Below are 57671 nucleotides of genomic sequence, written 5' to 3'. Positions count from 1 at the left end.
ACTCGACGACGACGCCGGGCAGGTCCGCGGTGATCTCCCGCAGCATCTCCACGCGCTCGTCGACGTCGAACAGGCCCTGCTTGCGCGGGTTGACCAGGATCGCGACGTAGACCTCGTCGAACAGGCCCGCGGTGCGGCGGATGACGTCGAGGTGGCCGATCGTCGGCGGGTCGTAGGAACCGGGGCAGACCGCGCGACGTACCTGCGACATGCGCGGCAACCTATCAGCGCGATCAGCGGCCCGGCCGCTCCCGGTCCAGGGACATGTGCAGCTCGTAGCGGTCGCCGCGGTAGCGCGACACGGCGTACTCCACCGGCCGCTCCCCCGACGACGCCGTCCGGTCGAACACCAGGATCGGCTCGCCGGGCGCGATGCCGAGCAGCGCCGCGGACTCCTCGTCGGCCGCGCGGGCCGCGGCCGTCTGCTCCGCGTGGTCGATCGGCAGGTGGAAGTGCTCCTCGAGGAGCCCGTAGATCGACGCGCTGAGGTCGAACCCGTCGAGACCGGGGACGAGCTCGGCGCTGTACCAGGCGTCGTCGATGGACATGGGGACGCCGTCGGCGACGCGCAGCCTGCGGACCTTGTAGCAGCGGCCCTCGGCGTCGAGGGCGAGTGCCTTGGTCGCCTCCGGCGGCGGGACCAGGCAGGCGACGTCGAGCACGACGGTGCCGGGGGTGAGCCCGAGTCGGCGCATGTCGTCGTGGAACGAGGCCAGGTGCAGCCGCGACCGCGCGGTCCGGGCGGCGACGTAGGTGCCCTTGCCGCGCACCCGGGTGAGCAGGCCGTCGCGTTCGAGCTGCCCGACGGCGGCCCGCACCGTCACCCGGCTGACACCGTGGTCGAGGCACAGCTGCCGTTCGCTGGGGAACGGGTCGCCGGGGGCGAAGTCGCGGGCGATGCCCTCGGCGAGCAGGGTGCGCAGCTGCTCGTGCTTGGGCACGGCGCCGTCGGCGATCCGGGCTGCGCGGCTCATCGGTGTCCCTTCCTCGCCCCGCTCCACGGTAGCCCGGCGGGGTGCCGATCCCCGGTGACCGCGCCGTGCAGTCCCCCGGCCGCGGCGTCGTCGAGCACGAGGGTGCAGTGCGGGTGGGCCTGCAGGACCGACGCCGGCACGTCCGGGGTGACCGGGCCCTGCACCGCCGCGGCGACCGCGGCCGCCTTCCCGGCACCGGTCGCGACGAGCACCAGGTGCCGGGCGCGGCGGATCGTGCCGAGCCCCTGGGTGATCACCCGGTGCGGGACGTCGGCGGGCCGGTCGAAGAACCGGGCGTTGTCGGCGCGGGTGCGGGCGGTCAGCGTCGCGACCCGGGTGAGCGACGACGGCGGCGTCCCCGGCTCGTTGAAGCCGATGTGACCGTTGGTGCCGATCCCGAGGATCTGGACGTCGACCGGGCCGGACCGGGCGAGCAGCTGCTCGTAGCGTGCGGCCGCCCGTTCCGGGTCGGGCGCGGTGCCGTCGGGCCCGTGCACGGCGTCCGGGTCGATGTCGAGATGCCCGGTCAGCTCGCGGCGGATCACCTGCCGGTAGGTCTGCGGGTGCCCGGCGGGCAGGCCCAGGTACTCGTCGAGCAGGAACGCCTGCGCCGCGGCGAAGCTCAGGCCGTCGGCGCGGTGGCGGCGGACCAGCTCGCGGTAGGCCGGGAGCGGCGAGCTGCCGGTGGCCAGGCCGAGCGTCACCGGGCCACCCGGCGCGACGACGGCGGTGACGGCGTCGGCGACCGCGCGCCCGCAGGCGTCGGGGCCGGGCAGGACGAGTACGTCCACGGGTGTCTCCCTCCTGCCGTTCAGCCGACCGGGCGGGGTACGGCGTCGCGGCCGGCGCGCAGCACCTCGACCGGGCGCAGCGCAGCGTCGGTGACGAGCACGTCGGCCCGGAACCCCGGTGCGAGCGAGCCGATCTCGTGGCCGAGCCCGAGCAGCCGCGCCGGGGTGCGGGTGGCGGCGAGCACCGCGTCCTCCAGGGACACGCCGGCGTCGCGCACGGTGCCCGCGACGACGTCGACCATCCGGGCGGTGCCGCCGGCGATCGGCCGGGCCGCCGGGTCCTCGGGCTCGCCCGTGGGATCGGTGCGGGGCGCGAGACGGGCGATGCCGTCGTGCACCCGGACGTCCATCGAGCCGAGCCGGTAGCGGCCGTCGGTCATCCCGGCCGCGGCCAGCGCGTCGGTGATCAGCGCGATCCGGTCCGGCCCGACCAGGTCGAACACGCTCGCCACGGTCTCCGGGGCCAGGTGCACGCCGTCGGCGACCAGCTCGACGACGAGCTCGTCGCGGGCGGCGGCGGCCAGGCACGCCATGACCGGGCCGGGGGCGCGGTGGTGCACCGGGGGCATCGCGTTGAACAGGTGCGTCGCGGACAGCCGCGCTCCCCCGGCCCGCTCGATCCCGGCGGTGGTGGTGCGGGCGTCGGCGTCGGTGTGGCCGAGGCTGGGCAGCACGCCGTGCTCGGCGAGGACGGCGAGCAGGTCGGCGTAGTGCGCGGTCTCCGGCGCCAGCGTCATCGACGCGACGGTGCCGGCGGCACCGGTGAGCAGGGCGTCGAGCAGGGCCGGGTCGCCTGGGACGATCGCGGCCGGGTCGTGGGCGCCGCAGCGGGCGACGGCCAGGAACGGGCCCTCCAGGTGGATCCCGGCCAGTGCGCCCCGTTCGACGAGCGGGCGCAGCGTCGCGATCCGCTCGGTCAGCGTCGCGGCGGGTGCGGAGACCAGGCTGGCCAGCATCGTCGTCGTGCCGTGGGCGAGGTGGTGCTCGGCGGCGACGAGTGCGCCCTCGGCGGTGGCGTCCGGGAAGCCGTGCCCGGCGGCGCCGTGGTTGTGCACGTCGACCAGCCCGGGCAGCAGCAGCTGCTCCGACGGCGGCGGCAGCTGCTCGGGCGGCCCGGGCCGGCGGGCGGCCGGGACGACGTCGACGATCCGGTCGCCGTCGATCGTGACGACGGTGTCCGGGAGCCGCCGCCCGTCGGTGACGACGGTGCCGCGCAGGGTCCGCAGGCTCACCGGCCGGCCCCCGGGTTCTCGGCGGCTCCCGGTGCCTCGGTGGTCCCCGGTGCCTCGGCGGTACCGGGTACCTCGGTGGTCCCCGGTACCCCGGCCGCCCCCAGTACCTCGGCGGCGACCGCCCGGGCCGCGTCGGCGCTGCGGGCGGCGCGGGCGGCCCGCGCGGCCTCGGCGCACCGGTCGCGGGTGTGCCGGGCCAGCTCCGTGTGCACCGCCGGGCGGGCCGCCGGGGCGGTGGACAGGCTCGTCGCCCCCAGCCCGACCAGCACCGCGGCCAGCAGCGGGTCGGCGGCCGCCTCACCGCACACCCCGACCGGCGTCCCGGACGCGGCACCGGCGGCGCCGACGGTGGCGACGAGATCGAGCAGCGCGGGCTGCCACGGGTCGAGCAGCGCGCCGAGCGCCCCGGCGATCCGGTCGGCGGCCATCACGTACTGGCCGAGGTCGTTGGTGCCGATGCTGACGAAGTCGACGACCTCGCACAGCTCCGCGGCCCGCAGCGCGGCGGCCGGGATCTCGATCATGACGCCGGCCCGGTCCAGCCCGGCGGCGCGGGCCCGGGCGACGAACTCCGCCGCCTCGTCGGCGGTGGCGACCATCGGGGCCATGACGTCGACGTCGCGTCCGGCGGCGCGGGCGGCCTCGGCGATCGCGTGCAGCTGGTCGTCGAGCACGCCGGGCTGCCCGGCCGCGGTGCGCAGCCCGCGCACGCCGAGTGCGGGGTTCGGCTCGTCGCCCAGGGGCAGGAACGGCAGCGGCTTGTCCGATCCGGCGTCCAGGGTCCGGACCACGACGCGGCGCGGCCCGAACGCGGTCAGGATCCGGGTGAGCTGGTCGCGCTGCTCGGCCCGCGACGGCGCGTCCGGGCGGCCGAGGAACAGGAACTCGGTGCGCAGCAGGCCGACGCCCTCGCAGTCCCCGGCGGCGGCGGCCCGTGCCTCGGCCTCGGTGCCGATGTTGGCGAGCAACGCGACCGGCACGCCGTCGGCGGTGTGCCCCGGCCCGGGAGCGTCGATCGGCCCGGCTGCAGGCAGCGCGGCGATCCGCTCGCGCTGCGCGGCCGGCGGGTCGATCCGCACGACGCCGGTGCCGCCGTCGACCGCGACGAGGGTGCCCGCCGCGATCCCGGCCGCACCCGCGCACCCGACGACCGCGGGCAGCCCCAGCGAGCGGGCGATCACGGCGGTGTGGCTGGTCGGGCCGCCCTGCTCGGTGAGCAGCGCGACGACGTCGCCGCCGGCCAGCGCAGCGGTGTCGGCCGGGGACAGGTCCGCGGCGGTGAGCACGACCGGGTGCCCGGTCGCGGGCAACCCCGGTTCCGGGGCGCCGGTCAGCCGGGCGACGGCGCGGTGCCCGACGTCGCGGACGTCGGCCACCCGCTCGGCGAGCAGCCCGCCCAGCGCCGCGAGCTGCGCGGACACCTCCTCGACGGCGAGGGTGACCGCGTGCGCGGTCGGGCTCCCGGCCCGTACGTGGCCGTGCGCGGCGGTGACGAGCATCGGATCGCCCGCGATCTCCACGGTCGCGTCGAGCACCTCCGCGGCGGGGCCCTCGGCCGCACCGGCGCGGCGCCGCAGCTCCACGGCGACGGCGGCGAACGCGTCGGTGATCCGGGCGCACTCGGCGTCGGGGTCGGTGCCCGCGGGGTCGGCCGGGGAGGTCGACGTCGGCGGCGCGAGCCGGACCAGGGGCGCGCAGGCCACGCCCGGGCTGACCCCGCGGCCGGTGACGGCGTCCGTGCCCGGTTCGGTCCCCTGACCGGCCACCCGGTTCGTCACGGTCACGTGCCGGTCTCCGTCTCGAGCAGGGTGACCAGGCCGTCCAGCGCGGCGGGGGCGTCCTCGCCGTCGGCGGCGAGCACCACGGTGTCCCCGTGCTCGACGCCGAGGGTCATCACCCCGAGGACGCTGCGGGCGTCGACCGGGTCCTTGCCGGACAGGGCGATCGTGACCGGGAGGCCGGTGGCGCCCGCGGCCCGGGCGAACTGCGCGGCAGGGCGGGCGTGCAGGCCCACCGGGGATGCGACGACGGCGGTGCGGGAGTGCACGGCGTTCTCCTTCTCGGGCGGTGGGTCAGGCCTGCTGCGGCGGGGTGGGCGTGTCGTTCCCGGTGCGTGCGGTCGCGGTTTCCGTGGCGGTCGCGGTTCCCGCGGTGTCACCCACGGTGCCGCCCTCGGTGCCGCCGGTGCCCTCGTCGTCCTCGCGGCCGGGGGTGCGCAGGTTCCAGCGCCGGATCACGAACCGGAACAGCACGTAGTAGACGAGCGCGTAGGCCAGCCCGATCGGGATCAGCCACAGCGGCCGGGTGGCCTGGCCGAAGTTCAGGACGTAGTCGATGGCGCCTGCGGAGAAGCTGAAGCCGTCGTGGATGCCGAGCGCGTTGACCAGGGCCAGCGAGGTGCCGGTGAGCACGGCGTGGATCAGGTACAGCGGCCACGCGACGTAGACGAACGCGTACTCCAGCGGCTCGGTGATGCCGGTGACGAACGAGGTCAGCGCGACCGACACCATGATCCCGCCGACCAGCTTGCGCCGCTCCGGGCGCGCCTCGTGCCAGATCGCCAGCGCCGCGGCGGGCAGCGCGAACATCATGATCGGGAAGAAGCCGGTCATGAACACCCCGGCGCTCGGGTCGCCGGCGAAGAACCGGGTCAGGTCGCCGTGCTTGCCGTCGAAGTCGCCGATGATGAACCAGACGACCGAGTTCAGGATGTGGTGCAGGCCGACCGGGAGCAGCAGCCGGTTGACGAACCCGAACAGCCCGCCGCCGACGACGGCGTTCTGCGCGACCGCGTCGCCGAGCGCGCTCAGCCCGGCGTTGAAGATCGGGTAGACCAGGCTCATCACCACCGCGATCACCATCATCACCACGGCGGTGAGGATCGGGACCAGCCGGCGGCCGTTGAAGAAGCCGAGGAACGTCGGCAGCGTCGTGCGGTGGAAGCGCTGCCACAGGATCGCCGCGACCAGGCCGGTGACGATGCCGCCGAGCACGCCGAAGTCGACGGTGGCCTGCTCGCCGTCGGAATCGAGGACCCCGGGGAGCACCATCGGGCTGAGCTCGGCGAACACGCCGTCGAGCACCAGGTAGCCGACCAGCGCGGCCAGTGCGGTGGACCCGTCGGCCTTGCGGGCCCAGCCGATCGCGATCCCCAGAGCGAAGATCATCGGGAGGTGGTCGAACAGCGCACCGCCTGCACCGGTGAACACCGCGGCGACGTTCTGCAGACCCGGGACGGCGCCGAGCAGGTCGTCCTGGCCGAGGCGCTGCAGCAGCCCCGCCGCGGGCAGTACGGCGATCGGGAGCATCAGGCTGCGGCCGAGCCGCTGCAGCCCACCGAGCGGGCTCCGGCGCTTCTTCTTCACCGGTTCCGACGGGGCCGGTGTGGAGGTGACAGCGCTCATCCGACGCTCTCCTCGATGCGAGACGGGGACCGTCGCAGGGGTGTCGGTGGTGGCCGCGAAGGCGTTGTGGGCGACCCGGCACAACCGGTACGGTCTGGTTATAACCAGTGAGAGTGATGGCTGGTCGGACGCCTGTCAAGGCGCTGGTCAGCTCGGGCCGGCGCACTGGTCGGTACCGGTCCGAACCAGCATCGTCGTCCGGCGAGGGAGCCGATCATGAGCAAAGCCGACGCGATCGTCGCGGGTCTGGGCGGGAGCGCCAACATCACCGACATCGAGGCCTGCATCACCCGGCTGCGCACCGAGGTCGGCGACCCCGCCCTGGTCGACGACGCAGCCCTGCGCGCGGCCGGTGCGCACGGTGTGGTCCGCTCCGGCGGCGTCGTGCAGGTCGTCGTCGGGCCGGAGGCCGAGAACCTGTGCGACGACATCCAGGACCTGCTGTGAGCGAGCCCGGTCCGGTGGTCGTCGCGCCGGTCGCCGGGACGGTCGTCGGGCTGTCGGGGGTGCCGGACGACGTCTTCCGCGAGGAGATGGTCGGCTCCGGGACCGCCGTCGAGCCGCCCGCCGACGCCGGCCGGGCAGCCGTACTGGCCCCGGTCGCAGGGACGCTGGTGACGCTGCACCCGCACGCCTTCGTCGTCGCCACCGACGGCGGCGCGGGGATCCTCGTGCACGTCGGCATCGACACCGTCGAGCGCAAGGGCGAGGGCTTCGAGCTGCACGTCGCACGCGGGGACGTCGTCGAGCAGGGCGCCCCGGTGCTGACCGTGGACCTGGCCTCGGTACGCGCCGCGGGGCTGGCGACGACCTGCCCGGTCGTCGTGCTGGACTCGCCACCCGGGTCGGTGCGCACCCCCACCGGTCACGACGTCGACGCCGGGTCGGAGCTGTTCCGCCGGCCTCCCCCGGCGTAACCCGCTCCTGGAGCACGCTCGGTGCTCGTGTTCCGGGCTCGGCTTCCGCGCTCCCCACGGTGCCGAACGCGGCGTAGCACACCGTTTCCGTACGCAGCACATGCTGCGACGTGTGCTGCGTACGGAAACGGTGTGCTGCATGCGGAGAAGGTGGCTTCCGCGGCCCGTTCGCACACCCCTGCGCCCGAGAGCGCACCCCGCGGCCGGCTCCCACACCCGATATTTCAGGTGTGCGAACCCCCGCCGGGGTGTGAGGTCCTACGGTCCGGCCCCGCGGGCGGGTCCGGCCCGCGGGCGAGGCCGCGCGGGCGAGGCCGTGCGGGTGCGGCGCCGCGCGAGCCCGCGCACGGGTGAGCCGCGCCGGGCCGGCTACGGGACGAACGCGGCCCGGTGGAGCACGGTGTCGCCGTAGCGCCGGGACCGCTCCGGGTCGAAGCCGCCGGGCCAGGCGAACTCCCCGGACGACTTCGCCCGCTCCACCACGACGACCGCGTCGTCGGCGAGCCAGCCGTTGCCCGCGGCGTCGGCGAGCCAGCGGGCGATCTCGTCGTCGGCGACGGCGTAGGGCGGGTCCACCAGCACGACGTCGAACGCCCGCGGCGCCGGACCGGCGAGCACGGTGCCGGCCTTCGCGGCGAGCACCTCTCCCCCGAGCCCGACGGCGGAGACGTTGCGGCGCAGCACCCCGGCGGCCCGCTTGTCGGCCTCGACGAACGTCGCGGCCGTGGCGCCGCGGGACAGCGCCTCCAGCCCGAGCGCTCCGGACCCGGCGCAGACGTCGAGCACGGCGACGCCGTCGAGCCCGGGGTCGTGGTCGAGCGCGGAGAACAGCGCCTCGCGCACCCGGTCCGAGGTCGGCCGGGTCCCCGACGGCGGCACGTCCAGCCGCCGTCCGCCCGCGCTGCCCGCGATCAGCCTCGTCACGCGGACATGATCCCCGGTGCGGGCCGGACCGCGTGGCCCGGCCCGCACCGGCGGCAGGTCACTCCAGCTCGACCAGCAGGTCGCCGCCCTCGACCTGCTGCACCTCGTTGATCGCGAGGCGCTTCACGGTCCCGGCGCGGTGGGTGGTGATCGAGGCCTCCATCTTCATGGCCTCGATCGTCGCGACGGTCTGCCCGGCGTCGACGGTGTCGCCCTCGCCGACCAGCAAGGTCACGACACCGGCGAACGGCGCGGCCACGTGCGCGTCGTTGGACCGCTCCGCCTTCTCCGCCGCCTTGACCTCGACCGCGACCGACTCGTCACGCACCGACACCGGCCGCAGCTGCCCGTTGAGTGTGGTCAGCAGGGTGCGGTAGCCGCGCTCGTCGGGCTCGGACACGGCCTCGAGGTGGATGATCAGCGTGACGCCGGGCTCCAGCTCGACGGTGTGCTCGAGGTCCTCCTCCAGCCCGTAGAAGTAGTCCTTCGAGCTCAGCACCGAGGTGTTGCCGTAGTGCTCGCGGTGGGTCTCGAACTCCCGCGTCGGCCCGGGGAACAGCAGCCGGTTCAGCGTCCGGCGCCGGTCGGCCTCCAGTCCCTCGCGGTCCTCGGCGGTCAGCTCGGCCTTCTCGACCTCCGGGCTGCGGCCCTCCAGCGCGCGGGTCCGGAACGGCTCCGGCCAGCCCGCCGGGGGCTCGCCGAGCTCGCCGCGCAGGAACCCGATCACCGAGTCCGGCACGTCGAAGCTCGCCGGGTCCTTCTCGAAGTCCGCGGGCTCGACACCGGCGCCGACCAGGTGCAGGGCGAGGTCACCGACGACCTTCGACGACGGCGTCACCTTCACCAGCCGGCCCAGCATGCGGTCCGCGGCGGCGTAGCAGTCCTCGATGAGCTCGAACCGGTCGCCGAGGCCCAGCGCGATCGCCTGCTGGCGCAGGTTCGACAGCTGCCCGCCGGGAATCTCGTGGTGGTAGACGCGCCCGGTCGGCGAGGCGAGCCCGGACTCGAACGGCGCGTAGACCTTCCGCACCGCCTCCCAGTACGGCTCCATGTCCCCGACCGCGGTGAGCGAGAGCCCGGTGGCGCGGTCGGTGTGGTCGGTGGCCGCGACCAGCGCCGACAGCGACGGCTGCGACGTGGTGCCCGCCATCGAGGCGACCGCGCCGTCGACGGCGTCGACCCCGGCGTCGATCGCCGCGATCAGCGTCGCGAGCTGGCCGCCCGCGGTGTCGTGGGTGTGCAGGTGAACCGGCAGGTCGAACCGGTCCCGCAGCGCGGTGACCAGCTTCCGTGCCGCAGGCGGGCGCAGCAGGCCTGCCATGTCCTTGATCGCCAGGACGTGCGCACCGGCCTCGACGATCTGCTCGGCGAGCCGCAGGTAGTAGTCGAGGGTGTAGACGTCCTCGGCCGGGTCCGACAGGTCCGCGGTGTAGCAGAGCGCGACCTCGGCCAGCGACGTCCCGGTGGCCCGCACGGCGTCGATCGCCGGGCGCATCTGGTCGACGTCGTTGAGCGCGTCGAAGATCCGGAAGATGTCCATGCCGGTGTCCGCCGCCTCCTGCACGAAGGCGTCGGTCACCTCCGTCGGGTACGGCGTGTAACCGACGGTGTTGCGGCCGCGCAGCAGCATCTGCGTGCAGATGTTCGGCGCCGCGGCCTTGATCGCGGCCAGCCGGTCCCACGGGTCCTCGGCGAGGAACCGCAGCGCGACGTCGTAGGTCGCGCCGCCCCAGCACTCCATCGACAGCAGCTGCGGCATCGTGCGCGCCACGTACGGCGCGACCGCGACCAGGTCCCGGGTGCGGATCCGGGTGGCGAGCAGCGACTGGTGGGCGTCACGGAACGTGGTGTCGGTGACCGCGACGGCGGTCTGCTCGCGCAGCCGGGCGGCGAAGCCCTCCGGGCCCAGCTCGCGCAGCAGCTGCGCGGATCCGTCCGGCACGGGGGTGTCCAGGTCCACCCCGAGCGGCAGCTTGTCCACCGGCTCGACGACCTGCGGGCGCTGCCCGTTCGGCTGGTTCACCGTGGTCTCGCCGAGGTACTGCAGGATCCGCGAGCCGCGGTCCGCCGACGGCCGCGCCTTGAGCAGGTGCGGGCGCTCCTCGATGAAGCTGGTGGTGACCCGGCCCTGCTGGAAGTCCGGGTCGTCGAGCACGGCGGCGAGGAACGGCAGGTTCGTCGCGACGCCGCGGATCCGGAACTCCGCGATCGCGCGGCGGGCACGGCGGGCGGCGTTGGTGAAGTCGTGGCCGTGGCAGGTCAGCTTCACCAGCATCGAGTCGAAGTGCGCGCTGACCTCGGCGCCGACGTGCACGGTGCCGCCGTCGAGCCGCACACCCGGCCCGCCCGGCGAGCGGTACACCGAGATCGTGCCGACGTCGGGGCGGAACTCGTTCGCCGGGTCCTCGGTGGTGATGCGGGTCTGCATCGCCGTGCCGGTCAGCGAGATCTCGTCCTGGGTGAGGTTCAGCTCGGGCAGCGTCATGCCGGAGGCGATCCGCAGCTGCGCGATGACCAGGTCGCGGTCGGTGACCTGCTCGGTCACCGTGTGCTCGACCTGGATCCGCGGGTTCATCTCGATGAAGTGGTGCTTGCCCCGCTCGTCGAGGAGGAACTCCACGGTGCCGGCGTTGACGTAGCCGATCTCCTTGGCGAAGTTCACCGCGTCCGCGCAGATCCGCTCCCGGATCTCCGGGTCCAGGTTCGGCGCCGGGGCGATCTCGACGACCTTCTGGTGGCGGCGCTGCACGGAGCAGTCGCGCTCGAACAGGTGCACGACGTTGCCGTCGGCGTCGGCGAGGATCTGCACCTCGATGTGCCGCGGGTTCACCACGGCCTGCTCGAGGAACACCGTGGGATCACCGAACGCGGACTCGGCCTCGCGCATGGCCGCCTCGATGGCCTCGCGCAGCGCGTCGGGCTCGGAGACCCGGCGCATGCCGCGCCCGCCACCACCGGCGACGGCCTTCACGAAGACCGGGAAGTCGATGTTCTCGGCCGCGGCGAGCAGCTCGTCGACGTCCGACGACGGGTCGCTGGACTCCAGCACCGGCACGCCCGCCTCGCGAGCGGCGGCGACGGCGCGGAACTTGTTACCCGTCAGGTGCAGCACGTCGGTCGGCGGGCCGACGAAGGTGATGCCGGCCTCGACGCAGGCGCGGGCCAGGTCCGGGTTCTCCGACATGAAGCCGTAGCCCGGGTAGATCGCGTCGGCGCCGGCCTTCTTCGCAGCCTTGATGACCTCGTCGACCGACAGGTAGGCGCGCACGGGATGTCCCGGCTCACCGATCTGGTAGGACTCGTCGGCCTTCGCCCGGTGCAGCGAGTTGCGGTCCTCGTAGGGGAAGACCGCCACGGTGGAGATCCCCAGCTCGAACGCCGCCCGGAACGCCCGGATCGCGATCTCGCCGCGGTTCGCCACCAGTACCTTGCGGAACATCTGACTCCTCACCTGGTTCGGCCCTGCCGCCCGGCACGACGAGGTCACCGAGGTCACCGCCGCCCGCGCCGGGCGGCTGATCCTGGCACGACGACGGTCGCGGCGACCACCGGACGACCGCCGCTCCCACCTGGCGGGAGCACGCCCGCCCTGCTCAGGCCTTGTCCAGGAACGCCGCCTTCTCCTCGTCCCCGATCGTCTCCTCGACCAGCGCGGCCAGGCCGGGGTGCTCGGCCAGCCCGGGGTCGGTGGCGACGAGGTCCAGGGCGTAGACCTGCGCCTTCGCGATGACCTCCTCGTCGCGGCGCAGCGACAGCAGCTTCAGCCCGGAGCGGTTCCCGGACTGGCTGGCGCCCAGGACGTCGCCCTCGCGGCGCAGCTCCAGGTCCAGCCGGGCCAGCTCGAAACCGTCGGTGGTGCTCGCGATCGCGTCGAGCCGCTCGCGGGCCGTCGTCGCCGCCGGCATGTCGGTGACCAGCAGGCACAGCCCGGGCGCGCTGCCCCGGCCGACCCGCCCGCGCAGCTGGTGCAGCTGGGACAGGCCGAAGCGGTCGGCGTCGAGCAGGACGATGCCGGTGGCGTTCGGGACGTCGACGCCGACCTCGATCACCGTCGTCGCGACCAGCACGTCGAGCTCGTGGCGTTCGAAGGAGCGCATGACCGCGTCCTTCTCCTCCGGCGGGAGCTTGCCGTGCAGGACCCCGACCCGCAGGCCCGTGAGCAGTTCGGAGATCTGCGGAGCGATGTCGAGCACCGCCAGCGGCGGGCGGCGCTCGGACCCGTCGTCCTCGGGCGGCGGCTCGCCGGTCTCCGGGTCGGCGGCGTCGGCCTTCGCCTTCTCCTTCTCCTTCTCGGGACCGCCGACCCGCGGGCACACGACGTAGCACTGGTGGCCGGCGTCGACCTCCTCGCGCACCCGCTGCCAGACCCGCTGGATCCACTGCGGGTGCTCGGCGAGCGGGACGACGGTGGTCTTCACCGGGGACCGGCCGCGGGGCAGGCCCTGCAGCGCGGACACCGACAGGTCGCCGTAGACGGTCATCGCGACGGTGCGCGGGATCGGCGTGGCCGTCATGACCAGCATGTGCGGCGCGACCTCGCCGCGGGTACGCAGCGCGTCCCGCTGCTCGACGCCGAACCGGTGCTGCTCGTCGACGACGACGAGACCGAGGTCGGCGAACCCGACCGTGTCCTGGATCAGCGCGTGGGTGCCGACGACGATCCCCGCTGCCCCGGACTGGGCGTCCAGCAGCGCCCGGCGGCGTGCCTTCACCCCCATCGACCCGGTGAGCAGCTGCACCGAGGTGGCGCCCTCGGCGGCGTCGAGCTCCCCGGCGCGGCCGAGCGCGCCGAGCATCGCGCGCAGCGAGCGGGCGTGCTGGGCGGCGAGGACCTCGGTCGGGGCGAGCATCGCGGCCTGCTTGCCCGCGTCGACGACCTGCAGCATCGCCCGGAGCGCGACGATCGTCTTGCCCGCGCCGACGTCGCCCTGCACCAGGCGGTTCATCGGATGCTCGCCGGACAGGTCCGCGGCGATCTCCTCGCCGACGGCGACCTGGCCCTCGGTCAGCGTGAACGGCAGGTTCGCGTCGAACCGTTCCAGCAGCCCGCCGGGCCGCGGCGGGCAGGACGGCGCGGGACGGGCGGCTGTCTTCTGCCGGCGCAGCGCCAGGGCCAGCTGGACGCCGAGCGCCTCGTCCCAGACCAGCCGGCGGCGGGCGGCGAAGATCTCGGCCTCGTCGTCGGGGACGTGGATGCGCCGCAGCGCCAGGCCCAGCGCGGTGAGGCCCTCGCGCTCGCGCATCGACTCCGGCAGCGGATCGGCCGGAGTGTCGATCATCTCGAGCAGCTGGCGGACGGCGCGCGCCACCGCCTGGGAGGTGACCTTCGCGTTGGCCGGGTAGACCGAGATGAACGGGCGCAGCGAGTCGCCCTCGTCGAGCATCTCGAACTGCGGGTGCGTGAGCTGCAGGCGCTTGTTGAACACGCCGACCTTGCCGGAGAACACCCCCCGGGCCCCGGGCTTGATGCGGCCCGCGATCTTGTACGGGTTGAAGAACGTGCAGTCGAGCTGGCTGCCCCTGTCGTCCCGGATGACGACGGCCATCAGCTTCCCGCGCCGGTTGCGCATCGGCCGGGTCTCGGCCTTCTCCACCTGCGCGACGACCGTGACGTACTCGCCGGGGACCAGGCCGGCGATGTCGCTGAGCCTGCCGCGGTCGACGTAGCGCCGCGGGTAGTACCGCAGCAGGTCGCCGACCGTGACCAGGCCGAGCGGCGACAGCGCCTCGGCCGCCTTCCTCCCCAGCGGCCCCACGAGCTTGGCGCCCAGGTCCGCGTGGTCGTCCCAGAAGTCGTCCCAGGTGTCCGGGTGGAAGCCCTCGCCCTCCGCCACTACCCCACCTCCGTCCGCATACGATGAGCCAATCACAGGGCACCGACAGGATCGGCGCGGGACGCGTCGGGGACCCGACCGCAGTCCACTCATGCGTATCGGTAGACTTGTGGGCCGAGCCCCGGTCACGACCGGTGTGCACGTGAACCGATCATCGACTTAGGGAGTGTCCGACGTGGCTGCCGTCTGCGACGTCTGTGGCAAGGGTCCGGGCTTCGGCATGTCCGTCTCGCACTCGCACCGCCGCACCAACCGCCGCTGGAACCCGAACATCCAGACCGTGCGCGCCGCGATCAACGGTGGCAACCGCCGCCGGATCAACGCCTGCACCTCCTGCCTGAAGGCCGGGAAGGTCACGCGCGTCTGAGTGGTGCGCTCCGGCGCAGCGAGACCCGAAGCCGGGAGGCCCGGTCACCGACCACGGTGACCGGGCCTTTCCGCGTTCCGGGCCCTTCCCGATGCCGGGGCGCGTCCGGCGCGGGGCTCAGCCGAGCGCGGGGTCAGCCGAGCAGGGCCTTCCACCAGCTCCTCCGCGCCGGCCGGACGGTCAGCGAGCCCAGCCCGACCTTGCCGTGCACCGTCAGGTGCGGCCCGGAGCCCCCGGGCAGGCCCGGTACCCCGGTCTTCACCTCGCCCCAGGACGCGCGGACGTCGTTCACGTCGGCGGTGCCGCCCGCGGGCAGCACGAGCACGATCTCGCCCATCCCCGTCGAGACGGCGACGTCGATCCGCGGCGGCAGCCTGCGCACCTCGGAGAGGTCGAGGTGGATCGACCCGATCCCGCTGCTGAGCCGCAGCGCCGCGGGCACGGTCCAGTCCCCGCCGCGATTCAGCGAACCGGCACCGGTCCGCAGGTGGACCGGTGCCTGCGGCACCGCGCCCGGGTCGGCACCCGGCCCGCCGGGAACCGTCGGCGGCAGCCCACCGGGCAGGTCGGCCAGCGGCGGGCGCAGCTCGTTCGCGGTGCGCGCGGCGTAGACGGCCGACAGCCGTTCCTCGAGCTCGACGAGTGTGATCCGGCCCTCGCCGACCGCGTCGTGCAGCCGCTTGGCGGCCAGCTCCCGGTCACGGTCGGAGATGCGCAGCTCACCCGGGTCGCCCACCCCGTTCAGGGTAGTCGCAGCGCGACCTCAGGGGAGCTTCCAGTCCACAGGGTCGCCGCCGATCTCCTCCAGCAGGTCGTTGGCCCGGCTGAACGGCCGCGACCCGAAGAACCCGCGGTCGGCCGACATCGGCGACGGGTGCGCCGACTCGACGCACGGCACGTCCTCCAGCAGCGGCACGAGGTTGCGGGCGTCGCGGCCCCAGAGGATCGCGACCATCGGGTCGGCGTCGCGGGCGACGAGCGCGCGGATCGCCTGCTCGGTCACCTGCTCCCAGCCCTTGTTGCGGTGCGAGCCTGGCTCGCCGGGCGCGACGGTGAGGCACCGGTTGAGCAGCAGCACCCCGCGCTCGGTCCACGGCGTCAGGTCCCCGGTCGCCGGGGCCGGGTACCCGAGGTCCTCGGAGTACTCGCGGAAGATGTTCTGCAGCGACCGCGGCAGCGGCCGGGTCTCCGGCGACACCGAGAACGACAGCCCGACGGCGTGCCCGGGAGTCGGGTACGGGTCCTGGCCGACGATCAGCACCTTGACCTCGTCGAACGGCTGCTGGAACGCGCGCAGCACGTTCGCGCCTGCCGGGAGGTAGCGGCGCCCCGCGGCGATCTCGGCGCGCAGGAACTCGCCCATCTCGGTGATCGTGTCGGCGACCGGGGCCAGTGCCTCGGCCCAGCCGGCCTCGACGACCTCGGTCAGCGGCTTGGCGGCCATCAGCCCTCCAGCTTCCGGAGCTGGGTGCGGAACCGGCGGCCGCGGTCGACGTAGGACTCCACGGCGTGCCGCCAGCGGTCGGCGGGCACCTCGTGGTTCTCCCGCACCCGGGCCGGGACGCCGAGCGCCATCCGGTAGGCGGGGACGTCGGCCTTCGGGGAGATCACCGCACCGGCGGCGACGACCGCACCCTCGCCGATCGTCGAGCCGTTCAGCACCACCGATCCGGACGAGATCAGCGCCCGGTTGCCGATGGTGGACGCCTCGATGTGCACGTTGTGCCCGACGGTCACCTCGTCGCCGATCACGGTGTCCTGCACCAGCGTGGTGTGGATGATCGAGCCGTCCTGGATGCTGGTGCGGGCGCCGACGACGATGGCGCCGTCGTCGCCGCGCAGCACCGCGGTCGGCCAGACCGTGGAGTCCGGCCCGAGGGTCACGTTCCCGATCACGACGGCGTCCGGGTGGACGTAGGCGGTCGGGTGGATGTCCGGTTCGGCGTCACCGAGCGCGTACAGAGGCACCCCGCGAGGGTACGAGCCGGGTGATCACGGCCCGCCCCGCCCCCTACCGCGGCGCGTCGCCGTTGCGGCCGGCGGCGCGGGCGTCGGCGTCCATCCGGTCCCCCAGCTCGTCGACGACGAGGGCGTCCCGGTCGATCGCCCCGCTGCGGTACGCCGAACGGCCCACCACCTGCGAGACCACGGGCGCGGTCAGGATCTGGAACAGCATGACCAGCACCAGCGTCGACGAGTGCTGGAACTCCATCCGGACGGCCACGCCGAGCAGCACCAGCAGCAGCCCGAGGGTCTGCGGCTTGGTGGTGGCCTGCAGCCGGGCGGGCAGGTCGGGCAGCCGGACGAGGCCGATCGCGCCGAGCAGGCAGAACAGTGCCCCGGCCAGCATCAGGGCCGCGGAGACGACGTCGGCGGCGCTCACCGGTGCCGCTCCCAGCGCTCGACGAGCCGGGCCGCGGTCGCCGATCCGACCAGCGCGACCAGGGCGACGGCGACGATCAGCGGGATCGTCGACCCGTCGGAGTAGACCGCGGCGTAGACCGCCGACGCGGCCACGACGACGACCACGAACACGTCCAGCGCGGCGATCCGGTCCAGCGTGGTGGGGCCGCCCAGCAGCCGCCACAGGGTGAGCACGGCCGCGGCGGCGAGCATCACCAGCACCAGGGTGTAGACGACGGTCACCGGCTCTTCTCCCCCGTCCCCGCGGGCGGCGTGCCCACGGCCTCGAGCGCCTCCCGGGCGCAGCGCTGGTCCTCGGCGGTGCCGACGGCCTGTACGACGCGCAGCTGCAGGGTCAGCATGTCCCGGCGCGCGCGGTCGACCGAGCCGGGTTTCTCCAGGCCGAGGACGTAGGCGTACCAGCGGCCACGGCGGCGGTCGATCTGCAGCACGAAGCTGCCCGGTGAGAGCGCGCAGGCCAGGGCGATCGCCGTCGTCGTCCGGTCGGACCCGGCGCACATCGGCAGGGAGACGATCCCGGAGTGCGCCTTCCGGCCGTAGCGCAGCGTCACCATCGCGACGCGCACCCCGGACACCAGCAGATCCCACAGCAGGTAGCCGAACAGCCGCAGTACCCGCAGCGGGCGCACCGGGAGCGGCTCGGGCATCAGCGGCAGTGGGAACAGCGCCGTCACCACCAGGGCGACGACGAGCCCGCCGGCGATCGTCACCGGCTTCGGGCTGCCCCACAGCAGCACCCACACCACGGTCAGCGCGACGACCTGCGGGATCCGCCGCCAGTAGGCCCGCCCGGTGTCCCGCGCGGAGCCGCCGGTCGCGGCCGGGGCCTCGTCGGCGTGCGGACCGGCGCCGGGTTCGGGATCGGTCCCGGTCTCGACGGCGGCGATGTCGCGCTCCCGGCAGCCCTCCGGGGTCTCCTCCGGTTCGGGCGCCTCCCCGGCGGCCGTGCCGGTGTGAGCGTCGGTGTGCTGCGGCTCGGTGTGCTGCGGCTCGGTGCGGTGCGGCTCGGTGTGCTGCGGCTCGGTGTGCTGCGACTCGGTCATCGGCCACCCCCTGCGGCGCTGGTCGCGGCCACCGAGCCGTAGGGAACCGGTGCGGCGACGGCCGGGGCGCCGGGCAGCGGGCCCAGCACCGCGACGCGGTAGCCGTCGCGGCCGAGCAGGTCCTCCCCCGCCCGCGCGGTGATCGTCGACAGCGGTCCGGCGGCCAGCGCGATGAGCACGCTCACCGCGACCAGCGACGACGCCGCCCAGTACATCCCGCGGGCACTGCGCGCGGTGCCGACGACGAGCTCGTCGTCCGGGTCGTCGTCGGGCAGCGGCTCCTTCGGCGTGCCCCAGAAGACCCGCACCCAGACCCGGGCGACGGCGTAGAGGGTGAGCAGACTGGCCAGCACCACGATCCCGGCGACGATCCGGGTCGCCAGGCCCGCGCCCGCCCCGGCCTGCAACAGCGCCAGCTTCGCGACGAAGCCCGACGTCGGCGGCAGCCCGGCCAGGGTGATCGCGGGGATCGCGAACAGCAGCGCCAGGCCCGGCGACGACCGCGCGAGCCCGCCCATCTGCTCGATCGACACCGTCCCCGTCCGCCGGGTGATCAGGCCGCTGACCAGGAACAGCGTGGCCTGCACGGTGATGTGGTGCACGACGTAGAGCGCGGTGCCCGCGACCCCGGCCGGGGTGTAGACCGCCAGCCCGAACAGCATGAACCCGATGTGGCTGACCAGCAGGAACGACAGCAGCCGGTTCAGGTCGTCCTGCGCGACGGCGCCGAGCGCGCCGACGACCATCGTCACCGCGGCCACGATCAGGAGCAGCAGCGACGGGTTCTCCTGGGGGAACACCAGCGTCTGGGTGCGCACCAGCGCGTAGATGCCGACCTTGGTGAGCAGCCCGGCGAACAGCGCGGTGACCGGGGCGGGCGCGTTGGGGTAACTGTCGGGCAGCCAGAAGTGCAGCGGCACGATCGCCGCCTTGATCCCGAACACCACGACGAGCAGCAGCGCCAGCACCGTCGCCAGGCCCGGCGGCAGCTCCCCGACCCGGCCGGCGAGGTCGGCCAGGTTGACCGTGCCGGTGGCCGCGTAGACCAGCCCGACCGCGGTCAGGAACAGCAGCGACGACATCAGCGACACGATCACGTAGGTCATGCCGGAGCGGATCCGTGGCGCCGTCGTGCGCCGGGTGATCAGCACGTAGCTGGAGGCGAGCATGATCTCGAACGCGACGAACAGCGTGAACAGGTCGCCGGTCAGGTAGGCCAGCGACACCCCCGTCGAGAGCAGCAGGAAGATCGGGTGGAACGTGGTGCTGGCGGTCTCCCGGCCGTAGTCGGCGATCCGCTGGTCGATCGCGTAGAGGAGCACGGCGAGCGTGACGACCGTCGAGATGAGCAGCAGCAGCGCCGAGAGCCGGTCGGCGACCAGCACGATCCCCACCGGTGCGGCCCGCCCGCCCAGCTCGGCGACGATCGGGCCGTTGCGGTCCGCGGCGACCAGCAGTACCGCCGCGACGACGACGACCGCGGCCAGCGCCACCACACCGATCGCCCGCTGCAGCGCCGCCTGCCGCCCGACCAGCACCGACAGCGCGGCGCCGAGCATCGGCAGCAGCACCGGCAGCGCGACGAGGGCCTGCACCGTGCTCACCGGCGGCCCTCCTCGAGCTCGTGGGAGTCCGAGGTGTCCTCCGGGAACTCCTCACTCTCCTCGGCGGTGCCCTCCTCCATCGCGCCGTCGACGCCGACGCGGCCGGCGATGCGGCGGTCCTCGACGTCGTCCTGCACCACGTCGTGCCCGACGAGCACCCAGGACCGGTAGCCGAGCGCGAGCAGGTAGGTGGTCAGCGCGAACGTGATGACGATGGCGGTGAGCGCGAGCGCCTGCGGGAGCGGGTCGGCGATGGCGCCCAGCCCGACGGCGTCGAGGATCGGGGCACGGCCGGGCGGCCCGCCTGCGAGCTGCAGCAGCAGGTTCGCGCCGTGCCCGAGCACGACGATGCCGATCAGGATCCGCATCAGGGACCGCTGCATGAGCAGGTAGAACCCCACGGAGTAGAGCACCGCCAGCAGGACGGCCATGGTCAGGTTCACGGTGTACACGCGCGCACCTCCCTCATCGGACGTCCTCCCCGGCCTCGCGGGCGTCGCGGGCGATGCCCGAGCCCAGCGACCGCAGCAGGTCCAGCACCACGCCGATGATCAGCAGGTACACCCCGATCTCGAGCAGCATGCTGGTGGCGATGTCGAGGCCGCCCAGCGGGCCGAGCGGCAGCGTCAGCTTCGTCCCGGACAGCACCGGTTCCCCGAACGCCAGCGGCGCCAGCCCGGTGAGCACGGCCAGCGTCAGGCCCGCCCCGACCACGACCGGTGGCCGCACCCGGAACGACGAGCCCGGCTGGTCGTCGCCACCGGCGATGTGGCGCAGCACGAACGCGAGCCCGGCGACCAGGCCGCCGGAGAACCCGCCACCCGGGCCGTAGTGACCTTCCAGCAGCAGGTACACGGAGAAGACGAGCACGACCGGGAACAACAGCCGGGCCGCGGCCTCCAGCACCAGGGTCCGCTCGCGGACGTCCGGGCAGCCGCCGGGCAGCATCCAGCGTCCGCTGGGGCGGTCCCAGCCGGAGAACTCCTCGGTCCCGTCCGGACCACCGGGGCCGCCGGGACGGTCGGTGTCCACGCTCATCCGCCGATCACCTCCTCCTCGTGCTGCGGGCTGCCGCCGCCGCTGACGACGCGGTCGTGCCGGCGGCGGTCGTGCCGGGTGGCGAGCACCAGGCTCGCGGTTCCCGCGGCGCAGATCAGCAGTACGGCGATCTCGCCGACCGTGTCCATGGCGCGGAAGTCCACGAGGATGGCGCTGATGATGTTGGTGGCGCCGCTCTCCGGGGCGAGCCGGACGAAGCCCTCGGTCGTCGACGGCGGGCCGACCCGGGCCGCAGACAGCGCCACGGCCAGCAGCGCCACCAGGATCCCGGCGGCCCCGGCGACCAGCACCTTCGGCAGCCGGACCCGGTGCTCGGTGTCCGGCTCGGAGAAGTGCGCCGGGAAGCGGCGCAGGACGAACACGAACGCGACCATGGTCAGCGTCTCGACCAGGAACTGGGCCAGCGCGAGGTCCGGTGCGCCGTCGATGACGAACATGCCGCCGATGCCGTAGCCGACGGCGCCGACCAGCAGCACCGCGGTGAACCGGCGCCGCGCCCGGCACAGCGCGATCGCGGCCACGATGACCAGCAGCGCGACCGGGACCTGCATGATCGCGTGGTAGGAGACGTCGGCGGCCGGGAACGTGCCGCGCAGCAGCAGCGCGGAGCCGGGCAGCGCGATCAGCGTCCCGAGCACGACGCCCAGGTAGACCGGCAGCGACCCGATCTGCAGGTGCCCGGTCACCGAGATCGCGGAGCGCTCCAGCGCGGTCACGACGACCTCGTAGCCGCGCTGGGCGGACACCGCGGGCACGCTGCGGTGCCCGGTCGCGGCGCCGCCGAAGCGGTGCAGCAGCAGACCCCCGGCGACGATCACCACGGTCAGCCCCAGCTCGATGCCGAACCCGTGCCACAGCGCCAGCTCGTAGCGGGGTGCGTAGCCGCCGAGTGCCGGGAGCGTGTCGGCGTAGGACGCGGCCAGGCGCTGCACCGCGGGCGTGGCGAAGCCCAGCCCGAGCCCGGCGAGCGCGCACACCCAGGCCGGCGCGGACAGCCCGGCCGGGACCGGCTCGCTGTCGGTCGGCATGGTGCCCTTGCTCGCGAACGCGCCCCACAGGAACCGGGCGGTGTAGGCGACGGTCAGCAGCGAGCCGAGCACGAGACCGGCCAGTACGAGCAGCCCGCGCACGCCGCCCTCCTCGAGGAACGCCGCCAGCGCCGCCTCCTTGCCGACGAAGCCGAGCGTCGGCGGGATGCCCGCCATGGCCAGCCCGGACAGCGCCGCGACCGCGACGAGCCCGCGGCGGCGGCGCCCCAGCCCGCACAGCTCGCGCAGGTCACGGGTGCCGCAGGTCTTGTCGATGGCGCCGACGACCATGAACAGCGGTGCCTTGAACAGCCCGTGTGCGAGCAGCATCGCGATCCCGGCCAGCGCCGCGACCCGGCTGCCTGCGCCGAAGAGCACCATCAGGAACCCGAGCTGGGACACGGTCCCGAAGGCCAGCAGCCGTTTGAGGTCGGTCTGGCGCAGCGCGCGCCAGCCGCCGACGAGCATCGTCGCCACCCCGAGCACGACGACCGGTACCCACCACACCGCGTAGCCGCCGACGGCCGGGCCGAGCCGCGCGACGAGCACGACCCCGGCCTTCACCATCGACGCCGCATGCAGGTAGGCGCTGATCGGGGTCGGGGCGGCCATCGCGTAGGGCAGCCAGGTGTGGAACGGCAGCTGCGCGGACTTGGTCAGCGCGCCCAGCAGGATCAGCACCAGCGCGAACGCCAGCGACCAGGGGTGCCCGCCGTCGAGGGTCCCCGCGGCGGCGTGCTCGATCAGCGCCGGGATCCGGTAGGTGCCCGCGGTCTCGCCGAGCAGCACGATCCCGAGCAGCATCCCGAGCCCGCCGAACACCGTGACCACGAGCGCCTGCACCGCGGCACGCCGGTTCTCCCGGTAGCGGCCACCCTGCCCGACCAGCAGGAACGACGTCAGCGACGTCAGCTCCCAGAAGACGTAGAGGGTGAGCAGGTCGTCGGCCAGCACCAGGCCGAGCATCAGCCCGGCGAAGGTCACCAGCAGCGATGCCGATCGGGCCGCGTCGGCGGAACGGGGCCCGAAGTACCAGGCCGCGTAGACCATGATCAGCGCCCCGACCCCGGACACCAGGACGGTCATCGCCAGGGCCAGGGCGTCCATCCGCAGGCTGAGCGTGAGCCCGAGCTGCGGGGCCCAGTCGATCTCGTCGGCCACCCCGCCGTCGAGCACCCGCGGGGTCATCGTCAGCGCCCAGACCAGCGTCCCCGCCAGCAGCACCGCGCCCGCGCCGAACGCGGCCCTGCGGTTGCGCCGCGCAAGCACCAGCAGGCACGGGGCGATCAGCAGGTGGACGGCCACGACGGCGAGCACCGGTTCCTCCTCGGCTCCTCGGACGGACTGGCAGGCGGCCGGGTGCGGTGACACCGGGGCGGGTCACCGGCGGCACGTCGCCCCGCTCGGGGAACGATCACGACCGGATCGGCGCAACCGGACTTTTCCCCCGGCGCGCCTCAGCTGTCACAGTACCGGTCCCGCGGGCGATCAGCCCGTGAGCGGCTTCGCGAAGCACGCGGCGCGGGGATCGTCACGATGTGCCCCGAAACTCCCGATCGGCTGGTATCCGCTGCTGCGGTACAGCGCGATCGCCTCCGGCTGGATCGTGCCGGTCTCGAGGATCGCCCGGCTCCGCCCGGACGCCGCGGCGGTGCGTTCCAGCTCGGCGAGCAGCGCGCGGGCGTACCCGCGACCGCGGGCGCCGGGGACGACGTACATCCGCTTGATCTCGGCGTCGCCGTCGCGGCGCTCGGGGTCGGCCGGGTCGGCGCCGTGGGCCCGCCAGGCCCCGGTCGCGACCGGGCGGCCGTCCTCGACGCCGAGGAGGTAGCAGCCGTGCGGCGGGACGAACTCGGCCGCGGTCATCACGGTCTGGTCGCCGAAGCCGTACAGCTCGTCGTAGGTGGCCTGGAGGTCGGTGTTGAGGGCGACGACGTCGGGGTCGTCGAAGGCGGCGAGTCGCAGCTCGAGCACGCGCCCACCGTAGCGAGGGCCTGATCGTCACCAGGTCACGGGCAGGCTCCGGATACCACCGGTGAGCACGTCGTTGCGCAGCTCCAGGTCGGTGCGCGGCACCGCGAGGCGCAGGCCCGGGAAGCGGGCGGGCAGCGCGCGGAACACCTCGGTCAGCTCGACCCGGGCCAGGCTCGCGCCGATGCAGAAGTACGGGCCGTGCCCGAACGCCAGGTGCGCGGGGCGGCGCTCGCCCTCGAACTCGTCGGGGTCGTCGAACTCCCGCGGGTCCCGGTTCGCCGCGCCCGCGGACAGCAGGATCGCGTCGCCGGCGGCGATGTTCGTCCCGGCGAGGTCGATGTCGTCGTGGGCGTAGCGCAGGATGCCGGCGTTGGAGCCGGGCTGGGCCATGCGCAGGATCTCCTCGACGACGTCGTCGGCGCGGCCGGGGTCGGCGCCCAGCGCCGCCCACTCCTCCGGCCGGCTCAGCAGCAGCACGGTGCCGACGTCGATCCGGCCGACGGTCGTCTCGTGCCCGGCGAACAGCAGCCCCGCGCCCAGCCCGGCCAGCCCGTCGCGGTCCTCGCTCCGCTCGGACATCCGGGCGAAGTCGGACAGGACGTCCTCGCCGGGCTCGGTGTCCTTCCGGTCGATCAGCTCACGCATGTAGGCGGCGAGCTGTGCGGCGTCGCGCTCGGCGCGCTCGCGGTCGTCGAGCCGGCTCAGGCCCTCCGACCAGCCGCTGAACCTCTCCCGGTCCGCGAACGGGACCCCCAGCAGCTCGCAGATGACCAGCACCGGCAGCGGGAACGACAGCACCTCGTGCAGGTCCGCGCCGGGTCCCGCCGCCTCCAGGGCGTCGAGCCGCTCGGCGACCAGCTCGGCGATGTGCTCACGCAGCCGGCCCATCCGCCGTGCGGAGAACGCCGGGGCCAGCAGGCGCCGCATCCGGGTGTGCTTCTCCCGCTCGGTGTCCGGGGTCTCGCCGTTCGGGCCACCGAAGATGATCGAGCCGGAGATCTTCGCGGCCTGCTCGGGGTTCGGGTGGCCGCGGCCCAGGCGGGTGTCGGCGAACAGGGCCTTGGCCTCGGCGTAGCCGGTGACCAGCCACGCGACGTCGCCGGCCGGGGTGCGGACCGGGGTGATCGGGCCGCGCTCGCGCATCTGCTCGTAGAGCGGGGCGAGCTCCAGGACGTCGCCGCGCGGGAACGGCAGGCGGGGCAGGTCCTCGGCGGTGGTCTCCGTGCTCTGCGTGGTGGGCATGGTCACGACGGTAGGCCGCTCACGCCGGTCGCGGCGTCCATCCGGAGGCGGATCCGGGGTGGACAGGGGGAGCCCCTCGGCGACTCACCCGTCGTGCAGGACCTCCTGCAGCACCGCGGCGTGGCTGACCTGCGGGTCGCGGGCAGCGGTGAGCAGCACCAGTCCCCCGGCCGCCGCCCGCTCGCGCAGCTCCTGCAGCGCCGCCGCCCGCCCGGAGTCGGCCAGTTCCGCCCGGTACCGGCGGGCGAACTCGTCGAACCGGGCCGGGTCGTGGCCGAACCACTTCCGCAGCTCCGCCGACGGCCCGACGTGCTTGCACCAGTCGTCGAGGTCGGCGGCGTCCTTGCGCATCCCGCGCGGCCAGATCCGGTCGACGAGGACCCGCACGTCGCCGCCGGACCGGGCGTCGTACACCCGGCCGACGGCGACGCCGGACCGCGTCCCCATCAGCGCCGCTCCATCAGCTCGGGGCGCCGGCCTTCGCCTTCTGCCGCCAGTGGGTCAGGGCGCGCTCGGTGTAGCCGTTGGGCTCCTTCGCCCCGGCGAACACCAGCTCGAGCGCGGCCTGGAAGGACTCGCTGTGCTCCAGGTCCTTGGCCATCGGCGGGTAGCCGGGCTCGCCGGCGTTCTGCTCGTCGACGATCGCGGCCATCCGGGCGAAGGTGTCGCGCACCTGCTCCTCGGTGACGACGCCGTGCGCCAGCCAGTTCGCGATGAGCTGGCTGGAGATCCGCAGCGTCGCCCGGTCCTCCATCAGCCCGACGCCCTCCAGGTCGGGCACCGTCGAGCAGCCGATGCCCATGCCGACCCAGCGCACGACGTAGCCGAGGATCGACTGGGCGTTGGTCTCCAGCTCGTGGGTGACGTCCTCGGCCGACAGCGACGACGGGTCGGCCAGCGGCAGCTCGAGGAGCTTGCGCCGGTCGGCGATGCCGCGCTGCGCGATCTGTTCCTGCACCTGCTGCACCGGGACCCGCAGGTAGTGCAGGGCGTGCAGGGTCGCCGCGGTCGGCGACGGCACCCAGGCGCAGTTCGCGCCGGCCTTCGGGTGGCCGATCTTCTGCTCGATCATCTCGGCCATCGCGGCGGGCTTGGCCCACATGCCCTTGCCGATCTGCGCGGCGTGCTCGAACCCGGCGGCCAGCGCGACGTCGACGTTGCGGTCCTCGTAGGTCTGCAGCCACGTCGTGGACTTCATGTCGCCCTTGGGCAGCACCGGCCCGGCCCGGAAGCAGGTGTGGATCTCGTCGCCGGTCCGGTCCAGGAACCCGGTGTTGACGAAGATGACCCGGTCCTTCGCCTCGGCGATGCAGGCGGCGAGGTTGGCGGTGGTCCGCTTCTCCTCGTCCATGATCCCGATCTTGAGCGTGTTCGGCTCCAGCCCGAGTGCCTCCTCGACCGCGGCGAACAGCTCCACGGTCAGCGCGACCTCCTCGGGGCCGTGCTGCTTGGGCTTGACGATGTAGACGCTGCCGGCCCGGGAGTTGGTGTGCGGGCCCTTGTGCTGCAGGTCGTAGAGCCCGGCGACGGCGGAGACCAGCGCGTCGAGCACTCCCTCGGCGACCTCGGCACCGTCGGCGGTGAGGACCGCGTTGGTGGTCATGTGGTGCCCGCAGTTGCGCACGAGCATCAGCGAGCGGCCGGGCAGGGTGAGCTCCGAGCCGTCCGGGGCGGTGTAGGTGCGGTCCGGGTTGACCCGCCGGGTGACGGTCTTCCCGCCCTTGGTGAACTCCGCGGTCAGGTCGCCGGTGAGCAGCCCCAGCCAGGTGCGGTAGGCCAGCGCCTTGTCCTCGCCGTCGACGGTCGCGACCGAGTCCTCCAGGTCGACGATCGTGGTGACGGCGGACTCCAGCACGGCGTCGGCGACGTCGGCGTGGTGCTGCTGCCCGACCTGGGTCGTCGGGTCGATCGTCAGCTCCAGGTGCAGCCCGTTGCGGGTGAGCAGCACGGCGCCGCGGCCGTCGTCGTCGATCGCGCGGAAGCCGGCGAACTGCGCCGGGTCGGCGAGTGCCACCTGCCCGTCCGCGGTCTCGGCGACCAGCCCGTCGGCCGACGGCCGGTAGGCGGTGACTGCGGCGTGGCTGCCGGTGGCCAGCGGGAACAGCTCGTCGAGCAGCTCGTCGGCCGCGGTGATCACCTGGGCGCCGCGGCGCTCGTCGTAGCCGGGGGCGAGCTCGCCGGTCTGCGGGAGCGCGTCGGTGCCGTAGTAGGCGTCGAACAGCGAGCCCCAGCGGGCGTTGGCGGCGTTGAGCGCGTAGCGCGGGACGGTCGCCGGCACCACCAGCTGCGGGCCCGCGACCTCGGCGATCTCGCGGTCCACCCGGTCGACGTCGATCGCGGCCGGGGTGGCCGGCTCGTCGGCGAGGTAGCCGAGCTCGGTGAGCAGCTGTTCGTAGTCCTCGAGCGTTCCGGCGCCGTGCTCGGCGTGCCAGGCATCGATCCGGGCCTGGAGCTCGTCGCGGCGGGCCAGCGCGTCGGCGATCCTCGGCGCGAACCGCTCCTGCAGCTGCGCCAGCGTCGACCAGAACTCGTCGGCGGTCAGGTCGACCTGCGCCAGCAGCTCCTCCTCGACGAACGAACGCAGGTGCGGGTCGATCCGGAGACCGGAGCTGTCGGCCATGGTGTGACCACCCTCTCTTCCTCGGCAGGGTTCGGCGATTCTGCTCTCGCCGATTTCGTACCAGTGGATTATTGTTTCCGCATCATGGAAGTTAGCAACCGCTCACCGGGTCGCACCCCGGGGCGGTGAGCGGGCGGTACGTCCACACCCCGACGTACCCTCCTGTGAGTCCCGCCACGCGCACCGCACCGCCGCGCACCGCAGAGCGAGGGAGTGCATCGATGCCTCTGGAACCCGCGGTCCACGACGAGTTCGTCGCCCTGCTGGGCGCCGCCGACGTGATCGACGACCCCGTCCGTACCCGCTCCTACGAGTGCGACGGCCTGACCGGCGCCCGGGTCGTGCCCGAGCTGGTGCTGCTGCCGCGCACCGCCGAGGACGTCGCAGGCTGCGTGCGCATCTGCGCGCTGCACGACATCCCGTTCGTCGCCCGCGGCGCCGGGACCGGGCTGTCCGGCGGCGCGCTGCCGGTCGCCGACGGCGTCGTCATCGGGCTGAACCGGCTCGACCGCATCCTGGAGGTCGACCCGGAGAACCGGCGCGCGGTGCTGGAGCCGGGCGTCACGAACCTGGAGATCACCGCCGCGGCGTCGCCGTACGGGCTGTACTTCGCGCCCGACCCGTCGTCGCAGCAGGTGTGCACGATCGGCGGCAACGTCGCCGAGAACTCCGGCGGCGCGCACTGCCTCAAGTACGGCTTCACGACCAACCACGTGCTGTCGATGGAGGTCGTGCTGCCCGACGGCACCCTGGTCACCCTGGGTACGGACTCCGCCGAGCAGGCCGGGCCCGACCTGCGCGGTGTGTTCCTCGGCTCCGAGGGGACGCTCGGCGTGGTCACGAAGGTGACCGTGCGGCTGCTCCGCACCCCGGAGGTCATGCGCACGCTGCTCGCGGACTTCCCGTCGGTCGCCGCGGGCGGGCGGGTGGTGTCCGACATCGTCGCCGCCGGGATCGTGCCCGCCGCCGTCGAGATGATGGACGCGCTGGCGATCGAGGCCGCCGAGGGCGCCACCGGGGCCGGGTACTCCCTGGACACGCCGGCCGCGCTGGTCGTCGAGCTCGACGGCACCGTCGAGGAGTGCGAGGACCAGTTCCGGCGGGTCGAGGAGATCTGCGACCGGCACGGCTGCACCCGGCTGCACGTCGCGGGCTCGCCGGAGGAGCGCGCGAAGATCTGGAAGGGCCGCAAGGCAGCGTTCGCCGCCGTCGGCCGGATCTCACCGGACTACATCGTGCAGGACGGCGTCGTCCCCCGGACCCGGCTCGCCGAGGCCCTGGAGCGCATCGGCGAGATGGGTGAGCGGGCCGGGCTGCGCGTCGCGAACGTCTTCCACGCCGGCGACGGCAACCTGCACCCCCTGGTGCTGTTCTGCGCCGCCGACGGCGAGACCGAGCGCGCCGAGGACCTGGCCCGCGAGATCGCCGAGCTGTGCGTGTCGATGGGCGGGTCGCTGTCCGGTGAGCACGGCATCGGCACCGACAAGGCCTGCTCGATGCCCAAGATGTACGGCGAGGACGACCTGGCCGTGATGGATCGCGTCCGGTCCGCGTTCGACCCCGAGCACATCTGCAACCCGGGCAAGCTGCTGCCGACCCCGCGGCTCTGCGGGGAGAAGCCCGGGAAGTACCGCCCGCACCCGCTGGAGGAGGCCGGTCTGATCGAACGGCTCTGAGCCCGGTCGAACGGCTCCGACGGCCCGGCGCACCGACGCGCCGGCGCACGCCGCCCACCTGCGAGAAAGGGCCCGAACCATGACCCGCGCCGCACCCACCACGCTGCGCCCCACCTCGTCGGCCGAGGTGCGGGACGCCGTCCTCGACACTCCCGGCCGGCTCGCGATCACCGGGGCAGGCACCGCCGCGGGCTGGGCCGGACGTCTCGGCTCCGGCGACCGCCCGGTCGACGCGACGCTCGACCTGTCCGGCCTGTCCGGGGTGATCACGCACAACCCCGGCGACATGACCGTCTCGGTGCTCGCCGGGACCCCCGTCCGCGACCTGCAGGCCGAGCTCGCCGAGCACGGGCAGCGGCTCGCGCTCGACGCCGCCCGGATCAGGCGCGGCGCCACCGTCGGCGGCCTGGTCGCCACGGCCGACGCAGGCCCGTCCGCCCTGGTCTACGGCGGCATGCGCGACCTCGTGATCGGCACGACGACCGTGCTCGCCGACGGCACGATGGTGCGCAGCGGCGGCCACGTGATCAAGAACGTGGCCGGCTACGACGTCGCGAAGCTCCTGCACGGCAGCTACGGCACGTTCGGCGTGCTGGTCGAGGTCGTGCTGCGGTTGCACCCGGTGCCTGCCGCGGTGGCCACGGTCGCCGTCGACGGGCCCATCGAGGCCGCGGCCGGGCTGGTCGACGAGATCGTCCGCAGCCCGCTGGAGCCGATCGCCTGCGAGTGGATCTCCGACGGTCCCGGTCGGCTGCTCGTCCGGCTGGAGGGCGGCACACGGACGCTGCCCGACCGGGTCGGGCGGCTGCGGGAGCTGCTCGGCGACGCCGCCCGCGAGGCCGGGGAGGACGTGTGGGAGACCCACGCCGCGCTCACCGCCGGGCCCGGGCCGGAGTCCGGGGACGCCGTCGTCCGGATCGGGTGTGCCCCGGCCCGGCTCGCACCGCTGCCGGCGCAGCTGCCGGTGCGTGCGGTGACCGCGGGCCTGGCCACCGGCGTCGCCACGGTCACCGTGCCCGCCGCGGCGGTGCCCGAGGTGCACGCCACCGTCGCCGCCGCGAACGGCACCTCGGTGCTGCGCGACCGCCCCGCCGACGCCGATGTCCCGGCCTGGGGCCCGGAGCCCTCGGCCATGCCGGTGTTCCGCGCGCTCAAGGACCGGCTCGACCCCGACGCCCGGTTCGCCCCCGGCCGTTTCGACCCCTGGATGTGAGGCACCCGTGACGAGCACCCACGAGAGCGACGGCGTCGTCCCCACCGGCGGCACGCCCACCGGCGCCGCCGAGACCAAGATGGACCGGCAGGGGCCGAGCGCGTTCGACCCGATCCAGCCGCCGGAGCGCGAGCTCCTCGACGACTGCGTGCACTGCGGGTTCTGCCTGCCCACCTGCCCCACCTACGTGCTGTGGGGCGAGGAGATGGATTCCCCGCGCGGCCGGATCCTGCTGATGGACCTGGCCGAGAAGGGCGACATCGGGCTCGACGGGCCGTTCACCGAGCACATGGACAACTGCCTGGGCTGCATGGCGTGCGTGACCGCGTGCCCGTCCGGGGTGCAGTACGACAAGCTGCTCGAGTCGGTGCGCCCGCAGATCGAGCGCAACGTGCCGCGCACCCGGGCCGACCAGCTGTTCCGCGACGCGATCTTCGCGTTGTTCCCGTACAAGCGGCGGCTGCGGCTGGCCGCGCTGCCCGGCGCGCTCTACCAGAAGCTGCGCGCCGTGCCCGCGGTCCGGAAACTGGCCGACGAGCTGCCCGGCAGGCTGCCGACGGGAACGATGAGGCGGCTCGCGGCGATGGAATCGCTGCTGCCGCCGGTCTCGGTGCGCGAGGCCTTCGCGACGCTGCCGGTGCACACCGCCGCCGTCGGGCGCCGCCGGGCCCGGGTCGCGCTGCTGTCCGGCTGCGTGCAGGACGTGTTCTTCCACCGGGTCAACGGGGCCACCGTCCGCGTGCTGTCCGCCGAGGGCTGTGACGTGCTCGTCCCGCGCGAGCAGCAGTGCTGCGGTGCCCTGGAGATCCACGCCGGGCGTGCGGAGACCGCGATGGAGCGGGCCAAGCGCACGATCGCCCGGTTCGAGTCGCTCGACGTCGACGCGATCGTCACCAACGTCGCCGGGTGCGGCTCCTCGCTCAAGGACTACGGCCACCTGCTCGCCGACGACCCGGAGTGGGCCGCGCGGGCGGCGGCGTTCTCCGCGCGGTGCCGCGACGTGCACGAGGTCCTCGCCGACCTCTACTCCCGCCCCGAGAGCGACGACGGCGGCCCCCGCGCGCCCCGCACGCCCGTCCCGGACCGGGTCGCCTACCACGACGCGTGCCACCTCGGGCACGCCCAGGGCGTCCGGAACCAGCCGCGGGAGGTGCTGCGCACCATCCCCGAGCTGGAGCTGCTCGACATCGCCGAGGCGTCGCTGTGCTGCGGGTCGGCAGGCATCTACAACATGACGATGCCCGACGCCGCCGCCGAGCTCGGCGAGCGGAAGGCGCAGAAGATCCGCGACGTGGCGCCACAGGTCGTGGTGACCGCGAACCCGGGCTGCCTGCTGCAGATCGCGAAGTACCTGCCCGACGAGAGCTTCGGTGACGTGCCGCTGCTGCACCCGATCCAGCTGCTCGACGCCAGCATCCGCGGGGCCGGGGTCCCGCACCGATGACCCTGCTCGTCTCCGGGGGCGTGCTCGCCGAGGGCGCCTACCAGCAGGACCCGCAGGCCGTCGGCGGGTCCCTGGCCGCCTCGGCGCTGGTGTCGCTGCTGCCGCTGGCGACGGTGTTCGTGCTGCTCGGGGTGTTCCGGACCAAGGCGCAGTGGGCGGCGCTGGCCGGGCTCGCGGTGGCGCTGGTCGTCGCCGTCGCCGGGTTCGGGATGCCGGTCGGGCAGTCGCTGCTGGCCGCGTCGCACGGGGCGGTCTTCGGGTTGTTCCCGATCCTGTGGATCGTCGTGAACGCGCTCTGGGTCTACAACATGACCGTCGCGACCGGGCACTTCGACGTGCTGCGGCGCAGCTTCGGGGCGCTGTCGTCGGACACCCGCACCCAGGCCATCCTCGTCGCGTTCTGCTTCGGCGGGCTGCTGGAGGCGCTCGCCGGGTTCGGGGCGCCGGTGGCGATCACCGCGGTCATGCTGATCGCGCTGGGCTTCGACAAGCTCAAGGCCGCGGTGGTGGCGCTGGTCGCGAACACCGCGCCGGTCGCGTTCGGCGCGATGGGTGTCCCGGTGATCACGCTGGCCCGGGTGGCGGGGCTGCCGCTGGACCAGGTCTCGGCGGTGGTCGGGCGGCAGACGCCGGTGCTCGCGCTGTTCGTGCCGCTGGTGCTGGTGTTCCTGGTCGACGGCCGCCGCGGGTTGCGCGAGGCGTGGGTGCCCGCGGTCGTCGGCGGCGTGGTGTTCGCCCTGGCCCAGTTCCTGACCTCGAACTACGTCTCGGTGGAGCTCACCGACATCGTCGCCTCGCTGGCCGGGGCGCTGGCCGTGGTCGGGATGACGCGGGTGCAGCCGGACGCGGTGTGGGCCGCCCGCTCCCCCGCCCCGGTCGCGGTCACCACCGGTCCCGACACCACCGGCTCCGGGGCCACCGGCTCCGGCTCCACCGGTTCCGGGGACGTCCCGGTGGACTCCCCGCGCGACGTCCGCCTCGCCTACGCGCCCTACGTCGTGATCGTCGCGGTGTTCGCCATGGCACAGCTCCCCGGGATCAAGGACGCGGTCGACTCGCTGAAGATCGCGTTCACCTGGCCGGGGCTCGACGTGGTCACCCCGCAGGGCACACCGCACTCGACGACGAAGTTCTCGCTGACCTGGCTGTCCACCGCGGGCACCCTGATGGTCGTCGCCGGGGTGGTCATCGCGGTGCTGCTGAAGGTCTCCGCAGGACGCGCCCTGGCCGCCTGGGGCCGCACCGTGCACGACCTGCGCTGGGCGATCCTGACCGTCACGTCGGTGCTGGCACTGGCGTACGTCATGAACGCCTCCGCGCAGACGACGGCGATCGGGCTGCTCATCGCCGGAGCCGGTGCCGGGCTCGGCTTCCTGTCGCCGGTGCTGGGCTGGTTCGCGGTCGCGGTCACCGGCTCGGACACCTCGGCGAACGCACTGTTCGGGTCGCTGCAGGTGACCGCGGCGCAGGCCGCCGGGCTGCCGCCGGACCTGCTGGCCGCGGCGAACTCCTCCGGCGGGGTGCTGGGGAAGATGCTGTCCCCGCAGAACCTGACGATCGCCTGTGTCGCGGTGAAGCTGGAGGACCAGGAGGGCCTGCTGCTGCGCCGGGTCCTGGGCTGGAGCCTGGGGATGCTGGTGGTGCTCGCGGCGCTGATCGCGCTGCAGGCGACGCCGGTGCTGGGGTGGATGCTGCCCTGACGGCGGCGGATGCGCGGGGCGGCCGGGATCCTGGTCGGCGAATGCCTCACCGGCTGAGGTATCTCCCCGGGTTCGTGGCTCCCGGGGCCCCACGACAGCGACGGCGAGCGGCCTCCTGCATGCGAACGCCTCACCTGCTGAGGCATCTCCCCGGGGACGACGATGCAGACGACGCAGCCCCGGAGTGTGATCGTGACGACCTCGCCCCGACCAGCGGTAACAGCCCGGCCCCGGACGACGATGAACCGGCCGTGCAGGAAACCGTTGTGACCTCGAGCGAGTCCATGGCCGAGCCCACGCCGGAGCCCCGGCACGACGAGCAGCAGCCGAAGCCGGAGCTGTCGTACCAGGACCGGCACTTCCCGCAGACGCTCGTCGCGCTGGACCCGCCGACGCTGCCCGCGGCGAACCTGACCCCGCCGCCGGCGGAGTTCCGGCAGTTCCCCGCCCCGGAGCGTTCGGAGCCCGGGCACCCGCAGCTGCGCCGCCGGCTGCGGAACCTGTTCCTGTTCTGGCGCCGCGGAGCCTGATCCCGCCGGGGCCGCGCCTCACGTCGTGAAGTGCGCCCAGCCCGGCCCGCCGTCCCAGGTCCGCCCGTCGACGGTCACCACCGGCCCGCCCTCGCCGGGCGCCTCGGCGACGCCGATCTCCGCCCAGCCCTCGGGCAGCGGGGTGTCCGGGCCGAACGTCGCGACCAGCGCGTGGTCCTCGCCCCCGGTCAGGATCCAGGTCATCGGGTCCAGCCCGAGCACCGATCCCATCTCGGCGAGCTTGTCCGGCACCGCGAACGCCGAGGACCGCAGCCGTACCGCCACCCCGGACGCCTGCGCGACGTGCCCGAGGTCGGCCAGCAGCCCGTCCGACACGTCGATCATGGCGGTGGCGCCGGCGTCGGCGGCCTGCGGACCGGCCGCGTAGGGCGGGGCCGGGGTGCGGTGTGCGTCGACCAGCGCCGCGGGCGAGCGGAACCCGCGGCCCAGGACGGCGAGCCCGGCCGCGGACCAGCCGAGCCGCCCGCACACCGCGACCCGGTCCCCGGCCCGGGCGCCTCCGCGGGTCACCGGGGCACGTCCCTGCAGGTCACCGAGCGCGGTCACGGACAGCACGATCACCGGCCCGGACGTCAGGTCCCCGCCGACGACGCCCGCACCGGCAGGCGTCGCCTCCGCCCACAGCCCGTCGGCGAGCTTCTCCAGCGACGACGCCGGCGTCGACGACGGGCACGCCAGCCCCACCAGCAGTGCCGTCGGCACCGCGCCCATCGCCGCGACGTCGGCCAGGTTCGCCGCCGCGGCCTTGCGCCCGATCTGCTCCGGCGAGGACCAGTCGAGCCGGAAGTGCACCCCCTCGACGAGCACGTCGGTGCACGCGACGACCCGCCCGTCGGGCGCGGCGACGACCGCGGAGTCGTCACCGGGACCGAGCACGGTCGTGGCCGGTTGAGCACGGTGCGTGGCGACCCGGGCGATCAGCTCGAACTCCCCGACCTCGCGGAGTGAGACGCTCGCCTCGGATCCGCCCTCGGGCGTGAACGCGGATGGGGGCACGGGGTGACCTCCGGTAGGTTCGGCCTCCGACATTCCTGCCGCCAACGATCCACCTCCGGCGGCAATTACCGGAAAGGGGCACGCCGTGGTGCAGGCATTCATCCTCGTCCAGACCGAGGTCGGGAAGGCGGCCGCCGTCGCCTCCGAGATCGGCGGTCTCCCGGGCGTGGTCTCGGCCGAGGACGTCACCGGACCGTACGACGTGATCGTGCGCGCCGAGGCCGACGACGTCGACCAGCTCGGCAAGCTCGTCGTCGCGCGGGTCCAGAACGTCAACGGGATCACCCGGACGCTGACCTGCCCGATCGTCAAGCTCTCCTGACCGACGGGACGACGGGCGTGGCGGGACGGGGCCGGGTGTCACCACCGGTGGTGGTGGCGCTGGCGCTGCCCCTGCTGCTCGCGCTCGTCGTCGCCGGTGTCGGCATCTGGTCGCGGCTGAGCTCGGGCCCCGACACCGGCCCGCTCGCGCTGCCGCCCGCCGCGGCACCGCAGGCCGCCGGCCCGCCGTGCGACGCCGTGCTGGGAGCCCTGCCCGCCGAGCTCCCCGCCGATCCCGCCCCGCTGCCGTCGCGCGAGATCGACCCGCCGGTGCCGGGCGCCCGGGCCTGGGCGGCCGCACCGGAGCCGGTCGTGCTGCGCTGCGGCACCGAACGGCCCGCCGCGCTGGGTCCCACCTCGCCGCTGATCGTGGTCAACGGGGTGAGCTGGCTGCCGCTCGGCACCCCGCCCGGCGGCCTCGCGACGACCTACGCCGTCGTCGACCGCGGGATCCACCTGGAGCTCTCCGCGCCCGCGGAGGTCGGTTCGGCCCCGCTGCAGACCGTGTCCGACGCCGTCACCGCGCACCTGCCGGCACAGCCGGTCCAGGTACGCTGACCTGCACTGATCTGGACGGTGCCCCGGCTCAGCGCAGGCCGGTGCCGCGCGCGATCGCCGTCTCGACCAGCGTGGTCAGCAGCTCGGAGTAGTCGATGCCGGTGACCGCCCACATCTTCGGGTAGGCCGAGGACGCGGTGAACCCGGGCATCGTGTTGACCTCGTTGACCACGATCGACCCGGTCTCGGTGTCGACGAAGAAGTCCACCCGGGCCAGTCCCTGTGCGTCGAGCGCGCGGAACGCGGTGACCGCCTGCGCGCGCAGCTCGGCGACGATCTCGTCGTCGAGCTTGGCGGGGATGTCCAGCTCCATGGTGTCGAGGTACTTGGACTCGAAGTCGTAGAACTCGCCGCCGAAGCTGAGCTCGGCGGGCAGGCTGGCGCGGACGCTGCCGTCCGGGAACTCCAGCACCGCGCACTCGACCTCGCGGCCGGGGACGGCCGCCTCGACCAGCACCTTCGGGTCGTGCTCGCGGGCGTCGTCGATCGCGGCGTCCAGCGCGGCGGCGTCGGTCACCCGGGTCACGCCCATCGACGACCCGGCGCGCGAGGGCTTCACGAACAGCGGCAGGCCGAGGCGGTCGCGGTCGGCGAACCCGATGCCGGTGCCCGGGCGCAGGACGACGCCGTCGGCGACGGTCAGGCCCTCGGCGGCCAGGAGCTTCTTGGCGAACTCCTTGTCCATCCCGACGGCGGAGGCGAGCACGCCCGCGCCGACGTAGGGGACGCCTGCCATCTCGAGCAGGCCCTGGATGGTCCCGTCCTCGCCGAAGGCGCCGTGCAGCACCGGGAACACGACGTCGATGTCCGACAGCGCCTCCCCCGCCGCGCCGGGCTCCAGGCGGACCAGGCCGCGGCCGGGCTCGCCGGGCAGCACGACCGCGTCGGCGGTGCCGTCGACCTCGGGCAGCGTGCGCCCGGAGATCTTCAGCGTCTCGGCGTCGCTGGTGCCGACCACCCAGGAGCCGTCGCGGGCGATGCCGACCGGGACGGCCTCGAAACGCTCCGGGTCGAGATGGGTGAGCACGCTGCCTGCGGAGACGCAGGAGATGGCGTGCTCGGAACTGCGTCCACCGAAGACGACGGCGACCTTGACCCGGTCGGTACTCATGGGGGAAGAGGGTAGGCGGGCCCGCACCGTCCGTCCGGGCCGGGGCGGGCCGCGCTCAACCGTGCCGGGCCCCCGGCCGCGGCTCGAGCAGCAGCTGCAGCGCGGTCGCCAGCTCGGTGCGGGAGCCGGCGGCGAAGCCCACGACCAGCCCGGACGCGGCGGGCGGGCCCTCGTAGTAGTCGGCCAGCCCGGTGACGTGCACGTCCGGCGCCCCGGCCACGGTCTCCCGCTCGGCCTCGGCGCCGGGCAGCTCCAGGACCAGGTGCGCCCCGGCCGGGTCGCCGGAGGCCGGGAGTCCTGCGCGGGCCGCGGCGGCCAGGACGTCCTCGCGGCGGGCCCGCAGCTCGCGCCGCAGCCGTCGCAGGTGGCGGGCCAGGTCGCCGTGCGCGGCGAGCGCGGCGAACACCCGCTGCCCGGCCGGGGACGGGCGGGTCCCGGTCGCCGAGCGCAGCCGCAGCCAGGCGTCGCGGACCGCCGGTGGGGCCACGGCCCAGCCGGCACCGAGCGTCGGGCTGACGATCTTGCTGGAGGTGCCGAGGTGCACGACGCGTTCCGGGGCGAGCGCGGCCAGCAGCGGCAGCGGGGCGACGTCGTAGCGGAGCTCGCCGTCGTAGTCGTCCTCGATCACCAGCAGGTCCTCGGCGCGGGCCCGTTCGACCAGCGCCACCCGCCGCTCCGCCGCCATCCGGACGGCGAGCGGGAACTGGTGCGCGGGCGTGCAGTAGACCGCGGCGCAGCCGGGCGGGACCTGCTCGACGACGAGGCCGTCGGCGTCGACCGGGACCGGTGCGACCGCCAGGCCTGCGGCCCGCAGCGCGGACACCGCCCGCCGGTAACCCGGTTCCTCGACGGCGACGGTGGCCCCGGCGGGCAGGATCCGGGCGAGCTCGGCGACCGCGGCCGAGGTCCCGGCGGTGGCCAGGACGTCGCCGGTGGTCGCGGTGAGGCCGCGGTGGCGCAGCAGGTGTTCGGCGACGGCGGCCCGGAACGCGGGCACCCCGTCCGGCAGCGGGGCGTCGTCGGGATCGGGGTCGGCGGCGGCCCGCCAGGCGCGGCGCCACATCGCCGGGTCCAGCGCGGCGACGCACGGGCGGCCGGGGAACAGCGAGTACCGCGGGCCGGGGTCGTCGGTGTCCGCAGCCGGTCGCGGTTCCCTCTGCGGGGCAGCGGGTCCGGTCCCGGCCGCCGGGACGTTCGTGACGTAGGTGCCCGAACCGGTGCGCCCGGCGACCCACCCCTCGGCGAGCAGCTGGTCGTAGGCGGCGGCGGTGACCGTGCGGCTCACGTCCAGCGCCGTGGCCAGCGTGCGGGTCGAGGGCAGCCGGTCCCCGGGGCGCAGCGTCCCACCGGACGCGGCGTCGCGGAGCCGGTCGGCGAGCTGCGCGGCCAGCGGCACCGGGGAGGCCCGGTCCAGCGGCAGCGGCGGCACGTTCTCGGTGGGCACCGAAGCGGCCTTCCGATCGAGGCGGTGAATGGCCATTCCAGGATGCCACTCTGCGCGCGAGCATGGTTCGCATGACGCTCTCCCCCACCGACCGCAGCACGATCCGGCGCAACCGGGAGCGTGGCGCGAGCGACCCCGCGGCCCTGCACGCGATCCTCGACGAGGGCCTCGTGTGCCACCTCGGCTTCGTGCGCGACGGCGACCCGGTCGTCCTGCCCACCGCCTACGGCCGCGACGGCGACACCCTCTACCTGCACGGATCCACCGGTGCGCGCTACCTGGCCGGCGACGAGCTGCCGTGCTGCGTGACCGTCACCCACCTCGACGGCGTCGTGCACGCCCGCGCCGTCATGCACTTCTCGATGAACTACCGCAGCGCCGTCGTGCACGGCGTCGCGCGGAAGGTGACCGATCCCGGCGAGCGGTGGCGCGCGCTCGAGGTGATCGTCGAGCAGCTGACGCCGGGTGCCTGGAACCACGCGCGGCGGCCGGACCGGCGCGAGCTGGCCGCGACCGCGGTGTTCGCCCTCGACCTCGCCGAGGCCAGCGTCAAGATCAGGAACGGCCCGCCGTCCGACGACGAGGCCGACGTGCTCGCCGACGCGGCCTGGGCGGGCGTGGTGCCCGTCCGGACCGTGTACGGCACCCCGGAACTGGCCCCTGACCTGCGGGGACACCACGACGTCCCGGCGCACGTGCGGAGCGCGGATCACCGGATCGGGTGACGTAGTCTCGCTCGACGTGCCGCCATCCCCCGAGGAGGACGCCGCGTGAGTGCCCCGCCCCCCGATTCCGACATCCTGGGCGTCGTGCCCGGCTGCACCCAGGACCCCGGAACCTGGTGCTCGACGCTGTACACCTGGACCAGCAGCGACTTCGTGGCCCAGCACGCCGACGCGATCGTCGACAAGACGGTGTCGATCACGATGGTCGTCGTGATCGCCGTGCTGTTCCGCTGGCTGGCGCACCGGGCGATCGCCCGGGTGGTCAGCGGCGCGACCGACGGCCACTTCACCGCGTTCCTGGCGCGGGCACGCCCCGGCGGCCGCGGGCCGGAGCCCGGCGAGATCGCCACCGGCACGCCGATGGGCTCGCACCGGCGGATGCAGCGCGCGAAGACGATCGGGTCGGTGCTGCGCTCGATCGTGTCCGCGGTCGTCCTGCTCGTCGCCGTCATGATGATCATGAACGAGCTGGGCTACCCGCTCGGGCCGCTGCTCGCCGGGGCAGGCGTCGTCGGCCTGGCGGTCGGGTTCGGCGCGCAGAACCTGGTGCGTGACTTCCTGTCCGGCATGTTCATGCTGCTCGAGGACCAGTACGGCGTCGGTGACGTCGTCGACCTCGGCGAGGCCAACGGCACCGTCGAGGCCGTCGGGCTGCGGATCACCACGGTCCGCGACGTCCAGGGCACCGTCTGGTACGTCCGCAACGGCGAGATCCTGCGGGTGGGCAACAAGAGCCAGGGCTACGCCGTCGCCGTCGTCGACCTGCCGGTGGCCTACGCCGCCGACGTCGACGAGGCCGGCTCGCTGGCGGCCCGGGTGGCCGAGGAGCGGGTCGGCCGGCCCGACATCGCCGCGGACGTGCTCGAGAAGCCGGACATGCTCGGCGTGGAGAAGGTCGGGCCGGAGGGCATGACGCTGCGGCTCACCGTCCGGGTCAGCCCGGGCAGGCAGTGGGCGGTGCAGCGGGCGCTGACCGGTGCGATCGTCGACGCCTTCGACGACCACCACGTCCCGCGGCCCGCGGTGTTCCCGGGCCCGCTGCCCGACGGGGCCGGCCAGGCGCGGAAGCGTTCGCTGCAGACGTAGGAGACCATGGCGCCGTGAGTGCACCGCAGAACTTCTACGCCGAGGTCGGGGGCGCGCCCGTCTTCGCACGGATCGTCCACCGCTTCTACGAGCAGGTCGCCGAGGACGAGGTGCTGCGTCCGCTCTACCCGGAGGAGGACCTCGGCCCGGCCGAGGACCGGCTGCGGCTGTTCCTCGAGCAGTACTGGGGCGGCCCACGCACCTACTCCGAGCAGCGCGGACACCCGCGGCTGCGGATGCGGCACGTCCCGTTCAAGATCGGCCCGATCGAGCGCGACGCCTGGCTGCGCTGCATGCAGGTCGCGGTCGACGAGGAGAACCTGTCCCCCGCGCACCGCGAGCAGCTCTGGAACTACCTGCAGTACGCCGCCATGAGCATGCAGAACTCCGAGTTCTGATCCGGCGACCCTGGGTGATCCGGGTCTACGCCGAACGGCCGCACGCACTGCGGCGACCGGGGCATGTCCTGCCGCACAGGGCGACGATCGTGACCAGAGGCGTCCGGCCTCGTTGAACCGGGCGTCGCTCCGGCAGGTGGGGTGACGGCCACCCGTCCGGGGTTGGGGGTTCAACAGTGCAGTCGATGCCATCCGGATCAGCACGTTCCGAGTCCGGCAGCGGGCTCAACGGTCGCGCGTCCCGTCACGCGCTCCACGACGAGTCGCGGGTCACGCCCGAGACCGCGTGGGACACGCCCGGTGATCCTGCGTGGGACACGCCCGGTGATCCCGCGTGGGGCACGCCCGGTGATCCCGCGTGGGACGCACCGAGCGGCTCCACGCCGCGCACCGGCCCGGCCGCGGCCGACCGGCCCTCCGGGTCCGGCTCCGCGCTCGAGGACACGCTGCTGCACGGCACACCGCCGGCCGGCCCCGCCGACGGCGCGGCGTCCGCGCGCTCCGGCGAGCAGGCGCTGCCGAAGCGTCCGGTCGAGACCGAGTGGGGCCCGCAGGGCACCGACCCGCTGACCTCGCCGTCGGGGCCGTCGGGGCCGTCTGGTCCGTCGGGGCCGTCCGTGTCTTCTGTCCCGTCGGTGCCGTCGTCGGTGCCGTCCGGGCCTGCCCTGTCGTCGCTGGACGTGTCCGCACCCGACTCCACCGGGACCTCGGCGCTGCCGCACTCCCCGTCCGCCCCTGAGGTCACCGACCCGCAGCGCCGGGCCGAGCTGGCCGAGCGCGCGCTGGCCGCGTCGCAGGCCGAGGTGCGGCGGCTGCGCGAGGAGCTGGACTCGCGCGGTGACGCGTCGGGGTTCGGCCCGCGGCTCGACCGCGTGCTGCAGTCCGCCGAGCGCGACGCCGAGGAGCTGCGGGCCGCCGCCCGCGCCGAGGCCGACGCGCTGCGCGAGCAGGCCCGCGCCGACGCCGACGCCCAGCGCTCCCGCACCGAGGAAGCGCTCCTCGGGCGGGCCGCGGAGCTGGACCAGGCCCTCGCCGCCCGCAGCGCCCAGCTCGACGATCGCGAGCGCGAGTTCGCCGACCGGCTCGACACCAGCAAGGAGGACGCCGAGAAGATCCGCGCGGCCGCCCGCACCGAGGCCGAGGCGGAGCGCGAGCGCGCCCGTACCGACGCCGCCGAGATCCGCCGCACCGCCGAGCAGGAGCTGGGCCGGATGGCCGGGCTGCGCGACGAGGTCCGCGGCGAGCTGGCGCGGCTGCAGGGGCTGCTGAACGCGGAGCTGAGCCGTGAGGTGCAGGACGCCCCGCAGGGCACCACGTCGGACGCCACCGGCTCCGAGCGCACCGAGTCCGGTCGGACCACGTCCGAGAGCACCACGTCCGGCGCGTCCGAGGGCGCGGAGGACGACGCCGACGACCCGGCCTCCGGCGACGAGCCGGCCGGCTCGTCGTCCGGGACGACGACGCAGGCCGCGGAGTCCGGCGGGAAGGCCGCATCCGGCACCGGCAACGGCGCCCGCACCCGCCTCTCGGCGCTGGAGTCCATCCGCCCGGCGACGTCGGGCGGCGACGACCGGCCGTCCGGATCCGGTTCCGAGGCGACCACGATCGGGGACATCCCGCCGATCTCGCTTGCCTCGATCGGGGTACTGCCGTTCAGCGGCGACCTCGCCACACGGGGTGACCAGGGCCGGACCCGCAGCGACGCGGTGAACGGCACGTCCGGGCCGGATCACGGACCGACCCGGGGCGCCGGCGCCGAGCCGACCTCGCGATAATCGAATTGTTATGAACACCCGACCGTCGCAGAACGCATGACGTCGACGCCCGGTCGCCCGGGCCCCGACGATCAGTCCGCCCCCGCCCCCGACGGGCTCGGCGAGGCGATCCGGACCGGCCGCGTCCCCGTGGTCCCCGGATCGCTGGTCGACCTCGTCATGCGGTCGGGTTCCGCGGAACGCTCCCCGGAGGCCCCGGCCGACGACGACCGTTCCGCCGAGGCGGACCGCGCAGCCGACTCCCACGGTGACCGCGCGAACGGCACCGACGTCCACGGTGCCGGGCCCCTCGGCGCCGAGAAGAACGGCCCCGGGAAGAACGACACCGGGGCGAACGGTGCACGGCCGAACGGTGCGGGCGCGACCGGTTCAGGATCGGACGATGCGGGGTCGAACGGAGCGCACCCGGCCGTTCCCCGCGCAGGCGACGCCGGCACGACCGGCCGGGTCCCCACCGGGACCGCCGCCACCGGCGACACCGCCGACCGGAGGCCGGTCGACCGGACCGACGCAGGCTCCGGCACGACCTCCGCGGACACGCACGCCGTCACGTCCGAGCCGCTGTACGCCGACCTCGGCGACCTCGGCGACGACCCCCTCGGCGTCGGGCACCTCCCGGCCGACGAGCACGAGCCGGAGGCCCCGGCCGGGGTCGACCCGCTGCACGCCCCGCGCGACCGGTTCGCGCCGCCGCCGGCGTTCGCCCCCGGACACGACGACGCGACACCGCCCCGCGGCTCGCTCGACGGCAGCACGCCCGGCAGGGGCACGCCGGGCAGGGACACAGCCGGCAAGGACACGCTCGACGACGACACGGTCCCCGCGACCGAGCAGCGCCGGCCCACGACCGACGGTGTCCCGGTGACGAAGCCGGCGCCGACGGTGGTCCCGCCGATCGCGCCGTCGCCGCGCCCGCTCGACGAGCAGCCGCCCGTACGCGACGAGGCGCCGCACGACACCCCCCGTGACACGGCCGGCGACCATTCCGGCGACACCGCCGGTACCGCGTCGTCGAAGCGCTGGCCGCCGCGCCCGGCCCGCCAGGACACCGGTCGGCCGGACAGCGACGGTCCCGCGACCGAGATCCTGCCGCCGAACGCGCTGACCGGGCACTACCCGTCGTCGAGCCCGTCCGGACAGTCCCGGCCGGGCCAGCCGTCCGGGCAGTCACCGCAGGCTGGGCAGTCCCAGCAGGCTGGGCAGTCCCCGCAGGCTGAGCAGTCCCCGCAGGCTGAGCAGTCCCGGCCGGACGACGGTGCGCGACCGTCGCCGGCGCCGCGCCCGACGATGCCCGGACGCCCGCGGGCCGAGGAGGCCGAGCAGGAGCGGCCCCCGGCACCGCGTCCGACGATGGGCTCCCCCGTCGCCGGTCCGTCCGGGGACGACCTGTTCACCGCGACCGTGACCGGCGAACACGCCGGCTTCGGTGCGATCCCGGGCCGTGCCCGCACCGGCGCGGCCGACGCGGCACCGCATCCGTCGCCGTGGGCCGGTGGGCCCGGCAGCGCGGCACCGCAGAAGACACCACAGAACCTGCGCGGCAACGGATCCGCGCCTCCCGAGGACTCCACCGAGACGACGGTCGTGCTGCCGCCGCTCGGCGTCGGCGGTCCGGATCCCCGCGACCGGAGTTCCTCCGCGGGGACCGCGGCCCCGCCGGACCGGCCCCGCGACGCCGCGCCCGGCGCTCCCGCTCCGGCCGGCGCGACCGGCGCCCGCACCGATGCTCCGCGCACCGATGCAGCCCGCACCGGCTCGGTCCCCACCGGCTCGGTCCCCACCGGCTCGGTCCCCACCGGCTCGGTCCCCACCGACGGTGCCCACACCGACGCCGCTCACACCGGCTCGACCCCCGGCCCGGCGTCGCGCCCCCAGCAGCAGCCCCAGGACCAGTCCCAGTCCCAGCCGCAGCCGCAGAACAGTGTGGCCCGCAACGCCGCAGCCGCCGCGTCGATCGGCGCCGTCTCGGTCGCCGCGGCCCGCGCCGGCGTCTCCCCCGGTGACGTCGACAGCGCCTCCGACGGCGCCGTCCCCGCCGGGGCGGGCCCGGCGACCGACGCACCGAGCAGCAGGAACCCGGCCGCGACCGCCGAGACCCCGCGTCCCGGCGCCGAGGCCACCGCGGCGACCCCACTCGCCGACGTCGCCCCCGCCGAGGCCGGAGATCAGCCCGGAGCCGCTGCGGAGCCGACCGCGGACGAGCCCCCGAAGTCGATCTCCCCACGTCGTGAGGCGCTGGTCTCGGCGAAGCCGCGCAACGGACGCCGCGGTGTCTCCGCGATGGGGCTGGCGATCTTCGCCGCGATCCTGGTGCTCGGCGCGCTGACGTTGTGGGCGATGTTCTCGACCCCGTCGTCGAGCACCCCGGACCGCCCGGCCGCCGCGTTCACCGACGCCACTCCCGGCGCGGGCGCCCGGCCCGCCGCAGGCCCGGCCGGTGCGAGCGTCCCCGACCCGGACGTCCGCGCCACCGTCCCGGCCGCCGCCGCGTCGACCGGGGTGAGCGCGAGCTCGGACGGCGGCACCGCCGTCGTCGCCGCGACCGGTGCGCCGCGCCTGCTCGTCCTCGACGGCCGCACCGACACCGTTCGCGGCGAGATCCCGCTGCCCGCCGCCCCGCACGCGGTGACGACCTCCCCGGACGGCACCCGCGCCTACGCCACCCTCGACGGCGACCAGGTCGCGGTCGTCGACGTCGCCGCCTCGCGGGTCGTCTCGACCGTCCCCGTCGACGCCGACCCGGGCACCCCCGCCACGTCGTCGGACGGCCGGTTCCTCTACGTGCCCTCGCGCGCCACCGGCACCGTCCAGGAGATCGACCCGAACGCCGGCGTCGAGACCCGCAAGCTCTCGGTGCCCGACGGCCCGTCCGGGGCCGCCACGAACGACACCGGGGACCGGCTCTACCTGGCCTCCCGGGGTGCGACCTCGCTGACCGTTCTCGGGCCGGACAGCATGACCGCGCTGGGCAGCTACCCCGTCGAGGGCGGCGCCGAGACGGTCGCCGCCGCGCCCGCGTCGTCGCCGCGCCCGATGGTCGCCGTCGCCGGGCCGCGCTCGGACACCGTCACCGTGCTGGACCCGACCGACGGCCGGAAGGTCGCCTCGGTGCAGGTCCCCGGCGGGCCGGGCGCGCTCGGCTTCGCCCCGGACGGCCGGCACCTCTACGTCGCGACCAGGCAGGGCCTGCACGCCGTCGACACCGGGTCGTGGCAGGTCGTCGGGAAGACGAACATCGTCGACGACCCGACCGGGCTCGCGATCTCCCCCGACGGCCGCACCGGCTGGGTCACCGGCAACGGCGCCGTCAGCGTCGTGAACCTCGCGCGCTGAGCGGCCTCGCAGGCCGAGCGGCAAGCCCGGCCGGCGGGTCTCAGCCCGCGACCGACAGCGGCAGCGACATCGTCCGGCGCCGCACGACCGCGCCGTAGCGGGCGTCGAGCCGGGTCCACGACCCGGACACCGAGACCCGCACCAGCGGACCCTCGCCCGCGGCTTCCCCGGCAGCGCCATCGGCGGCGCCCTCGGGGGGCGAGCCCAGGAACCCCATGCCGGACATGGCGAACAGCACCCGCATCGGGACGCTCACCGGCCGTCCCTGCCCGCCGGGCGGCGTCACCGTCAGCACCGTCTGGTCCATCAGCGACGCCGGCGGGCCCATCGGCCCGGCGTGCTCGCGGGCCAGCGCCAGGCCGCGCTCGGCGAGCCCATCGAGCGCGCCGGCGGGGACGTCGTCGACGCGCGTCCACCCGGTCTCCGGGGGCAGCTCCTCGGCCCACGCCGCGCCCGGCCCCGGGTCGACCGCCTCGGCGCGGTCCACCGCGAGCGCGGTGAGCAGCGACGACGCGTAGGCAGTCACCGGCTCCGCCGGGTCCAGCGTGCCCGCGACGGAGCGGGTGACCAGCACGTCGAACGGCGTCGGCGCCCACGCCGTCACCCGGCCGTCGCCGGTGGTCAGCCGGACCGCCGCCGAGGACTCCAGCCGGACGACGCGTGCGGTGAAGGCACCGAGGTCGTCGCGCTCGGTGGGGTCGGCCAGGCGCAGCCGCGCCGGGCCGGGTGCCGTCACGAGGCGTCTCCCAGGTGCCGCTTCAGGAAGTCCCGCTCGCCGGCGTCGAGCCGGCGCGGCCGCTGGGCCTCCAGGTCGTAGAGCGCCATCGACGTCCATGCGGTGACCGCGACCGGGTCGGCGGCGTCCGGGCCGTCGTGCAGCACGTAGTCGAGGGTGAACGACGCCGCCCGCAGGTCCCGCACGGTGATCTCGATCCGCACCGGCTCGGACCGCCACGGCAGCTGCCGCCGGTAGTCGACGTGCAGCCCGGCGACGAGCAGCCCGGACGCGAACCCGGACAGCCCCTCGTGCCCCGCCGCGGTGAAGGCCAGCGCGACGCGGGCCTCCTCGATCAGCGTGACGATCCGGGCGTGGTTGACGTGCCGGTACGCGTCCTGATCGGTCCACCTCAGCGGGACCAGGCTCACGAACGGCGCGGCGACGGAGGCGGTCATGCCCGACATGATCCCGAACGCCCCCGCGGCCTAGCGAGCCAGCCCGCGCAGCTGCCGCGAGATCACCGACAGCGTCGCCAGGTCCAGCTGCCCCGACCCGCCGATCTGCTCCAGCGCGGTGCGCGCGCGGGCCAGCTTGGCCGCGTTCGCCTGCTCCCAGGCGGCGACGGCCTCGTCGACGGGCGTGCCGGGCGGGGTCTCGCGCAGCGCGTCGAGGGTGATCGAGCGCAGCGAGCCGTACAGGTCGTCGCGGAGCGCGAGCCGGGCCAGCGCGTGCCAGCGGTCGCCGCGGTCGAGCTCGCTCACCGCGGTCAGCGCCCGGTCGACGCCGAGGTGCTCGGACAGCGCGTAGTAGAGCCGGGCGACCTCCGCAGCCGGGCGCGGCTCCTTCTCCCGGTCCGACAGCTCGACGAGCTCGACGACGTCGAGCAGGCCGTAGGCGAACAGCGACAGCGCCGCCTGCTCGACGAGCGACTCCGGCACACCGCACGAGCGCAGCTCGGCGGCCCGTTCCTGCACCGCGGCGAGCTCGCGCCCGCGCAGCAGCGACGGCAGCTGCGCGCGGAGCTCGGCGATCGCCCCGGCGAACCGGCTGACCTCCGCGCCGACGGCCAGCGGCTGCGGCCGGTTGGTGAGGAACCAGCGCGATACCCGGTCCAGCAGGCGCCGGGACTCGAGCACGACCTCGTCGGCGACACCGACCGGGATCGCCGCCGCGCGCACCGCCGCCCACAGCTCCGGCAGCGCGAACACCCGGGTGGTGACGGCGTAGGCGCGGACGACGTCGCCGGGACCGGCGGCGAGCTCCTCGCCGAGCCGGAACGCGTAGCTGATCCCGGCGCCGTCGACCATCTCGTTGACCAGCTTCGTGCCGATGATCTCGCGGCGCAGCGGGTGGCTGCGCACGGCGGCGTCGAACCGTTCCCGCAGCGGGTGCGGGAAGTACGCCGGCAGCGTCGGCTCGAACGCGTGCTGGTCGGGCAGGTCGGTGCCGACGAGCCGGTGGGTGAGGTCGAGCTTGGTGTGCGCGAGCAGCGTGGACAGCTCCGGACCGGTCAGCCCGAGGCCCTGCTCGGCGAGCTGGGCGAACCCCTTGCGGGTCGGCAGGACCTCCAGCTCCCGGTCCAGCCCGGTGCGTTCGGCCAGGTCGGTGACCATGCGGCCGTGCACCGCGATCATCTCCGGGGCGTGCGCGCGGGCGACGCCGAGCACCGAGTTCTGCGCGACGTTGTCGGCGAGCACCAGGTCGGAGACCTCGTCGGTCATCGACGCGAGCAGCTCGTTGCGCGACCCGGTGTCCAGCGCGCCGTCGGCGAGCGGCCGGTCCAGCAGGATCTTGATGTTGACCTCGTGGTCGGAGCAGTCGACGCCCGCGGAGTTGTCGATGGCGTCGGTGTTGATCCGCCCGCCGTCGTGGCCGGGGCCGCCGGAGCGGGCGAACTCGATCCGCCCCCGCTGGGTCAGGCCCAGGTTCCCGCCCTCGCCGACGACCCGGACGCGCAGGTCGCGGCCGTCGACGCGGATGGCGTCGTTGGCCTTGTCGCCGACCTCGGCGTCGGTCTCGGTGGAGGACTTCACATAGGTGCCGATGCCGCCGTTCCACAGCAGGTCGGCGGGGGCGAGCAGGATCGCGTGGATCAGCTCGGGCGGCGACAGCGCGGTCACCGTGTCGTCGAGGCCGAGCGCGGCGCGCATCTCCGGGCCGACCGGGACCGACTTGGCCGTCCGCGACCAGACGCCGCCGCCGGGGCTGATCAGCGAGGTGTCGTAGTCGGCCCAGGAGCTGCGCGGCAGGTCGAACAGCCGCTGCCGTTCGGCGTAGGACGAGGCGGCGTCCGGGGCCGGGTCGACGAACACGTGCCGGTGGTCGAACGCGGCGACCAGCCGGATGTGCTCGGAGAGCAGCATCCCGTTGCCGAACACGTCCCCGGACATGTCCCCGACGCCGACGACGGTGAACTCCTCGGTCTGGGTGTCGACGCCGAGCTCGTGGAAGTGGCGCTTCACCGACTCCCATGCGCCGCGGGCGGTGATGCCCATGGCCTTGTGGTCGTAGCCGACCGAGCCGCCGGAGGCGAACGCGTCGCCGAGCCAGAAGCCGTAGTCGGCGGCCACGGAGTTCGCCAGGTCGGAGAAGGTGGCGGTGCCCTTGTCCGCGGCGACGACGAGGTAGGAGTCGTCGCCGTCGTGCCGGACGACGCCGGGCGGCGGCAGCGTCTCGGTGGAGCCGTCGGGGTGGGTGCGCAGGTTGTCGGTGACGTCGAGCAGCCCGGAGATGAAGGTGGTGTAGCAGGCGCGGACCTGCTCGGGGTCCGGTCGCGGCGTCCGGACGACGAAGCCGCCCTTCGCCCCGACCGGCACGATCACCGCGTTCTTCACGGCTTGGGCCTTGACCAGGCCGAGGATCTCCGTGCGGTAGTCCTGCTGGCGGTCGGAGAACCGCAGGCCGCCGCGCGCGACCGGCCCGAACCGCAGGTGCACGCCCTCCACCCGCGGCGAGTACACGAAGATCTCGAACCGCGGCCGGGGCGCCGGCATGTCCGGCACCGCGGCCGGGTCCAGCTTGAAGGAGAAGAACGGCCGGTCGCGAAACCAGTTGGTGCGCAGCGTCGCCTCGATCACCGCGAGCAGCCCGCGCAGGATCCGGTCCGCGTCGAGGCCGCTGACCTCGTCGATCAGCGCGGTGACGTGCTCCAGCGCGCGGGCGTGCGCCCCCTCGCGGTCCTCCTGGTCCGGGTCGAACCGGGTGCGGAACAGCGTGATCAGCGCCTGCGCGACCTCGGGGTGGGCAAGCAGCACGTTCGCGGTGTACTGCAGCGTGAACAGCCCGCCGAGCTGGCGGGTGTAGCGGCTGTAGGCGCGCAGCACGGCGGTCTCGCGCCAGTCGAGCCCGGCCCGCAGGACGAGCGCGGAGAACCGGTCGGACTCGGCGTCGCCGCGCCAGGCTGCGGCGAAGGCCTGCTCGAAGCGGGCGCGGACGTCGTCGACGGCGACCGACGGGACCGCGGGGGCGGCGGGGGCGGCGGGCTGCTGCGGGGCGCGGACGCCGAAGTCGTAGAGCCAGCAGCGCCGGCCGTCGGGGCGGACGAACGCGTAGGGGCGCTCGTCGACGACCTCGACGTCGAGCTGCTGCAGCAGCGGCAGCACCGCGGTCAGGGTGGCGGGTTCGCCCAGGTAGAGGGCGAACCGGGCCTCGTCGGCCGGGGTACCGCCGGTTCCCTCCGGCGCCTCGGGGTCGTAGAGCCGGAGGTCGAACGCGGCCGGGTCGGAGCCGAGCGCGGCGAGGCGGCGCAGGTCGGTGACCGCACGGCCCGGCTCGACGACGGCCTTGTAGGACTCGGGGACGCCGGCCAGCAGCGGGCGGGCGCTCGCCCCTGCGGTGCCGAGGGCGTCGACGAGGCGGTCGTCCCAGGTGCGGGTGACCTCGGCGATCTCGTCCTGGACGGCGGCGACGTCGTAGTCGGCGGGCTCGGCGTCCGGATCGGTGGTGACGGTCAGGTGCAGCACGGCCAGCGGGGCGTCGCCGATCTGGGCGGTGTAGCCGGAGTCGATGCCGCCGAGGCGGGCCCGCAGGATGTCGGTCACCGCGAGCCGGACGTCGGTCGTGTATCGCTCGCGCGGCAGGTAGACCAGGCAGGACAGGAACCGCCGGTACGGGTCGGGGTGCACGAACAGCCGTACCGCGCGGCGTTCGGTGGCGGCGAGGACGCCGACGCCGGTCTCCAGCAGCCGCTGTTCGGACGAGGCGAACAGCTCCGTACGGGGCAGCTGGGAGAACACCTCCAGCATCTGCTGGCCGGAGTAGCTCTCCGCCGGGTAGCCGGCGCGGCGGATCGCGCCGCGGATCCGGCCGGCGACGACCGGGATGTCCAGCACGCTCTCGTGCCGGGCCGGGACGGTCAGCATGCCGAGGAAGCGGTGCTCGCCGGTGACGGTGCCGTCGGCGTCGCGGGTGCGGATGCCCACGTAGTACGGGTGCACCGGGCGCAGCACGCGGCTGCGCTCGCCGGCGCGGGTGATCACCAGGGTCCTGGTGTCGTCGGCCGGGTCGGTGGTGCCGGCGGCGGCGTCGGTGCCGACGCCCTCGGCGACGGCCTGCCCGGTCTCGCCGCACGGGCCGTCCGGGAGGAACGCACCCGCACCGGCGTCACCGGCGTGCAGGACGCCGAGGCCGGTCGCGGCGTCGGGCTCGAGCCGGCCGTTGCGCCGCGAGTAGTGCCGGTAGCCGACGAAGGTGAAGTGGTCGTCGACCAGCCAGCGCAGCAACTCGGCGACCTCGGCGGGGTCGTCGTCCCCGGCGACGGTCGGGGTGGCCGATCCGGCCAGGTCGTCGGCGACGGCGCGGGCGCGGGCGGTCATGGCGGTGGTGTCGTCGACGACCTCGCGGACGTCGGCGAGCACGCGGGCCAGCTCGGCGCGGACCCGGTCGGGATCGACGTCGCCGGAGGTGTCGAGGTCGAGGTGCATCCAGGACTCGGCGCGGGCGTCGGGGTGGGCGCGGTCCGGTTCGGTGGGGTCGGCGCCGGTGTCGACGCCGGTCAGAACACCGTCGGCGTCGCGGCGGACGACGAGGATCGGATGCACGACCCGGCGGACGGTCCCGCCGGCGCGGCCGATCCCGGCGAGCACGGACTCGACGAGGTAGGGCATGTCGTCGGTGACGACGTCGATCGCGGCCACCGCACCGGCTGCCCGGACGACGTCGAGCGCGGCCTCGCCCGGTGCGCGACGGCCGCCGAGGGCCAGGTGGGCGTCGACGACGGCGGCCGGTCCCGGCAGCTCCGGCCCGGAGCCGGGCTCCGGCACGGGGGTGTGCTTGGCGTAGAGACGGACCAGGTCCGACGCCTCGCCGCTGCCCGGCCGCGGCGCCGCTCCCCCTGCGTCACCTGCGGAAACTCCCCCTGCCCCGTGGACGGCGTCGCCGCCGTCCGCCGTGTCGCCGCTCGTGCTCCCCTGTGCCCCGCTGCCCACGATCCGCTCCGGCTCACTTGCCTGTGATGACGTTCGCCACCCTAGTCCTCCGCGGGCTCTGGTCCGGAGGGCCGTGGGGCGCTCGTCACCGGGGTGCGCAGCCGCCGGTGGGCCCGGTCCGGCCCGGCCCGTACGGCCGGGCCCCGCTCAGATCTCGCGGTAGGCGGCCATCGCGCCGGCGAGCAGCTCGGCGAGGCCGAGGTCGTCGGGGATGGGTTCCGGAGCAGCCCGGTCCTCGGTGGCCCGATCCGCAGTGGCCCGATCCGCAGTGGCCCGATCCGCAGTGGCCCGATCCGCGGTGGATCGGCCCGCGGTGGCCCGATCCGGAGTGACCAGGTCCTCGGCCGCCCCGCTCTCAGCGACCCGGTTCTCGGCCGCCCGGACTCCGCCGGCCCCGTCCTCGCCGGTCCGGCTCCCGGTCGCCCAGCTGCCGGCTGCCCGGTCCTCCCGGAGATCTCGGGCCGGGGTGCCGTGCGCACGGTCGCCGACGCCCCGGGAGTCGCCGCTCGACCGTCGGCTGCCGTCCCGGTCGAGGGGTTCGTCGCGAGGCCCGCGTCCGGGGCTCCTCGGCTCCCCCACCACGTCGACAGCGGTGAATCGTGTCCCTGCGGCCTCCGGCGCCCCGGGTCCGCCACCGGCGTCGCCTCCCGTGTCCACCGGCGCGACGTCCCGGCGTTCCGCGGAACCGGCGGCCCGGCGACGCCCGCCCGAGCCCGGACGCACGGTCGTCCCGTCGAACACCGCCCGGCCGGTGGCGTCCTCGGAGGCGTGCCGACGTCCCCCGTTCCGCGACCCTGCACCGTTGCGCGCTCCGGCCGCAGCCGAGGCGAACAGGCTGTCCACACCGGGGAGGGACAGGAAATCACCCGGCTGCCGGCGTGCGGCCACCCGAGGTTCGGCGTCCGGGGCGTCGCCCTGTTCGACGGGCAGCTCCTGCAGCACCGGGTCGCCCTCGACACCGTGCGGTCCCTGCACCCGCAGCCGGGCCGACAGCCGGTGCGCCGCCCGGGCCCGCATCCGGCGGGACAGGTGAGCGGCGAGCGACCGCGACCAGAGCAGCGCGGTGACCTGGTCGGCGTCGGGCAGCGTGATCCGGACGGCCGAGGTCTCGATCTCGACGGTGCCCGACGGCGGCACCAGCCCCCGGATCCGCTCCGCGACCTCGGTCAGGACGTCGCCGGTCGACGTGCCCGGTTCCCCGTCCGGCCCGACGAGATCGATGACGATCCCCCGGACCGGGACATCCCCGTTCCCGGAAACGCCTGCAGCCCGCTCCGGACTCTGCTGCTGCCCGGCGGGTCCGGTGCCGCGCAGCTCGGCCAGCAACATGTCTCCCAGCGGCGAACCACCGTCCGGGGAGCCGCCTGGATCCAGCACCGCGAACTGTTCCTCCGCGGAGCCGGCGCCCACCGATGCCGCGCCCACCGCCTCGATGCCGAGGACCGGCCACGCCGGCCCGGCCACGCCCGGACCGGCCTCGGCGTCTCCGGAGCCGGTGTCGCGCGACTCGGCCGGGCCCTGCTCACCGACCCCCGGCTCGGACGGACCGTCCTCACCGGGTTCCGGCTCGGACGGGGGCCGTCCGACGGGGTCGGGTTCGACGGAGGCCTCCCCGAGGCTTCGCGGTGACACCGACTCCGGCGACACCGACTCCGGCGGCACCGGCTCCGGCGCAGCGATGTCCGGCTCGACACCCCGGCCGCTGCCGTCGTCCTGCATCGTCGGCCCCACGACGTCGCCGAGGGACGGCACCGGCTCACCGGTGTCCTCCGTCCCGGCCGGGCACTCGACGGAAGCGGCCGTCGGTACGGAACCGGTACCGATCGCGGCCGCCACGCCGGGGACGCCGGCGGAGGCGTCCCGCCGATGAGCAGCCGCACGGCGCGTTCCCGACGGTGGCGCCGGTTCACCGTGCGCCCGCAGGTGGCGCGCACGGGCGCGCAGCGACGCCGCCGGGGAGTCGGCCACGGGTGCCGGTGCACGCACCGGCCCGCGCGTCACGCCGGCGAGCGCGGCGCGGAACCGCCGGCTGCGCTCACGATCCTCGCGGTCGGCGTCGACCGAGGCGCGCAGCGCGCCGAGCGCCTCCGCGAACCGGCCGGCCACCTCGTGCAGCTCGGACTGGGCGGCCCGGCAGGACGCGACGAGCCCGGGCACGTCAGCGGCCGCTGCTCCCGCCACCGCGTCGTCGAGTGCGACGGCGGCGGCGTCGGCATCCGCCCCGGCGGCGCGCGCGAGCGTCAGCCGCAGCAGGACGCCGTGGCGCCCCGCGCCGAGGATCTCGGGGTGACCCGCGACCGCCCGGACGGCTTCGGCGGTGTCGGCGCCGGCGTCGAGCGACGCGGTGAGCCACTGGGTGAGCAGGGCCGCGGCAAGGTGCGGCGCCACCGGGCGGACGTCCGGGTTCTCCGGGGTCCACCCGAGGAACTCGAGTCCGCGCAGAGCGGCTGCCGCGGCGTCCTCGTGCTGCCCACGAGCGCGATGCACCGCGCCGACGACGAGCCGGCCGTACGCGGCGGCCTCGCCGCCGAGTGCGTCACCCGCCCGTCCGATGTCGGCACACAGCACCGGCAGCTGGTCGTCGTGCTCCTCGGCGAGTGCGCAGCGGGCCTCGACAGCGAGCCGGTCGAGCCGGAGCTGCCCGTCGGCCTCTCCCGGTCCGGGGTCGGGCAGGTCCGCGAGCAGGGCTCGCGCCGTGGCGGTGTCCCCGTCGGACTGGGCAGCGGTGGCGAGCTCGACCCGCAGCCGTGCCCCGTCGGGCCGGTACAGCAGCGCCGGACCGCCCCGATCCGCCAGCGCCTCCACGACGACGACGGCGGCCTCCCGCGCATCCCCGCCGACGGCGTGTCCGGCGAGCATCCATCCGGCTGCCCGTACCCACGACAGGTCGTCCGCGGTGGCCACCGCCCGTGAGCAGGCGTGTTCGGCGAGCTGGATCGTGAGCTCCGGGCGCTGCCGGCGCAGCTCGGCCGCCGTACGCAGTTCCGCAGCCGCCGCCTCGCCGACGCGCTCCAGGTCGGACGTCACATCGCCTCCCGTGACACCACCGGCCCGGAACGCCCGAAGCCGCGCCCTCACCTTCCACCGGGCCCGGGGCCCGGACCCGGTGGAGTGGTGATCAGTCGCGGGTGAGCTTACGGTGCGTGACCCGGTGGGGACGCGCCGCCTCCGACCCGAGACGCTCGATCTTGTTCTTCTCGTAGGCCTCGAAGTTGCCCTCGAACCAGTACCAGGCGGCCGGGTTCTCGTCGGTGCCCTCCCACGCGAGGATGTGCGTGCAGGTCCGGTCGAGGAACCAGCGGTCGTGGGAGATGACCACGGCGCAGCCGGGGAACTGCTCGAGCGCGTTCTCCAGCGAGCCGAGGGTCTCGACGTCCAGGTCGTTCGTGGGCTCGTCCAGCAGGATCAGGTTGCCGCCCTCCTTGAGGGTCAGCGCCAGGTTCAGCCGGTTGCGCTCACCGCCGGAGAGCACACCTGCCGGCTTCTGCTGGTCCGGGCCCTTGAAGCCGAACGCCGCGACGTAGGCGCGGGACGGCATCTCGGTGTTGCCGACCTGGATGTAGTCCAGCCCGTCGGACACGACCTGGAACACGGTCTTGTCGGGGTCGATGCCGCCGCGGCTCTGGTCGACGTAGGACAGCTTGACCGTGTCGCCGATCTTCACCTCCCCGGAGTCCGGCTGCTCGAGCCCGACAACGGTCTTGAACAGCGTGGTCTTACCCACACCGTTCGGGCCGATGACGCCGACGATGCCGTTGCGCGGCAGCGTGAACGACAGGTCCTTGATCAGTGGCCTGCCGTCGAAGCCCTTGTCCAGGTGCGAGACCTCGACGACCTGGTTGCCCAGGCGGGGCCCCGGCGGGATCTGGATCTCCTCGAAGTCGAGCTTGCGGGTGCGCTCGGCCTCCGCGGCCATCTCGTCGTAGCGGTCGAGCCGCGACCGGCTCTTCGCCTGCCGCGCCTTGGGGTTGGAGCGGACCCAGGCCAGCTCCTCCTTCAGGCGCTTCTGCAGCTTGGCGTCCTTCTTGCCCTGGACGGCGAGCCGCTCGGCCTTCTTCTCCAGGTAGGTCGAGTAATTGCCCTCGTAGGGGAACGTCCGGCCGCGGTCGAGCTCCAGGATCCAGCCGGCGACGTTGTCCAGGAAGTACCGGTCGTGCGTGACGGCCAGGACGGCGCCCGGGTAGGTCGCGAGGAACTGCTCGAGCCACAGGACACTCTCCGCGTCCAGGTGGTTCGTCGGCTCGTCGAGCAGCAGCAGGTCCGGCTTCGACAGGAGGAGCTTGCAGAGTGCGACGCGGCGGCGCTCACCACCGGAGAGGTTCTTGACCTCGGCGTCCGGCGGCGGGCAGCGGAGGGCGTCCATCGCCTGGTCCAGCTGGGAGTCGATCTCCCAGGCATCGGCGTGGTCCAGCTCCTCCTGGAGCTGGCCCATCTCCTCCATCAGCTCGTCGGTGTAGTTCGTCGCCATCTCCTCGGCGATCGCGTTGTACCGGTCGAGCTTGACCTTGATCTCGCCGAGGCCCTCCTCGACGTTGCCGAGAACGGTCTTCTCCTCGTTGAGCGGCGGTTCCTGCTGCAGGATGCCGACGGTCGCTCCCGGCTTCAGGAAGGCGTCGCCGTTGTTCGGCGTCTCCAACCCGGCCATGATCTTGAGGACCGTCGACTTCCCGGCACCGTTGGGGCCGACCACACCGATCTTCGCCCCCGGCAGGAAGCTGATCGACGCGTTGTCGAGGATGACCTTGTCTCCGTGCGCCTTGCGCACGTTCCGCATCGTGTAAATCAGATCTGCCACGCCCTCGATGGTAGTTGCGTGGGTCTCAGCCGTCGGAGCCCGGTGCGATCCCGGCGCCGACGGGCAGCTCCTCGTCGCGACGAGCCGCGGCCCATTCCTCGTCGGTGGGGTGCTCGTCGAGCTCGGGGTCCTCTACGCCGTCGGCGGACGAGCGCCCGCCGGTGCCTGCGTCACCGTTCTGACCGGCCGGGACGCCACGCGTCGCAGGACCGGAGGGGCCGTTGCGAACGACGCGGGCCGGCGCCCGGCCGAGGTCGATCCCGACCGTCGTCGGGTCGATCTTCAGGGTGCGCCGGGTCTGGCCGTCGGATCCGGTCCACTCCTCGGCGTAGCACTCACCGGTGACGACGACGCGGTCTCCCTGCTGCAGCGAGCCGGCGACGTGGATGCCGAGCAGGCGCCAGCAGGTCACCGTCCAGTACGTGGTGCGCACGTCGTGCCAGGTGCCGGTCGACGGGTCACGACGGCGCTTGTTCTCGGCGAGGGTGAACTCGGCCAGGTTCGTGCCGTCGGGCAGGATCCGGGTCTCCGGATCACGGGTCAGGTTGCCGACGACGACGGTGTGGTTGCTGGGCATGACGCCCTCCAGGGGTTCCGGTTGCTGGGACCCCACCACGATCGCGCCGATTCCGTCGTCTGCACCGACGAACCGCGCTGCTGTGGATGCGTAGCACGGGTGTGGACGGCGCGGATCGCAGACGGCGTAACCCGCACAACCGAACGGCTCATCACCCTGATGCCGGCCCGTACGGCGACATCCCGGAGACCACTCTGTCCCGGGACAACGACCCTGAAACGCAGAAATGCCCCCGGACCGAAGTCCGGGGGCATTTCTCGAAGTTGAATGTCGGCGGCGACCTACTCTCCCACACCCTGACGAGTGCAGTACCATCGGCGCAGGAAGGCTTAGCTACCGGGTTCGGAATGGGACCGGGCGTTCCCCTACCGCTATGACCACCGACAA

Annotated in this window: 48 protein-coding genes and 1 rRNA gene (1 of these 49 running past the window's edge); 15 read left to right on the top strand and 34 right to left on the bottom strand. The window is 74.5% G+C overall.

Annotated features, from left to right (window positions below):
* The 7 genes in view from coaD to ACLE50_RS19140 are tightly spaced (at most 25 nt apart) and all read right to left on the bottom strand, a layout consistent with a single transcriptional unit that may run on beyond the window.
* Positions 1–211 carry the 5' portion of a pantetheine-phosphate adenylyltransferase gene (gene coaD, locus ACLE50_RS19170; RefSeq protein ID WP_410944962.1) on the bottom strand. 272 nt of this gene lie to the left of the window's left edge, so only the first 211 of its 483 coding nucleotides appear in the window; the start codon lies at positions 209–211; the stop codon falls past the left edge of the window.
* 22 nt (positions 212–233) lie between these two features.
* Positions 234–974: a GntR family transcriptional regulator gene (locus ACLE50_RS19165; RefSeq protein ID WP_410944961.1), complete on the bottom strand. Its 741-nt coding sequence runs from the start codon at positions 972–974 to the stop codon at positions 234–236.
* Entirely contained in the window at positions 971–1765 is a 795-nt protein-coding gene (locus ACLE50_RS19160; RefSeq protein WP_410944960.1) for a glucosamine-6-phosphate deaminase, read from the bottom strand. The genes ACLE50_RS19165 and ACLE50_RS19160 overlap by 4 nt, the downstream gene beginning before the upstream one ends.
* Before the next feature lie 20 nt (positions 1766–1785).
* Positions 1786–2997 (bottom strand): N-acetylglucosamine-6-phosphate deacetylase, encoded by a 1212-nt coding sequence (locus ACLE50_RS19155; protein ID WP_410944959.1) that lies wholly within the window; start codon positions 2995–2997, stop codon positions 1786–1788.
* A complete protein-coding gene (locus tag ACLE50_RS19150; protein WP_410944958.1) occupies positions 2994–4781 on the bottom strand; it encodes a putative PEP-binding protein in 1788 nt (595 codons plus the stop codon). The genes ACLE50_RS19155 and ACLE50_RS19150 overlap by 4 nt, the downstream gene beginning before the upstream one ends.
* Positions 4778–5044: an HPr family phosphocarrier protein gene (locus tag ACLE50_RS19145; RefSeq protein WP_410944957.1), complete on the bottom strand. Its 267-nt coding sequence runs from the start codon at positions 5042–5044 to the stop codon at positions 4778–4780. The genes ACLE50_RS19150 and ACLE50_RS19145 overlap by 4 nt, the downstream gene beginning before the upstream one ends.
* Positions 5045–5069: 25 nt before the next feature.
* On the bottom strand, positions 5070–6401 hold the full coding sequence (locus tag ACLE50_RS19140) for a PTS transporter subunit EIIC (RefSeq protein ID WP_410944956.1): 1332 nt from the start codon (positions 6399–6401) through the stop codon (positions 5070–5072).
* A 213-nt stretch (positions 6402–6614) separates the two neighbouring features.
* Between ACLE50_RS19140 and ACLE50_RS19135 the strand changes: the two genes are divergently transcribed.
* Positions 6615–6848 carry a glucose PTS transporter subunit EIIB gene (locus ACLE50_RS19135; protein ID WP_410945090.1) on the top strand — a complete coding sequence of 78 codons (234 nt, stop codon included), beginning with the start codon at positions 6615–6617 and terminating at the stop codon, positions 6846–6848.
* Positions 6845–7318, top strand: coding sequence for a PTS sugar transporter subunit IIA (locus ACLE50_RS19130; RefSeq protein ID WP_410944955.1), 474 nt, complete (start codon positions 6845–6847; stop codon positions 7316–7318). Before ACLE50_RS19135 ends, ACLE50_RS19130 begins: the two co-directional genes overlap by 4 nt.
* A gap of 369 nt (positions 7319–7687) precedes the next feature.
* Here the strand turns inward: ACLE50_RS19130 and rsmD are convergent, their stop codons facing one another.
* From rsmD to ACLE50_RS19115, 3 genes are all read right to left on the bottom strand, one after another.
* Entirely contained in the window at positions 7688–8242 is a 555-nt protein-coding gene (gene rsmD, locus ACLE50_RS19125) for a 16S rRNA (guanine(966)-N(2))-methyltransferase RsmD (RefSeq protein WP_410944954.1), read from the bottom strand.
* A gap of 58 nt (positions 8243–8300) precedes the next feature.
* Entirely contained in the window at positions 8301–11681 is a 3381-nt protein-coding gene (locus ACLE50_RS19120; RefSeq protein WP_410944953.1) for a pyruvate carboxylase, read from the bottom strand.
* A gap of 154 nt (positions 11682–11835) precedes the next feature.
* Positions 11836–14076, bottom strand: a complete 2241-nt coding sequence (locus ACLE50_RS19115) for an ATP-dependent DNA helicase RecG (RefSeq protein WP_410944952.1) — start codon at positions 14074–14076, stop codon at positions 11836–11838.
* Positions 14077–14251: 175 nt separating this feature from the next.
* On the opposite strand from ACLE50_RS19115, the gene rpmB reads away from it, so the two are divergent.
* Entirely contained in the window at positions 14252–14443 is a 192-nt protein-coding gene (gene rpmB / locus ACLE50_RS19110; protein ID WP_010239613.1) for a 50S ribosomal protein L28, read from the top strand.
* Between the two features lie 133 nt (positions 14444–14576).
* On the opposite strand, the gene ACLE50_RS19105 is transcribed toward rpmB, so the two are convergent.
* The 14 genes from ACLE50_RS19105 to ACLE50_RS19040 all read right to left on the bottom strand — a co-directional run bounded on the left by ACLE50_RS19105 (position 14577) and on the right by ACLE50_RS19040 (position 27437).
* Entirely contained in the window at positions 14577–15179 is a 603-nt protein-coding gene (locus ACLE50_RS19105; protein WP_410944951.1) for a DUF1707 SHOCT-like domain-containing protein, read from the bottom strand.
* Between the two features lie 27 nt (positions 15180–15206).
* Positions 15207–15887 (bottom strand): uracil-DNA glycosylase, encoded by a 681-nt coding sequence (locus ACLE50_RS19100; protein WP_410944950.1) that lies wholly within the window; start codon positions 15885–15887, stop codon positions 15207–15209.
* Complete coding sequence (locus ACLE50_RS19095) at positions 15887–16411, bottom strand: gamma carbonic anhydrase family protein (RefSeq protein WP_410944949.1); 525 nt, start codon at positions 16409–16411, stop codon at positions 15887–15889. Before ACLE50_RS19095 ends, ACLE50_RS19100 begins: the two co-directional genes overlap by 1 nt.
* A 43-nt stretch (positions 16412–16454) precedes the next feature.
* On the bottom strand, positions 16455–16826 hold the full coding sequence (gene mnhG, locus ACLE50_RS19090; RefSeq protein ID WP_410944948.1) for a monovalent cation/H(+) antiporter subunit G: 372 nt from the start codon (positions 16824–16826) through the stop codon (positions 16455–16457).
* Positions 16823–17089, bottom strand: coding sequence for a monovalent cation/H+ antiporter complex subunit F (locus tag ACLE50_RS19085; protein ID WP_410944947.1), 267 nt, complete (start codon positions 17087–17089; stop codon positions 16823–16825). Before ACLE50_RS19085 ends, mnhG begins: the two co-directional genes overlap by 4 nt.
* On the bottom strand, positions 17086–17910 hold the full coding sequence (locus ACLE50_RS19080) for a Na+/H+ antiporter subunit E (RefSeq protein WP_410944946.1): 825 nt from the start codon (positions 17908–17910) through the stop codon (positions 17086–17088). Before ACLE50_RS19080 ends, ACLE50_RS19085 begins: the two co-directional genes overlap by 4 nt.
* The gene (locus tag ACLE50_RS19075) at positions 17907–19505 is read right to left on the bottom strand and encodes a Na+/H+ antiporter subunit D (RefSeq protein WP_410945089.1); all 1599 of its coding nucleotides are present in this window, start codon (positions 19503–19505) and stop codon (positions 17907–17909) included. The genes ACLE50_RS19080 and ACLE50_RS19075 overlap by 4 nt, the downstream gene beginning before the upstream one ends.
* A gap of 5 nt (positions 19506–19510) precedes the next feature.
* A complete protein-coding gene (locus ACLE50_RS19070; protein ID WP_410945088.1) occupies positions 19511–19945 on the bottom strand; it encodes an NADH-quinone oxidoreductase subunit K in 435 nt (144 codons plus the stop codon).
* Positions 19946–19979: 34 nt separating this feature from the next.
* A complete protein-coding gene (locus ACLE50_RS19065) occupies positions 19980–20552 on the bottom strand; it encodes an MnhB domain-containing protein (RefSeq protein ID WP_410944945.1) in 573 nt (190 codons plus the stop codon).
* Positions 20549–22918 carry a hydrogen gas-evolving membrane-bound hydrogenase subunit E gene (mbhE, locus tag ACLE50_RS19060; RefSeq protein ID WP_410944944.1) on the bottom strand — a complete coding sequence of 790 codons (2370 nt, stop codon included), beginning with the start codon at positions 22916–22918 and terminating at the stop codon, positions 20549–20551. Before mbhE ends, ACLE50_RS19065 begins: the two co-directional genes overlap by 4 nt.
* A 171-nt stretch (positions 22919–23089) precedes the next feature.
* Positions 23090–23575: a GNAT family N-acetyltransferase gene (locus ACLE50_RS19055; protein ID WP_410944943.1), complete on the bottom strand. Its 486-nt coding sequence runs from the start codon at positions 23573–23575 to the stop codon at positions 23090–23092.
* Positions 23576–23602: 27 nt separating this feature from the next.
* Positions 23603–24817, bottom strand: a complete 1215-nt coding sequence (locus ACLE50_RS19050; protein WP_410944942.1) for a cytochrome P450 — start codon at positions 24815–24817, stop codon at positions 23603–23605.
* A gap of 84 nt (positions 24818–24901) precedes the next feature.
* Positions 24902–25264: a DUF488 domain-containing protein gene (locus ACLE50_RS19045; protein ID WP_410944941.1), complete on the bottom strand. Its 363-nt coding sequence runs from the start codon at positions 25262–25264 to the stop codon at positions 24902–24904.
* 13 nt (positions 25265–25277) lie between these two features.
* The gene (locus tag ACLE50_RS19040) at positions 25278–27437 is read right to left on the bottom strand and encodes a malate synthase G (protein WP_410944940.1); all 2160 of its coding nucleotides are present in this window, start codon (positions 27435–27437) and stop codon (positions 25278–25280) included.
* Between the two features lie 221 nt (positions 27438–27658).
* Between ACLE50_RS19040 and ACLE50_RS19035 the strand changes: the two genes are divergently transcribed.
* The 5 genes from ACLE50_RS19035 (at position 27659) to ACLE50_RS19015 (ending at position 34000) form a co-directional block, all read left to right on the top strand.
* On the top strand, positions 27659–29113 hold the full coding sequence (locus ACLE50_RS19035; RefSeq protein WP_410944939.1) for an FAD-binding oxidoreductase: 1455 nt from the start codon (positions 27659–27661) through the stop codon (positions 29111–29113).
* A 79-nt stretch (positions 29114–29192) separates the two neighbouring features.
* Positions 29193–30326 (top strand): FAD-binding oxidoreductase, encoded by a 1134-nt coding sequence (locus ACLE50_RS19030; RefSeq protein WP_410944938.1) that lies wholly within the window; start codon positions 29193–29195, stop codon positions 30324–30326.
* A 79-nt stretch (positions 30327–30405) separates the two neighbouring features.
* Positions 30406–31770 carry a (Fe-S)-binding protein gene (locus tag ACLE50_RS19025; protein WP_410945087.1) on the top strand — a complete coding sequence of 455 codons (1365 nt, stop codon included), beginning with the start codon at positions 30406–30408 and terminating at the stop codon, positions 31768–31770.
* Complete coding sequence (locus ACLE50_RS19020) at positions 31767–33470, top strand: L-lactate permease (RefSeq protein ID WP_410944937.1); 1704 nt, start codon at positions 31767–31769, stop codon at positions 33468–33470. Before ACLE50_RS19025 ends, ACLE50_RS19020 begins: the two co-directional genes overlap by 4 nt.
* 266 nt (positions 33471–33736) lie before the next feature.
* Entirely contained in the window at positions 33737–34000 is a 264-nt protein-coding gene (locus ACLE50_RS19015) for a hypothetical protein (protein WP_410944936.1), read from the top strand.
* 18 nt (positions 34001–34018) lie between these two features.
* Here ACLE50_RS19015 and ACLE50_RS19010 read toward each other — a convergent pair whose 3' ends face one another.
* Positions 34019–35017 (bottom strand): thiamine-phosphate kinase, encoded by a 999-nt coding sequence (locus ACLE50_RS19010; RefSeq protein WP_410944935.1) that lies wholly within the window; start codon positions 35015–35017, stop codon positions 34019–34021.
* An 85-nt stretch (positions 35018–35102) separates the two neighbouring features.
* Here ACLE50_RS19010 and ACLE50_RS19005 point away from each other — a divergent pair, with 85 nt between their 5' ends.
* Together ACLE50_RS19005 and ACLE50_RS19000 are read left to right on the top strand one after the other, a co-directional pair.
* Positions 35103–35339 carry an Lrp/AsnC family transcriptional regulator gene (locus ACLE50_RS19005; protein WP_410944934.1) on the top strand — a complete coding sequence of 79 codons (237 nt, stop codon included), beginning with the start codon at positions 35103–35105 and terminating at the stop codon, positions 35337–35339.
* Positions 35340–35356: 17 nt separating this feature from the next.
* Entirely contained in the window at positions 35357–35896 is a 540-nt protein-coding gene (locus tag ACLE50_RS19000; protein WP_410944933.1) for a DUF3515 domain-containing protein, read from the top strand.
* A gap of 28 nt (positions 35897–35924) precedes the next feature.
* On the opposite strand, the gene ACLE50_RS18995 is transcribed toward ACLE50_RS19000, so the two are convergent.
* Both ACLE50_RS18995 and pdxR read right to left on the bottom strand, forming a co-directional pair.
* Positions 35925–37007, bottom strand: a complete 1083-nt coding sequence (locus tag ACLE50_RS18995; RefSeq protein WP_410944932.1) for a D-alanine--D-alanine ligase family protein — start codon at positions 37005–37007, stop codon at positions 35925–35927.
* Positions 37008–37062: 55 nt separating this feature from the next.
* A complete protein-coding gene (gene pdxR / locus ACLE50_RS18990; protein ID WP_410944931.1) occupies positions 37063–38487 on the bottom strand; it encodes a MocR-like pyridoxine biosynthesis transcription factor PdxR in 1425 nt (474 codons plus the stop codon).
* 35 nt (positions 38488–38522) lie between these two features.
* Here pdxR and ACLE50_RS18985 point away from each other — a divergent pair, with 35 nt between their 5' ends.
* The 5 genes from ACLE50_RS18985 (at position 38523) to ACLE50_RS18965 (ending at position 45768) form a co-directional block, all read left to right on the top strand.
* On the top strand, positions 38523–39176 hold the full coding sequence (locus tag ACLE50_RS18985) for a pyridoxamine 5'-phosphate oxidase family protein (protein WP_410944930.1): 654 nt from the start codon (positions 38523–38525) through the stop codon (positions 39174–39176).
* A 45-nt stretch (positions 39177–39221) separates the two neighbouring features.
* Positions 39222–40262 carry a mechanosensitive ion channel family protein gene (locus ACLE50_RS18980; protein WP_410944929.1) on the top strand — a complete coding sequence of 347 codons (1041 nt, stop codon included), beginning with the start codon at positions 39222–39224 and terminating at the stop codon, positions 40260–40262.
* Between the two features lie 14 nt (positions 40263–40276).
* A complete protein-coding gene (locus ACLE50_RS18975) occupies positions 40277–40660 on the top strand; it encodes a globin (RefSeq protein WP_410944928.1) in 384 nt (127 codons plus the stop codon).
* Between the two features lie 185 nt (positions 40661–40845).
* Positions 40846–42435, top strand: coding sequence for a hypothetical protein (locus tag ACLE50_RS18970; protein ID WP_410944927.1), 1590 nt, complete (start codon positions 40846–40848; stop codon positions 42433–42435).
* A 36-nt stretch (positions 42436–42471) separates the two neighbouring features.
* Positions 42472–45768, top strand: a complete 3297-nt coding sequence (locus tag ACLE50_RS18965) for a hypothetical protein (RefSeq protein ID WP_410944926.1) — start codon at positions 42472–42474, stop codon at positions 45766–45768.
* 40 nt (positions 45769–45808) lie between these two features.
* On the opposite strand, the gene ACLE50_RS18960 is transcribed toward ACLE50_RS18965, so the two are convergent.
* The 7 genes from ACLE50_RS18960 to rrf all read right to left on the bottom strand — a co-directional run bounded on the left by ACLE50_RS18960 (position 45809) and on the right by rrf (position 57669).
* Positions 45809–46504: a hypothetical protein gene (locus ACLE50_RS18960; RefSeq protein WP_410944925.1), complete on the bottom strand. Its 696-nt coding sequence runs from the start codon at positions 46502–46504 to the stop codon at positions 45809–45811.
* On the bottom strand, positions 46501–46941 hold the full coding sequence (locus ACLE50_RS18955) for an acyl-CoA thioesterase (protein ID WP_410944924.1): 441 nt from the start codon (positions 46939–46941) through the stop codon (positions 46501–46503). The genes ACLE50_RS18960 and ACLE50_RS18955 overlap by 4 nt, the downstream gene beginning before the upstream one ends.
* A 30-nt stretch (positions 46942–46971) precedes the next feature.
* Complete coding sequence (locus tag ACLE50_RS18950) at positions 46972–51912, bottom strand: NAD-glutamate dehydrogenase (protein ID WP_410944923.1); 4941 nt, start codon at positions 51910–51912, stop codon at positions 46972–46974.
* A gap of 147 nt (positions 51913–52059) precedes the next feature.
* The gene (locus ACLE50_RS18945) at positions 52060–54939 is read right to left on the bottom strand and encodes a hypothetical protein (RefSeq protein WP_410944922.1); all 2880 of its coding nucleotides are present in this window, start codon (positions 54937–54939) and stop codon (positions 52060–52062) included.
* 91 nt (positions 54940–55030) lie between these two features.
* Positions 55031–56707, bottom strand: a complete 1677-nt coding sequence (ettA, locus tag ACLE50_RS18940; protein WP_410944921.1) for an energy-dependent translational throttle protein EttA — start codon at positions 56705–56707, stop codon at positions 55031–55033.
* Positions 56708–56732: 25 nt separating this feature from the next.
* Positions 56733–57284, bottom strand: coding sequence for a single-stranded DNA-binding protein (locus ACLE50_RS18935; RefSeq protein ID WP_410944920.1), 552 nt, complete (start codon positions 57282–57284; stop codon positions 56733–56735).
* A gap of 268 nt (positions 57285–57552) precedes the next feature.
* Positions 57553–57669: ribosomal RNA gene (rrf, locus tag ACLE50_RS18930) — 5S ribosomal RNA — on the bottom strand.
* Positions 57670–57671: the final 2 nt, after the last annotated feature.

Origin of the sequence: Pseudonocardia phyllosphaerae (genome assembly GCF_046546475.1) — a bacterium.
In the GTDB taxonomy this organism is placed as follows: domain Bacteria; phylum Actinomycetota; class Actinomycetes; order Mycobacteriales; family Pseudonocardiaceae; genus Pseudonocardia; species Pseudonocardia phyllosphaerae.
This window is presented reverse-complemented; position numbering and strand designations above follow the sequence as displayed.

What these genes read in the sequence shown, in the direction of transcription:
- ACLE50_RS19165 (WP_410944961.1), bottom strand. Translation starts at nt 974, where the DNA reads ATGAGCCGCGCAGCCCGGATCGCCGACGGCGCCGTGCCCAAGCACGAG.
- ACLE50_RS19140 (WP_410944956.1), bottom strand. Translation starts at nt 6,401, where the DNA reads ATGAGCGCTGTCACCTCCACACCGGCCCCGTCGGAACCGGTGAAGAAG.
- ACLE50_RS19120 (WP_410944953.1), bottom strand. Translation starts at nt 11,681, where the DNA reads ATGTTCCGCAAGGTACTGGTGGCGAACCGCGGCGAGATCGCGATCCGG.
- ACLE50_RS19100 (WP_410944950.1), bottom strand. Translation starts at nt 15,887, where the DNA reads ATGGCCGCCAAGCCGCTGACCGAGGTCGTCGAGGCCGGCTGGGCCGAG.
- ACLE50_RS19080 (WP_410944946.1), bottom strand. Translation starts at nt 17,910, where the DNA reads ATGACCGAGTCGCAGCACACCGAGCCGCAGCACACCGAGCCGCACCGC.
- ACLE50_RS19070 (WP_410945088.1), bottom strand. Translation starts at nt 19,945, where the DNA reads ATGGCCGTCCTGCTGGCGGTGCTCTACTCCGTGGGGTTCTACCTGCTC.
- ACLE50_RS19065 (WP_410944945.1), bottom strand. Translation starts at nt 20,552, where the DNA reads ATGAGCGTGGACACCGACCGTCCCGGCGGCCCCGGTGGTCCGGACGGG.
- ACLE50_RS19050 (WP_410944942.1), bottom strand. Translation starts at nt 24,817, where the DNA reads ATGCCCACCACGCAGAGCACGGAGACCACCGCCGAGGACCTGCCCCGC.
- ACLE50_RS19045 (WP_410944941.1), bottom strand. Translation starts at nt 25,264, where the DNA reads ATGGGGACGCGGTCCGGCGTCGCCGTCGGCCGGGTGTACGACGCCCGG.
- ACLE50_RS19040 (WP_410944940.1), bottom strand. Translation starts at nt 27,437, where the DNA reads ATGGCCGACAGCTCCGGTCTCCGGATCGACCCGCACCTGCGTTCGTTC.
- ACLE50_RS19035 (WP_410944939.1), top strand. Translation starts at nt 27,659, where the DNA reads ATGCCTCTGGAACCCGCGGTCCACGACGAGTTCGTCGCCCTGCTGGGC.
- ACLE50_RS19030 (WP_410944938.1), top strand. Translation starts at nt 29,193, where the DNA reads ATGACCCGCGCCGCACCCACCACGCTGCGCCCCACCTCGTCGGCCGAG.
- ACLE50_RS19025 (WP_410945087.1), top strand. Translation starts at nt 30,406, where the DNA reads ATGGACCGGCAGGGGCCGAGCGCGTTCGACCCGATCCAGCCGCCGGAG.
- ACLE50_RS19020 (WP_410944937.1), top strand. Translation starts at nt 31,767, where the DNA reads ATGACCCTGCTCGTCTCCGGGGGCGTGCTCGCCGAGGGCGCCTACCAG.
- ACLE50_RS18995 (WP_410944932.1), bottom strand. Translation starts at nt 37,007, where the DNA reads ATGAGTACCGACCGGGTCAAGGTCGCCGTCGTCTTCGGTGGACGCAGT.
- pdxR (WP_410944931.1), bottom strand. Translation starts at nt 38,487, where the DNA reads ATGGCCATTCACCGCCTCGATCGGAAGGCCGCTTCGGTGCCCACCGAG.
- ACLE50_RS18985 (WP_410944930.1), top strand. Translation starts at nt 38,523, where the DNA reads ATGACGCTCTCCCCCACCGACCGCAGCACGATCCGGCGCAACCGGGAG.
- ACLE50_RS18970 (WP_410944927.1), top strand. Translation starts at nt 40,846, where the DNA reads ATGCCATCCGGATCAGCACGTTCCGAGTCCGGCAGCGGGCTCAACGGT.
- ACLE50_RS18965 (WP_410944926.1), top strand. Translation starts at nt 42,472, where the DNA reads ATGACGTCGACGCCCGGTCGCCCGGGCCCCGACGATCAGTCCGCCCCC.
- ACLE50_RS18955 (WP_410944924.1), bottom strand. Translation starts at nt 46,941, where the DNA reads ATGACCGCCTCCGTCGCCGCGCCGTTCGTGAGCCTGGTCCCGCTGAGG.
- ACLE50_RS18935 (WP_410944920.1), bottom strand. Translation starts at nt 57,284, where the DNA reads ATGCCCAGCAACCACACCGTCGTCGTCGGCAACCTGACCCGTGATCCG.